The 57,378-nt window shown below is 72.0% G+C and carries 47 protein-coding genes (1 of these 47 only partly in view); 20 read left to right on the top strand and 27 right to left on the bottom strand.

The genetic code is table 11. The annotated features are described in order from the left end of the window. Positions 1 to 1,387, bottom strand: the 5' portion of a protein-coding gene (locus AB0K18_RS15745; protein ID WP_364914706.1) for an ABC-F family ATP-binding cassette domain-containing protein. Its footprint begins 287 nt before the window's first position; only the first 1,387 of its 1,674 coding nucleotides appear in the window; its start codon is at positions 1,385 to 1,387; its stop codon lies off the left edge, out of view. Between the two features lie 347 nt (positions 1,388 to 1,734). Here AB0K18_RS15745 and AB0K18_RS15740 point away from each other — a divergent pair, with 347 nt between their 5' ends. Next, on the top strand, positions 1,735 to 3,489 hold the full coding sequence (locus tag AB0K18_RS15740) for a long-chain fatty acid--CoA ligase (protein WP_364914705.1): 1,755 nt from the start codon (positions 1,735 to 1,737) through the stop codon (positions 3,487 to 3,489). A gap of 31 nt (positions 3,490 to 3,520) precedes the next feature. Here the strand turns inward: AB0K18_RS15740 and AB0K18_RS15735 are convergent, their stop codons facing one another. From AB0K18_RS15735 to meaB, 4 genes are all read right to left on the bottom strand, one after another. Continuing rightward, complete coding sequence (locus AB0K18_RS15735; protein ID WP_364914704.1) at positions 3,521 to 4,612, bottom strand: acyltransferase family protein; 1,092 nt, start codon at positions 4,610 to 4,612, stop codon at positions 3,521 to 3,523. After that, positions 4,609 to 5,229 carry a TetR/AcrR family transcriptional regulator gene (locus AB0K18_RS15730; protein ID WP_364914703.1) on the bottom strand — a complete coding sequence of 207 codons (621 nt, stop codon included), beginning with the start codon at positions 5,227 to 5,229 and terminating at the stop codon, positions 4,609 to 4,611. Before AB0K18_RS15730 ends, AB0K18_RS15735 begins: the two co-directional genes overlap by 4 nt. 74 nt (positions 5,230 to 5,303) lie before the next feature. Next, entirely contained in the window at positions 5,304 to 7,520 is a 2,217-nt protein-coding gene (locus AB0K18_RS15725) for a CehA/McbA family metallohydrolase (RefSeq protein ID WP_364914702.1), read from the bottom strand. Positions 7,521 to 7,666: 146 nt separating this feature from the next. Beyond that, positions 7,667 to 8,626: a methylmalonyl Co-A mutase-associated GTPase MeaB gene (gene meaB, locus AB0K18_RS15720; RefSeq protein WP_364914701.1), complete on the bottom strand. Its 960-nt coding sequence runs from the start codon at positions 8,624 to 8,626 to the stop codon at positions 7,667 to 7,669. 111 nt (positions 8,627 to 8,737) lie between these two features. Here meaB and AB0K18_RS15715 point away from each other — a divergent pair, with 111 nt between their 5' ends. Then, on the top strand, positions 8,738 to 10,951 hold the full coding sequence (locus AB0K18_RS15715; protein ID WP_364914700.1) for a serine/threonine-protein kinase: 2,214 nt from the start codon (positions 8,738 to 8,740) through the stop codon (positions 10,949 to 10,951). Between the two features lie 156 nt (positions 10,952 to 11,107). Here the strand turns inward: AB0K18_RS15715 and scpA are convergent, their stop codons facing one another. The 5 genes from scpA to AB0K18_RS15690 form a co-directional block, all read right to left on the bottom strand. Further along, on the bottom strand, positions 11,108 to 13,255 hold the full coding sequence (gene scpA / locus AB0K18_RS15710; protein WP_364914699.1) for a methylmalonyl-CoA mutase: 2,148 nt from the start codon (positions 13,253 to 13,255) through the stop codon (positions 11,108 to 11,110). Continuing rightward, the gene (locus tag AB0K18_RS15705) at positions 13,252 to 14,991 is read right to left on the bottom strand and encodes a methylmalonyl-CoA mutase family protein (protein ID WP_364914698.1); all 1,740 of its coding nucleotides are present in this window, start codon (positions 14,989 to 14,991) and stop codon (positions 13,252 to 13,254) included. Before AB0K18_RS15705 ends, scpA begins: the two co-directional genes overlap by 4 nt. A 45-nt stretch (positions 14,992 to 15,036) precedes the next feature. Continuing rightward, complete coding sequence (locus tag AB0K18_RS15700) at positions 15,037 to 15,807, bottom strand: N-acetylmuramoyl-L-alanine amidase (protein ID WP_364914697.1); 771 nt, start codon at positions 15,805 to 15,807, stop codon at positions 15,037 to 15,039. A gap of 80 nt (positions 15,808 to 15,887) precedes the next feature. Further along, positions 15,888 to 16,826, bottom strand: a complete 939-nt coding sequence (gene mtnA / locus AB0K18_RS15695; protein ID WP_364914696.1) for an S-methyl-5-thioribose-1-phosphate isomerase — start codon at positions 16,824 to 16,826, stop codon at positions 15,888 to 15,890. 32 nt (positions 16,827 to 16,858) lie between these two features. Beyond that, positions 16,859 to 18,733, bottom strand: coding sequence for a potassium transporter TrkA (locus tag AB0K18_RS15690; RefSeq protein WP_364914695.1), 1,875 nt, complete (start codon positions 18,731 to 18,733; stop codon positions 16,859 to 16,861). 213 nt (positions 18,734 to 18,946) lie between these two features. Between AB0K18_RS15690 and AB0K18_RS15685 the strand changes: the two genes are divergently transcribed. Beyond that, the gene (locus AB0K18_RS15685; protein ID WP_355421693.1) at positions 18,947 to 20,056 is read left to right on the top strand and encodes a DUF5925 domain-containing protein; all 1,110 of its coding nucleotides are present in this window, start codon (positions 18,947 to 18,949) and stop codon (positions 20,054 to 20,056) included. 115 nt (positions 20,057 to 20,171) lie between these two features. Here the strand turns inward: AB0K18_RS15685 and AB0K18_RS15680 are convergent, their stop codons facing one another. Continuing rightward, on the bottom strand, positions 20,172 to 23,102 hold the full coding sequence (locus AB0K18_RS15680; RefSeq protein ID WP_364914694.1) for a DUF6493 family protein: 2,931 nt from the start codon (positions 23,100 to 23,102) through the stop codon (positions 20,172 to 20,174). 205 nt (positions 23,103 to 23,307) lie between these two features. Between AB0K18_RS15680 and AB0K18_RS15675 the strand changes: the two genes are divergently transcribed. Genes AB0K18_RS15675 through AB0K18_RS15665 form a run of 3 tightly spaced genes read left to right on the top strand, consistent with a single transcriptional unit; the run spans position 23,308 to position 27,510 of the window. Then, the gene (locus AB0K18_RS15675) at positions 23,308 to 24,378 is read left to right on the top strand and encodes a C39 family peptidase (RefSeq protein ID WP_364914938.1); all 1,071 of its coding nucleotides are present in this window, start codon (positions 23,308 to 23,310) and stop codon (positions 24,376 to 24,378) included. Between the two features lie 4 nt (positions 24,379 to 24,382). Continuing rightward, the gene (locus AB0K18_RS15670; RefSeq protein ID WP_364914693.1) at positions 24,383 to 26,251 is read left to right on the top strand and encodes a prolyl oligopeptidase family serine peptidase; all 1,869 of its coding nucleotides are present in this window, start codon (positions 24,383 to 24,385) and stop codon (positions 26,249 to 26,251) included. Beyond that, the gene (locus AB0K18_RS15665) at positions 26,248 to 27,510 is read left to right on the top strand and encodes a M20/M25/M40 family metallo-hydrolase (protein ID WP_364914692.1); all 1,263 of its coding nucleotides are present in this window, start codon (positions 26,248 to 26,250) and stop codon (positions 27,508 to 27,510) included. The genes AB0K18_RS15670 and AB0K18_RS15665 overlap by 4 nt, the downstream gene beginning before the upstream one ends. Positions 27,511 to 27,513: 3 nt before the next feature. Here the strand turns inward: AB0K18_RS15665 and AB0K18_RS15660 are convergent, their stop codons facing one another. From AB0K18_RS15660 to AB0K18_RS15650, 3 genes are all read right to left on the bottom strand, one after another. Then, the gene (locus AB0K18_RS15660) at positions 27,514 to 28,257 is read right to left on the bottom strand and encodes a DUF427 domain-containing protein (protein ID WP_364914691.1); all 744 of its coding nucleotides are present in this window, start codon (positions 28,255 to 28,257) and stop codon (positions 27,514 to 27,516) included. Positions 28,258 to 28,297: 40 nt separating this feature from the next. Beyond that, positions 28,298 to 28,885, bottom strand: coding sequence for a hypothetical protein (locus AB0K18_RS15655; RefSeq protein ID WP_345401897.1), 588 nt, complete (start codon positions 28,883 to 28,885; stop codon positions 28,298 to 28,300). A 239-nt stretch (positions 28,886 to 29,124) separates the two neighbouring features. Further along, entirely contained in the window at positions 29,125 to 29,592 is a 468-nt protein-coding gene (locus AB0K18_RS15650) for an adenylyltransferase/cytidyltransferase family protein (protein ID WP_364914690.1), read from the bottom strand. Positions 29,593 to 29,762: 170 nt separating this feature from the next. On the opposite strand from AB0K18_RS15650, the gene AB0K18_RS15645 reads away from it, so the two are divergent. Next, complete coding sequence (locus AB0K18_RS15645) at positions 29,763 to 30,215, top strand: ATP-binding protein (RefSeq protein WP_364914689.1); 453 nt, start codon at positions 29,763 to 29,765, stop codon at positions 30,213 to 30,215. A 58-nt stretch (positions 30,216 to 30,273) separates the two neighbouring features. Here the strand turns inward: AB0K18_RS15645 and AB0K18_RS15640 are convergent, their stop codons facing one another. Continuing rightward, positions 30,274 to 31,245 (bottom strand): LuxR C-terminal-related transcriptional regulator, encoded by a 972-nt coding sequence (locus tag AB0K18_RS15640; protein WP_364914688.1) that lies wholly within the window; start codon positions 31,243 to 31,245, stop codon positions 30,274 to 30,276. Here AB0K18_RS15640 and thrS point away from each other — a divergent pair. From thrS to AB0K18_RS15620, 4 genes are all read left to right on the top strand, one after another. Beyond that, complete coding sequence (gene thrS, locus AB0K18_RS15635; RefSeq protein ID WP_364914937.1) at positions 31,216 to 32,610, top strand: threonine--tRNA ligase; 1,395 nt, start codon at positions 31,216 to 31,218, stop codon at positions 32,608 to 32,610. The genes AB0K18_RS15640 and thrS overlap by 30 nt on opposite strands. Positions 32,611 to 32,701: 91 nt before the next feature. Beyond that, a complete protein-coding gene (locus AB0K18_RS15630) occupies positions 32,702 to 34,675 on the top strand; it encodes a TRAP transporter fused permease subunit (protein ID WP_364914687.1) in 1,974 nt (657 codons plus the stop codon). Next, on the top strand, positions 34,672 to 35,625 hold the full coding sequence (locus AB0K18_RS15625; RefSeq protein WP_364914686.1) for a TAXI family TRAP transporter solute-binding subunit: 954 nt from the start codon (positions 34,672 to 34,674) through the stop codon (positions 35,623 to 35,625). The genes AB0K18_RS15630 and AB0K18_RS15625 overlap by 4 nt, the downstream gene beginning before the upstream one ends. 20 nt (positions 35,626 to 35,645) lie before the next feature. Beyond that, on the top strand, positions 35,646 to 36,098 hold the full coding sequence (locus AB0K18_RS15620; protein ID WP_364914685.1) for a DUF1850 domain-containing protein: 453 nt from the start codon (positions 35,646 to 35,648) through the stop codon (positions 36,096 to 36,098). On the opposite strand, the gene AB0K18_RS15615 is transcribed toward AB0K18_RS15620, so the two are convergent. Together AB0K18_RS15615 and AB0K18_RS15610 are read right to left on the bottom strand one after the other, a co-directional pair. After that, complete coding sequence (locus AB0K18_RS15615) at positions 36,065 to 37,036, bottom strand: magnesium transporter CorA family protein (protein ID WP_364914684.1); 972 nt, start codon at positions 37,034 to 37,036, stop codon at positions 36,065 to 36,067. The two genes, AB0K18_RS15620 and AB0K18_RS15615, sit on opposite strands and share 34 nt — an antisense overlap. Then, entirely contained in the window at positions 37,036 to 37,755 is a 720-nt protein-coding gene (locus AB0K18_RS15610; RefSeq protein ID WP_364914683.1) for a DUF72 domain-containing protein, read from the bottom strand. Before AB0K18_RS15610 ends, AB0K18_RS15615 begins: the two co-directional genes overlap by 1 nt. A 77-nt stretch (positions 37,756 to 37,832) precedes the next feature. Here AB0K18_RS15610 and AB0K18_RS15605 point away from each other — a divergent pair, with 77 nt between their 5' ends. Next, the gene (locus AB0K18_RS15605) at positions 37,833 to 39,290 is read left to right on the top strand and encodes a YibE/F family protein (RefSeq protein WP_364914682.1); all 1,458 of its coding nucleotides are present in this window, start codon (positions 37,833 to 37,835) and stop codon (positions 39,288 to 39,290) included. 79 nt (positions 39,291 to 39,369) lie between these two features. On the opposite strand, the gene AB0K18_RS15600 is transcribed toward AB0K18_RS15605, so the two are convergent. Next, positions 39,370 to 40,227 carry an NAD(+)/NADH kinase gene (locus AB0K18_RS15600; RefSeq protein ID WP_364914681.1) on the bottom strand — a complete coding sequence of 286 codons (858 nt, stop codon included), beginning with the start codon at positions 40,225 to 40,227 and terminating at the stop codon, positions 39,370 to 39,372. A gap of 80 nt (positions 40,228 to 40,307) precedes the next feature. Between AB0K18_RS15600 and AB0K18_RS15595 the strand changes: the two genes are divergently transcribed. Next, a complete protein-coding gene (locus AB0K18_RS15595; protein ID WP_364914680.1) occupies positions 40,308 to 41,159 on the top strand; it encodes a DUF72 domain-containing protein in 852 nt (283 codons plus the stop codon). 3 nt (positions 41,160 to 41,162) lie between these two features. Here AB0K18_RS15595 and AB0K18_RS15590 read toward each other — a convergent pair whose 3' ends face one another. The 3 genes from AB0K18_RS15590 to AB0K18_RS15580 all read right to left on the bottom strand — a co-directional run bounded on the left by AB0K18_RS15590 (position 41,163) and on the right by AB0K18_RS15580 (position 44,464). After that, positions 41,163 to 42,485, bottom strand: a complete 1,323-nt coding sequence (locus tag AB0K18_RS15590; protein ID WP_364914679.1) for an enolase C-terminal domain-like protein — start codon at positions 42,483 to 42,485, stop codon at positions 41,163 to 41,165. A 15-nt stretch (positions 42,486 to 42,500) separates the two neighbouring features. After that, complete coding sequence (gene kdgD, locus AB0K18_RS15585) at positions 42,501 to 43,415, bottom strand: 5-dehydro-4-deoxyglucarate dehydratase (protein ID WP_364914678.1); 915 nt, start codon at positions 43,413 to 43,415, stop codon at positions 42,501 to 42,503. Positions 43,416 to 43,549: 134 nt separating this feature from the next. Beyond that, positions 43,550 to 44,464 (bottom strand): LysR family transcriptional regulator, encoded by a 915-nt coding sequence (locus tag AB0K18_RS15580; RefSeq protein ID WP_364914677.1) that lies wholly within the window; start codon positions 44,462 to 44,464, stop codon positions 43,550 to 43,552. Between the two features lie 170 nt (positions 44,465 to 44,634). On the opposite strand from AB0K18_RS15580, the gene AB0K18_RS15575 reads away from it, so the two are divergent. Genes AB0K18_RS15575 through AB0K18_RS15560 form a run of 4 tightly spaced genes read left to right on the top strand, consistent with a single transcriptional unit; the run spans position 44,635 to position 49,020 of the window. Further along, a complete protein-coding gene (locus AB0K18_RS15575; RefSeq protein WP_364914676.1) occupies positions 44,635 to 45,642 on the top strand; it encodes a tripartite tricarboxylate transporter substrate binding protein in 1,008 nt (335 codons plus the stop codon). 27 nt (positions 45,643 to 45,669) lie between these two features. Beyond that, positions 45,670 to 46,212 (top strand): tripartite tricarboxylate transporter TctB family protein, encoded by a 543-nt coding sequence (locus tag AB0K18_RS15570; RefSeq protein WP_364914675.1) that lies wholly within the window; start codon positions 45,670 to 45,672, stop codon positions 46,210 to 46,212. Positions 46,213 to 46,234: 22 nt separating this feature from the next. Beyond that, the gene (locus AB0K18_RS15565) at positions 46,235 to 47,749 is read left to right on the top strand and encodes a tripartite tricarboxylate transporter permease (protein ID WP_364914674.1); all 1,515 of its coding nucleotides are present in this window, start codon (positions 46,235 to 46,237) and stop codon (positions 47,747 to 47,749) included. Beyond that, positions 47,749 to 49,020, top strand: a complete 1,272-nt coding sequence (locus tag AB0K18_RS15560) for a glucarate dehydratase family protein (protein ID WP_364914673.1) — start codon at positions 47,749 to 47,751, stop codon at positions 49,018 to 49,020. Before AB0K18_RS15565 ends, AB0K18_RS15560 begins: the two co-directional genes overlap by 1 nt. Before the next feature lie 5 nt (positions 49,021 to 49,025). Here the strand turns inward: AB0K18_RS15560 and AB0K18_RS15555 are convergent, their stop codons facing one another. The 3 genes from AB0K18_RS15555 to AB0K18_RS15545 are packed head-to-tail and all read right to left on the bottom strand — an operon-like array spanning position 49,026 to position 52,067. Continuing rightward, on the bottom strand, positions 49,026 to 49,802 hold the full coding sequence (locus AB0K18_RS15555) for a FadR/GntR family transcriptional regulator (RefSeq protein WP_364914672.1): 777 nt from the start codon (positions 49,800 to 49,802) through the stop codon (positions 49,026 to 49,028). Positions 49,803 to 49,812: 10 nt separating this feature from the next. Then, a complete protein-coding gene (locus AB0K18_RS15550; RefSeq protein WP_364914671.1) occupies positions 49,813 to 50,937 on the bottom strand; it encodes a mandelate racemase/muconate lactonizing enzyme family protein in 1,125 nt (374 codons plus the stop codon). Between the two features lie 5 nt (positions 50,938 to 50,942). After that, on the bottom strand, positions 50,943 to 52,067 hold the full coding sequence (locus AB0K18_RS15545; RefSeq protein WP_364914670.1) for a mandelate racemase/muconate lactonizing enzyme family protein: 1,125 nt from the start codon (positions 52,065 to 52,067) through the stop codon (positions 50,943 to 50,945). Between the two features lie 196 nt (positions 52,068 to 52,263). Between AB0K18_RS15545 and AB0K18_RS15540 the strand changes: the two genes are divergently transcribed. Next, a complete protein-coding gene (locus AB0K18_RS15540) occupies positions 52,264 to 52,452 on the top strand; it encodes a hypothetical protein (protein WP_364914669.1) in 189 nt (62 codons plus the stop codon). 108 nt (positions 52,453 to 52,560) lie between these two features. On the opposite strand, the gene AB0K18_RS15535 is transcribed toward AB0K18_RS15540, so the two are convergent. The 3 genes from AB0K18_RS15535 to AB0K18_RS15525 form a co-directional block, all read right to left on the bottom strand. After that, entirely contained in the window at positions 52,561 to 53,535 is a 975-nt protein-coding gene (locus AB0K18_RS15535) for a zinc-binding alcohol dehydrogenase family protein (RefSeq protein ID WP_364914668.1), read from the bottom strand. A gap of 219 nt (positions 53,536 to 53,754) precedes the next feature. Beyond that, positions 53,755 to 55,161, bottom strand: coding sequence for an NAD(P)/FAD-dependent oxidoreductase (locus AB0K18_RS15530; protein WP_364914667.1), 1,407 nt, complete (start codon positions 55,159 to 55,161; stop codon positions 53,755 to 53,757). A gap of 485 nt (positions 55,162 to 55,646) precedes the next feature. Then, positions 55,647 to 56,348 (bottom strand): hypothetical protein, encoded by a 702-nt coding sequence (locus AB0K18_RS15525; RefSeq protein WP_364914666.1) that lies wholly within the window; start codon positions 56,346 to 56,348, stop codon positions 55,647 to 55,649. A 186-nt stretch (positions 56,349 to 56,534) separates the two neighbouring features. Between AB0K18_RS15525 and AB0K18_RS15520 the strand changes: the two genes are divergently transcribed. Further along, positions 56,535 to 56,750, top strand: a complete 216-nt coding sequence (locus AB0K18_RS15520) for a hypothetical protein (RefSeq protein ID WP_345401826.1) — start codon at positions 56,535 to 56,537, stop codon at positions 56,748 to 56,750. A gap of 116 nt (positions 56,751 to 56,866) precedes the next feature. After that, a complete protein-coding gene (locus AB0K18_RS15515) occupies positions 56,867 to 57,226 on the top strand; it encodes a hypothetical protein (RefSeq protein ID WP_364914665.1) in 360 nt (119 codons plus the stop codon). The last annotated feature ends 152 nt before the right edge of the window (positions 57,227 to 57,378 follow it).

Here is a 57,378-nt window from a genome sequence, read left to right as displayed (position 1 = left end):
GGAAGCGCGCCAGGCGGGCGCGCACCTCGTTGACCGACGCCGACGGCGCCACGGTCCTGACGTTGTCCACCACGCTCAGCCCGTCGTCCAGCAGGTCGAGCCGCTGCGGCAGGTAGCGGACGGGCACGTGGGCGCCGTGCGCGAGTATGCGCTTGAGCAAGGTGGTCTTGCCCGACCCGTTCGGCCCGAGCAACGCGATCCGCTCCGGCCCCCGCACGACCAGCGTCTCCACCACGCTCCTCCGCTCCTGCCGGGTGGCACCCGCACCCTCCTGCTCCGGCGCCTCCAGCTCCCGCTTCCGCTGGACCGGCGTTTCGCGGTCCGGCACCTCCCCCTCTCGCGGGGCGGGTGGGCCGAGCGGGAGGGTCAGGACCACGCGGCCCTGGGGGACCTCCGTGCCGGGGAGTTCGATGCGGATCTCGGCGTCGTCGCGGACCGCCTGCTCCGCCTCGGCCAGCCGCTCGCGGGCCCCGGCGAGCCGCTCCTCGTGGAGTGCGCGCTGCTTGCCCGCGGTGACCTGGGCCTTGCGTTTGAGCGCGCCGGCCGTGAGCTTGTCGACCTTGTTGGTCGCGAAGGCCTTCCTGCCGACCCTGGCGCTGCGCTCCAGCCTGGTCCGCGTCTCGACCAGCTCGCGCTGCTGACGGCGCACCTCGCCCTCCGCCGTGCGCACGACGCGCTCGGCCGTCTCCTGCTCGGCGGCGACCTGCTCCTCGTACGCGCTCAGATTCCCCCCGTACAGACGGACGGCGCCGTCGCGCAGCTCGGCGATCTGGTCGGCCAGCTCCAGCAGCGCCCGATCGTGGCTGACGACGAGCAGCACGCCCTGCCAGGTCTCGACGGCGGCGTAGAGCCGCTGCCTGGCCGCCAGGTCGAGGTTGTTGGTCGGCTCGTCGAGCAGCAGCACGTCGGGCCGCTTGAGCAGCTGCGCGGCGAGCGCGACCATGACGGCCTCGCCGCCGGACAGCGTGCCGACCGTGCGGTCGAGCCCGACGTGGGCGAGCCCGAGCCGGTCGAGCTCGGCACGGGCGCGCTCCTCGACGTCCCAGTCGTCGCCGACGGCGGCGAAGTGCTCGTCCGCCACGTCGCCGCGCTCGATGGCGTGCAGCGCGGCCCGCGTACGGGTGATCTCCAGCAGGTCCGACACGGTACGCCCGGCCCGCAGCGGCACGGTCTGCGGCAGGTGGCCGACCACGCCCGCCACGGTCACGGACCCCGTACGCGGGGTCAGCTCACCGGCGATGATCCGCAGCAGTGTGGACTTGCCCGACCCGTTGCCCCCGATCAGCCCGGTACGCCCGGCGGGGAAGGCCGCGTCGATCCCGTTGAGCTGGCTGGTGCCGTCCGGCCAGGAGAAGGACACATGGTCCACGACAATCGAATACGCCATGAAGCGGCTCCCATCACAAAAGTCGAAATTTCGCGACTTGAGCGGGAATCACCGCATACGCACGCGCCTACGAGGGAGCTCGGAGCAGAGCCCATCGGCCTGAAGGGGACGAGGAGCCGTCAGAGGTCCAGGAGACGCGCGAGCCTCTGGCGTGGCCCGGATCGGGCGTGCACGGCAGGGCGGAACGGCGCGGTGCCCGCGACCTCAGATCCTCACGTCGGCTGCCCCCACGGATCGGCGATGAGACGGTCGGGAGCATACGTCACGCCCCACGGCATGGCAAGAACCATCGACTGGAGCGCCACCGCCGCCTTAGAGTCGGGCCATCACCCCCCAGGAGGTCAGGCATGTCCAGCATTCCCTCCCTGCTCCGCGACCGGATCGCGGCCACCCCCGACGCCGAGGCGTACCGCGTGCCCTCGGACGACGGGTGGACCTCGTTGTCATGGCGCGAGGTGGGCGACCGGGTGCGCGGGCTGGCCCTCGGCCTGGCGCAGCTCGGCTCGGGCCCCGGCACCCGCGTGTCCATCCTCTGCTCGACCCGCCTCGAATGGATCCTGTGCGATCTCGCCGTGCTGGCGACCGGAGCGGCCACGACCACGATCTACCCGTCCAACACCGCGGCGGAGTCCGCGTTCATCATCAACGACTCCGGCAGCACGATCGTCGTCGCCGAGAACGACGACCAGGTCGCCAAGCTGAGGTCGGTGCAGAAGGAGCTGCCCGACGTCACGCACGTGATCGTCATCGACGGCGCGGCCGGCGACGACGACTGGGTGATCCCGCTCGCCTCGGTCACTGCGAGCGAGGGCGACTACGACGCCATGGTGGACGCCATCGCCCAGGACTCCCTGGCCACGCTCATCTACACCTCCGGCACCACCGGCCGCCCCAAGGGCGTCGAGCTGACCCACGACAACTGGCTCTACACCGCCGAGGCGGTCCGCGAGGTCGGCCTCATCTCCCCCGACGACCTGCACTTCCTGTGGCTGCCGCTGTCGCACTCGTTCGGCAAGTTGCTGGAGGTGGTGATGATCGGGCAGGGCGTGCCGACCGCGATCGACGGCCGCCTCGACAAGATCGCCGAGAACCTCGGCGTGCTGCGGCCGACCGTGATGGCCGCCGCGCCGCGCATCTTCGAGAAGATCCACAACACGGTCGTGGCGAACATGCGCAACGACGGCGGGCTCAAGCTGCGCATCTTCGAGTGGGCGCGCAGGACCGGCATCAGGGTGAGCAGGGCCCGCCAGCGCGGCGTGCCGGTGCCCGTGACCACCCGGGCCGAGTACGCGCTCGCCGACCGGCTGGTCTTCGCCAAGCTGCGCGAGCGGTTCGGCGGCCGGATCCGCTTCTTCATCTCGGGCGCGGCCCCGCTGTCGCAGGACATCGCCGAGTTCTTCGACGCGGCCGGCCTGACCATCCTCGAGGGGTACGGGCTGACGGAGTCGTCGGCCGGCACCTTCCTCAACCGGCCGGAGTCGGTCAGGTTCGGCACGGTCGGGCTGCCGTTCCCCGGCACCGAGGTGCGCATCGCCGACGACGGCGAGATCCTCATCAAGGGGCGCGGCATCATGCGCGGCTACCACGGCCTGCCCGGGGAGACGGCCGAGGCGCTGGAGGACGGCTGGCTGCACACCGGCGACATCGGCGAGGTGGACGAGGCCGGGCGGCTGCGCATCACCGACCGCAAGAAGGAGCTGATCAAGACCTCGGGCGGCAAGTACGTCGCCCCGACCTACCTGGAGGGCCGGATCAAGGCGGCCTGCCCGTACGTGTCGCACGTGTTCGTGCACGGCGACCGCCGCAACTACGTCACCTGCCTGGTCACCCTCGACATGGAGGTGGTCAAGCCGTGGGCCGAGGCGGAGTCGCTGCCCCTCGACCCCGAGGAGCTGCGCGAGCACCCGCGCGTGCGCGCCGAGGTCGAGAAGGCGATCGAGCAGGTCAACGCGGGCGAGGCCAGCTACGCCACGGTCAAGAAGTTCGCGATCCTGGCGAGCGACTTCACGGTGGAGACGGGTGAGCTGACCCCCAGCCTCAAGATCAAGCGCAAGGCCGTCGAGGAGCGCCACGGCGGCGTCCTCGACGCCTTCTACAGCTGACGCCTGAGTGCTGCCGGGCTCGGGAAGGGACTCAGAGCACCCGCTCGGCGCCCGGCAGCGACCGCACCAGATAGGCCAGCCCCCAGCACAGCGGCAGCGCGAGCACCAGCATGATCGCGAACTTGACGATCGCGATCGCCTGGATCCAGCTCAGCGCGTGGCCGAGTCCGACCAGCACGAGCGGGTGCAGGATGTAGACGGTGAAGGCGTGCTGGGCGAGGAAGCGCCCGCGCGGCCCCTGGGTGCCGAACCGCTCCCTGAACAGCACGGTCAGCCCGATGATCATGCTGACGGCGAAGACCGACTCCCACAGCGCGGTCAGCGTGCCGGACACGAGGCCGGTGGTCACCAGCGAGGCGGGCAGCACGGTCGCGCTCGCAGCGGCGGCCGTGAGCAGCCCGATCCGGCCGGCCCGCGCGGGCAGCGAGGCGAACCAGCCGCGCCGCCAGGCCACGCATCCGGCCGCGAACATGGCGACGTACTGCGGCAGGAAGCTGACCGACGGCAGCCCGATCACGGGGAGGTACGTGCCGGTCGGCACCGGGATCCGCCACAGGGCCGTCACGGCCGCGAGCCCGAGCGTGAACAGCACGACCTGCCGGGTGCGCAGCGGGACGTCCGCACGCTCCGGCGCCGGCCTGCGGGCCCGCCAGGCGGCGTAGACCAGCGCGAAGACGATCAGCACCTCGGCGAACCACATCGGGCCCGGGTCCCAGGAGAACAGGTAGAACTGCCAGTAGGGCATGCCGGGCAGGTCCGCCAGCGCGCCGAAGTTCACCATCGGGCGCAGCACCACGAGGAAGGCGAGCAGCGGGACACCGAGCCTGATCAGCCGGTCGCGCACGAACGCGCGCCCGCCCTTGCGCCCGTGGGAGCCCGGCGTGAAGAAGCCGGAGATGAGGAAGAAGAAGCCCATGAAGAACGCCTGGTTGAAGACCACCAGCAGGTCCAGCAGGCCGCCTGAGGGGTCGCGGGCCGGCTCCAGGTAGAACCAGACGGGGATGTTGCCGTACGTGATGGCGACGTGGTGGGCGACCACCAGCACGGTCAGCACGACGCGCAGGTTGTCGACGGCGTGCAGCCTGGTGGTCCTGGTGGCGGGGGCGGCGGTCTCTGTCGTCATGCGCGGCAGGCCCTTTCGAAAAGGTCGGCGAGCTCGTTGGCGTGGGCGTCGAGGTCGTGGCCGGGGTGGGCGGCCCAGTAGGCGAACATGCTGTCGATGGCGGCCGACTGCGTGACGGCCATGACCCGGGTGTCGAAGCTCCTGAACTCGCCGCTCTCCTGGCCCATCCGGTAGAAGTACTCGAACGCCTGGTAGATCGGCTCGCTGGTGTGCACGCCGTAGCGGGGCTGCCCGTCGGCTCCCCTGAAGTTGTTGAAGATCTCCCCGAGGGCCGCGAGCTGGGTGCGATGGCCGCGCATGTGCTCGGCCACGGCCAGCACGTACGTCCTGAGCAGCTCGCTCGCCGTGGTGCGGCCCTCCATCCTGGCCGCGACGTGCTCGGCGATGCGTCCGTAGGTCCGCTCGACCACCTCTTCCATCAGCTCGTCCTTGCCGGCGAAGTGGTAGGAGATCACTCCCTTGCTGATGCCGGCGTGCTTGGCGATCCGGGCGAGCGACGCCTGGCCGTAGCCGGCCTCGGCGATCACCTCGATGGCCGAGGCCACGATCTGCGCCCGCCTGGCCTCCTCGATGAACGAGCGAGACTTCTGGCCGCCCGGCTCATTTTCTGACCGCATGGCCAAAATTTAACACACGCGGCCAGAAAGCACGACGACCCCCCGCGTCCGCGGGGGGTCGTCCATCGGGATGACTAGGACTCGAGCCGGCTCGTGTAGACCGCCCTGGCCTGCTGCAACAGCGACATGTGGTCGCCGAACTGGTACGGGCTGGCCAGCCGCCCGTGCTGGCGGATGAGCTGCTCCAGCAGATCGAGCCACTCCAGGCACCACAGCACGTCCTCGCGCCTGGCCACCGGCCGGCCGTCCACGTCCAGGTAGACGGGGCTGGTCAGCGCGTAGCCGGTGGCGGTCAGCGTGCGCGGATGCGGCGCGCACAGGACCTCGGCCACCACGTACGTGGGCGCGTCCAGCGTCAGCTCGGCCGTCACGGTCAGCAGCTCGTCGCCGCAGTCGCGGCCGTCGGGGGCCAGGCGCTCGGCCCCCGCGCACAGGCCGTCGGCGGTGCGGATGCGGATCGCCACCGCCTCGGGCCCGACGGTGGCGGCCGTGACGCTGATGCGGTCGCCCGCGGTGGCGTGGATGACGTGGCCGGGGCCGTGGCCGTTCACGCTCAGCTCCAGCCAGGGGCCGGTGGTGGCGAACGTGCGGCCCGCGCGTACGGCGGCGGCGAACGAGCGCGCCGTCAGCTCCCCCTCGACCTGCGCGTAGACGCGGGCCCAGCCGGGCGGGTTCGACTGGGTGTCGGAACGGGTGAAGGAGATCATCGCGTCGGTGCCCGCGGTGACGGCCAGCCGGTTGCCCGCCCCGATCAGCCGCCGGTAGACCGCCGCCGTGGCCGGGATGGAGGCGTGGGTGAGCACGTCGAGGCTGTCCACCAGCCCGAGCGCGGCGTCGGCGACCAGCTCGCGGGCGGCGCAGTTGCGCGGCACCGGCGACACCACGCCCGTGGGCGGGTCGCCGTCGCCGATCGGGGTGCGGAAGGGGTGGCTGTAGCCGACAAGGGCGCCGAGTCCGCGCAGCTCGCGCAGCCCGTCGGCGTTCGGCGGCCAGTCGGCGTCGCCGTCGAAGCCCGTGTGGTAGCGGCCGGGGGCCGAGCGCGGCGCGAAGGCGTAGACGTGGCCGAGCAGGTCGTTGCGGTATTCGACGCCCATCCTGGCCACGTGGGCGCCGTCGGACCAGGGCAGGTCGCGGCCCGTCCAGTGTTCGAGCGCCTCCCTGTCGTAGACCCGGCGGCCCGAGACGTTGCCCGCCAGCAGGTTGAGCACGTGGAGGTCCTCGCCGTGCTGGGCGGCGGCCGCGTCGGCGGGCACGGCCACCAGGTCGCCCGCCCAGTTGAGGTGGACGTGCAGGTCACCGCCGTACCAGCCGCGGGCGGCGGCGTCGTACAGGCGGTCCGGGGTCAGCTCGACGAGCCGCTCGGCCCCTGGGTCGGGGGTGAGGGCGAGCTCGCGTTCGCCGTACTCCATGCCCCTGGCCGCCCGCACGGTCAGCGGCAGGCTGGGGACCTCGACGACGAGGTCGTCGCCGTGGAAGTAGGGGCGGCCGTGGTAGTCGTAGCGGTGCGGCACGCCGGAGGGGAACCAGCCACTGCCGTCCTGGTCCACGACGCTCCACCGGCACGGCGTGCCCGCCGACAGCCGCAGCCTGGCCGCGGGCACGTGGCGTACGAGCGTGTCGAGCCTGACGCGCTCGCCGTCCACCAGGATCGTGCTGTCCTCGTCCACCTCCACCAGCCAGGCTCCGTGCGGCGCCAGCACCCGGCCGGTGCCGTCGACGGTGACCTGGCAGGGCTCCTCGCGCTTGGAGTCGAACAGCAGCGAGATCCGCTCGGCGCCGCGGCCGGGCAGCCCCGCCGTGCGCGCCTCCTGCCAGGGCGCGGCGGACCCGCCGTGCTCGGGCGCCTGCGCCTCCCCCGGCTCCACCACGAACGGCACCCGGCCGCGCACCTGGCCGTTCCTGCCTCCGCCCGCAAGCGACTCCTGCGTGCCGATCAGCACCGTACGCGGCGCGCCCTCCAGCACCGCGCCGCCCTGCTTGATGCGGACGGCGACGAGGTGGCCGGGCAGCTCACCGTCGAGGGTGTCGCGCAGGACGCGGTCGTAGTCGGGCTCGGCGAGCCGGGCGGCGAGCCGGTCGTGCGGCTCGTCCGGGTGGTCGGCCGCGACGGCCTGGAGGACCAGGGACCAGAAGCGGTCGAAGAGCGCGGGCGGCAGGACCCTCCGCCGGGCGAAGAACTTCACGTAATGGATCTCCGGTTCTCCCCAGGTGATGCCGTGTCGGTCGAGGAGGCGGCCGTACTCCTCGAGCTCGTCGGTCACCCTTCCGGGCAGCATCGATTCCGCACCCATGTGCGCCTCCCCCACGTCGGTTGGGCGCCATCGTGGCATGGATCACAGGGCGGTCTCGCCGGGCCGGAGCGGGGCGGAGGGGGAATCCTCATCCCCGGGAGAGGTATCTCCACCTGCGGGGTTCCGATGCTGCTCCGCCCCCCGGTTCAGGATCGGGTGAATGCGGACAGAATGCGTTCCGCCGCCAGCGCGGGCGTCAGCTCGCCCGCCAGCACCTCGCGCTCGACCGCCGCGCTGATCTCCGCCACCCGGGGGTCGGCGCGCAGCTCGGCCAGCAGCCGGTCCCTGACCAGGGTCCAGGTCCAGCCCACCTGCTGGCGGCGGCGCTTGGCGGCGAGGTCGAGGCCCTCCTGGTGGGCGAGCACCTTGGCCCAGACCTCGTCCAGCCCGTCTCCGGTCAGGGCGCTGCAGGTCAGGACCGGGGGCGGGGGCGCGTCGGAGCGCAGCATGCGCAGCGCGCCCCCCAGCTCGCGGGCGGCCTTGCGCGCGGGCAGCTCGTACTCGCCGTCGGCCTTGTTGACCGCGATGACGTCGGCGAGCTCCAGCACGCCCTTCTTGATGCCCTGGAGCTGGTCGCCGGTGCGGGCCAGGGTGAGCAGCAGGAACGTGTCCACCATGTCGGCCACCGCGGTCTCCGACTGCCCGACCCCCACGGTCTCCACCACGACGACGTCGAAGCCGGCCGCCTCCACCACGACCATGGCCTCCCTGGTGGCCTTCGTGACGCCCCCGAGCGTGCCCGAGGTGGGCGAGGGCCTGATGAAGGCGGCGGGGTCGGCCGCCAGGCGGGACATGCGGGTCTTGTCGCCGAGGATGCTGCCGCCCGTCCTGGTGGAGGACGGGTCCACGGCCAGGACGGCCACCTTGTGCCCCTGCCCGGTCAGCCGGGTGCCGAGGGCGTCGATGAACGTGGACTTGCCGACCCCCGGCACGCCGGAGACGCCGACCCTGCGGGCGTGCCCGGTGAGCGGGGTCAGCTCGACGAGCAGCCGTTGCGCGAGCGCGTTGTGGTCGGGTCTGGTCGACTCCACCAAGGTGATCGCGCGGGCGATCCAGGTGCGCGAACCGGCCCGTACGCCGCGGGCGTAGTCCTCCAGCGAATGCACCCCACTTACCCCTTTCTTCGCAGTTGATCAGCTTAACTTCTGACAAATCTTGACTTTTGCCAGTAGGGTGCTGGAGTTCTGATCTCAGCCGTCACAGGAGTCACTCCCCTCATGCCCAATGTCGAACCCCTCCGCGAGGGCGACCCGGCAGCGGTGGGACCCTACCGGCTGGTCGGGCGCCTCGGCGCGGGCGGCCACGGTGTCGTCTACCTCGGTCAGGCACGCAACGGAACCCCGGTCGCCGTGAAGGTGCTGCGCGAGGGGCTCACCGTGGACGACCGCGCGGACGACCGCCTGGCCGCGGCCATCGCCGCCGCGCGCACGGTCGAGCCGTTCTGCCTCGCGCGGGTGCTCGACGCCTCGACCAGCGGCAGGGCGTACATCGTGGCCGAGTACGTGGACGGGCCCTCGCTGCAGCAGGCCGGCCGGCGCGGCGGCGCGGAGCTGCAGCGGCTCGCCGTGGCCACCGCGACCGCGCTCGACGCCATCCACCAGGCCGGCGTCGTGCACGGCGACCTCACGCCGTCCAACGTGCTGCTCGGCCCAGACGGGGCCAAGGTCGTGGACTTCGGCATCGCCGCGGCGCTCGGCTCGGGCATGAAGGCCACCAGCAACATCGTGGGGACCCCCGCGTACATGGCGCCCGAGCAGCTCGCCGGGCGGCCCGTGGGGGCGGCGGCCGACGTGTTCTCGTGGGCGTCCGTCCTGGTGTTCGCGGCCACCGGCGTGCCGCCCTTCGGCGACGACGCGCTGCCCGCCGTGATCAACCGCATCCTGCGGGAGGAGCCGCAGCTCGGCGAGCTGGGCCGGCCGCTGCGCGAGATCGTCGCCGCCTGCCTGGTCAAGGACCCGGGGGCGCGGCCGTCGATGCGTGACGTGCTGCTGGAGCTGACGGCGCCCTCGCGGCGCACCCTGGCCCCGCACGCGGCCCCCGACGCCTACGACACGCCGGACAGGCAGGGCGTGCCCCCGATGCCCCGCCGCCGCCCCGCCGAGGCGACGACCCGCGACTTCGGCCCCACCCAAGACGCCACCTCCGGCGACCCCCACGACGGCGGTCATCCCCGCGACGCGCACGGCGGCGCGCATCCGCACGACCTGCGCGGGCGGGCTCGTCCGCACGACGCTCATGGTGACGTGCGCGGTGACCTGCGCGGGCGTGACGAACACCAGCGGGCCGAGCCGGGCGGGCACGACATCAGCGGGCAGAACGGGCAGACGGCCGCGTCGTTGCAGGCCCTGTTCGACATGTCGTCCACGGTGGAGCCGTCCTCCGGTGAGCGGGAGCGGCGCGGAGCGGGCATGCCGCTGGGCGCCCCCGTCGCGTTCGACCTACCGCCCGCCTCGCGCACGGCCGACGGCCACACCTCGGCGGGCGGCCCCGCCGGAGCGGGGGCGAGCGGGTTCGAGCCCGGCGTCGCAGGCGCACGCTCCGGGTTCGAGGACCGGGCGGCGGGGCTCGGCGCCGCGGAGGCCGGACACGGCGCTGCGGCGAGCGGGAGCGGCACCGCGGAAGCCGGACACGGCGCTGCGGCGGACGGGTTCGGTGCCGTCGCCGGCGGATTCGGCGGCGACGGCGGATTCGGCAGCGGCGGCGGATTCGGCAGCGGCGGTGGCGACGGCGGGATCGGCGGTGCCGAGGGCGGTGGGCGGGCCGCGGCCGGCGGGCAGGCGAGCGGGAAGGGCGCGGGTAAGGCGGGCAAGCCGTCGCGGCGGCGGCGGGTCAAGACCGTGGCCGTCGCGGGCGTCTCCGGCGTGTCCGTGTGCGCGCTGGCCGGCGCGATCGTCTGGCTCACCCCGACGGAGCCGACCCCCAAGACGGGAGAGGTGCCCGCGAGCAGCGGCACCCCCACGACACCGGCGGCCACGCCATCGGCCACCGCACCGGCCGACCCGTCGCCCGACCCATCGTCCGACCAGGCCAGGAGCCAGCGCCCCACCCCGCAGGCGGACGGCACCGCGACCACCGTCCCGGCCGACGACCGCACGACCAGCACCACCTCGGGCGCGAACCGGCTCCGCCTCCTCTACGTGCGCCCGGGCGGCACCAGGAGCGGCGACTGCTGGTCGGGCGGCCAGGTGACGCTCCAGGCCCTGGTGCGGCGTACCGGCACCGCGACCACCTTCACCTACGCCTGGCTCGTGGACGGCACGTCGATCGCCCGCTCCTCGGCGGTGATCTCGGCGAACGGCGAACGCTACCTCGCCGCACCCCGCACCCTGCGCAGCACCGGCGGCGTCCACCGCGTCACCCTGCGCATCACGGCCCCGGTCACCGTCGAACGCACGGTCTCGGTCCCCATGTGCGAACAGGGCACCTACTGACCCTCCCGACCGACCCGACACACCTCCCGAGCGGCCCGGGTCCCGCAGCTCCCCTGCGGGACCCGGGCCCGCAGCTTCCGCGCCACCCGGCCCCGCGCGCCTCCCGACACGGGCAGGATGAGCGGACCCGTCGGGTTGCTCGGGTTCGGCCGTGGCCTAGTGGTGTTTGCTGAGTTGTTCGAGCAGGTCGAGGGCGGCGTCGGCGATCACCGTGCCCGGGGGGAAGATGGCGGCGGCGCCGGCCGCGCGGAGTTCGTCCTGGTCGCCGGGTGGGATGACGCCGCCGACGACGATCATGATGCCGGCGGCGTCGAGCGCGGCGAGGGCGTCGCGCAGGGCGGGGACCAGCGTGAGGTGCCCGCCGGCCAGCGTCGAGACGCCGACGATGTGCACGTCGGCCTCCACGGCCTGGCGGGCGACCTCCTCGGGCGTCTGGAACAGCGGGCCGACGTCGACGTCGAACCCGAGGTCGGCGAAGGCGGTGGCGATCACCTTCTGGCCGCGGTCGTGGCCGTCCTGCCCCATCTTGGCCACCAGGATGCGCGGCCTGCGCCCCTCTGTCTCGGCGAAGGCGTCGCAGGCCCGCCGGGCCCGCTCGATGTTGGCGGCCTGGCCTGACTCGTCGCGGTACACGCCAGTGATCGTACGCACCTGCTCGGCGTGCCTGCCGAAGACCTTCTCCAGGGCCTCGGAGATCTCCCCCACGGTGGCCTTGGCGCGGGCGGCGTCCACGGACAGCTTGAGCAGATTGTGCTCCAGGCCGGGCGCGGGATGCGAGGCGGCCTTGGTGAGGGCGTCGAGCGCGCGGTGTACGGCGTCGGGGTCGCGCTCGGCCCGCAGCCGGGCCAGCTTGCCGAGCTGGCTGCCCCGTACGGCGCTGTTGTCGACCTTGAGCACCTCGATGTCGCGGTCACCCTCGGCCCGGTACTTGTTGACCCCGATCACCGGCTGCCTGCCGGAGTCGATGCGGGCCTGCGTCCGCGCGGCGGCCTCCTCGATGCGCAGCTTGGGCAGCCCCGCCTCGATGGCCTTGGCCATGCCGCCGGCCGCCTCGACCTCCTGGATGTGGTCCCAGGCGCGGGCGGCGAGGTCGTGGGTGAGGCGTTCGACGTAGTAGGAGCCGCCCCAGGGGTCGATGACGTGCGTGGTGCCGGACTCCTGCTGCAGCAGCAGTTGGGTGTTGCGGGCGATGCGCGCGGAGAAGTCGCTGGGCAGGGCGAGCGCCTCGTCGAGCGCGTTGGTGTGCAGCGACTGGGTGTGGCCCTGGGTGGCGGCCATGGCCTCGACGCAGGTGCGGGCGACGTTGTTGAAGACGTCCTGCGCGGTCAGCGACCAGCCGGAGGTCTGGCTGTGCGTACGGAGGCTCAGCGACTTGGGGTTCTTCGCGCCGAACCCGGACACCAGCTTGGCCCACAGCAGCCGGGCGGCGCGCAGCTTGGCGACCTCCATGAAGAAGTTCATGCCGATGCACCAGAAGAACGACAGCCGGGGCGCGAACCGGTCGATGCCGAGCCCTGTGGCGGTGCCGGCGCGCAGATATTCGACGCCGTCGGCGAGCGTGTACGCCAGCTCCAGATCCAGCGTGGCTCCGGCCTCCTGGATGTGATAGCCGGAAATGCTGATGGAGTTGAATTTCGGCATCTTCTCACTCGTATAAGCAAAAATATCCGAAATAATGCGCATCGACGGAGTCGGCGGATAAATGTAGGTGTTGCGGACCATGAACTCCTTGAGAATGTCGTTCTGAATGGTTCCCGCGAGCTGCTCGGGCGCGACGCCCTGCTCCTCCGCCGCCACGATGTAGAGGGCCAGGACGGGCAGCACCGCGCCGTTCATCGTCATGGACACGGACATGCGGTCGAGCGGGATGCCCTCGAACAGCTGCCGCATGTCGTAGATGGAGTCGATCGCCACCCCCGCCATGCCGACGTCGCCCGCGACGCGCGGGTGGTCGGAGTCGTAGCCCCGGTGCGTGGCCAGGTCGAACGCCACCGACAGGCCCTTCTGCCCGGCCGCCAGGTTGCGCCGGTAGAAGGCGTTGGAGTCCTCGGCGGTGGAGAAGCCGGCGTACTGGCGGATCGTCCAGGGCTGGTTGACGTACATGGTGGGGTAAGGGCCGCGCAGGTAGGGCGGCGCGCCGGGATATGTCCGCAGGAAGTCCAGCCCGTCCAGGTCGGCGGCGGTGTAGAGGAGCTTGACCGCGATGCCCTCGGGCGTCTCCCACACCTCCCCCTCCGGCTCCGGGCCCGCCGGCCCGTCCGCGGGCAGGGGTGCGAGCGGGATGCCGGAGAAGTCCGGGATCATCGGGTCACCTCCAGGTCGTCGAACGTCTCGCGGAGCACGGCGGGCACGTCGCACCCGGCGTAGAGATTCGCGTCGATCCCCTCATGACGTCCCTTCCCCGCCAGCCACACCTTCTTCGCGCCTGCCTCGCGCAGGGCGGCGGCGACGGAGGCGGCGTGCTGCTCGTAGAGCTGGTCGGTGGAGCACAGGCAGGCCACGGTGGTGCCGCTGGCCGCGAACGCGGCGGCGATCCGCTGAGGGTCTGTGCCCGGCCCGGCCGTCTCGACCGCCAGCCCGCCGGACTGGAAGAGGTTCGCGGCGAACGTGGCCCGCGCGCTGTGGGCGGCGAGGGGGCCGATCGTGGCCAGGAACACCTTGGGCCGCTCGGGCTGCGCGTCGGCCAGGTCGCGCAGCCGCTCGTACGGCTCGGCGTACCGGATCCTGGGCGGCTCCGCCCGCTCGTCCGTCCTGTCGGGCGCGCGCCGCAGCGGTTTGTCGGCGGGGTCGGGGAACTCGCTCACCCCGGTGATGGGAAAGCGGCGGTGCGCGATGTCGTCGTCGCGGCGCGCGCGGGTGGAGGCGATGCGGGCGGCGATCAGCGGCCCCGCGGCCAGGATGCCGCCGGCCGCCTCGATCTCCTGGAAGAAGGCCCACGCGGCGGAGGCGAGGTCGGCGGTGCGGCGCTCGACGTACCAGGAGCCGCCCGCCGGGTCGATGACGCGCCCCAGGCCCGACTCCTCCAGCAGCAGCGACTGGGTGTTGCGGGCGATGCGGCGGGAGAAGTCGTCGGGCAGCCCCAGGCAGGCGTCGAACGGCTGCACGGTGACCGCCGCCGCCCCGCCGACCCCGGCGCCGAAGCAGGCCAGGGTGGTGCGCAGCATGTTGACCCAGGGGTCGCGGGCGGTCATCATCGCGGAGCCGGTGACGGCGTGCTGCCGCTGCCCGCCCGCGTCCGGGGCGCCGCAGACCTCGGCGACCCTGGCCCACAGGCGGCGCGCGGCGCGCAGCTTGGCGATGGTGGCGAACTGGTCGGCGGTGGCGGCGTACCGGAACTCGAGCTGCCCGAGCGCCTGCCCGGCGCTCAGCCCGGCCTCGGTGAGCGCGCGCAGCTCGGCGACGCCGGCCGCGATCGAGCAGGCCAGCTCCTCGGCGTCGCTGCCGCCCGCGTCGTGGTACGGCGTGGCGTCCACGGTGACGGCCCGCAGCCCCGGATGCCGCTCGGCGCAGCGCAGCGCCAGCTCGGCTCCGCCGGTGCCGTACGCCGCCGACGCGCCGAGGTTGCCCGACGGCTCGACGCCGCGTTCCACGGCCAGCGCGAGCAGGGCCTCGGCGGCCTCGGGGGTCTGCTCCCCCGCTTCCAGGACGACGGGCGCGAGGTCGAGGTAGACGTTCTCCAGCACCCTGCCGAGCGCGCTCACGGGGATGGCGCCCTCGCCGACGACCAGCCAGAGCGAGGTGACGCCGTTCTCCAGGTCGGCGAGCACGGCCTCGGGGTCGGCGACGGCGTGCCGCTGGCGTACGTCCCAGCCGCCGGTGACCCGCGCGCCGCGCACATAGGGGGCGGCGCCCGGGGAGCCCGGGTCGCCGGGCAGGTCGTCGGCGTCGTAGAGCGGGGCGATCGTGAGCCCGTCGTACGTCGTCCTGGACAGCGCCTCCTCAGGCGCGGACGTCTCGGCTCCCGACTTGCGCAGCACCTCCGCCGCCAGCGCCCGCCAGTCGTCCCGTGAGGTGGGCGCAAACCCCGCTGCCAGTTCCATGGTTCGGATAGTAGGCGGAACCACCCGAACCCAGTAACCCCGGGTCTAAGCCTCCCAAGTCAGGCGCCAGGTGATCGGGCCCACGATGCCGTCGTCGCTGACGTTCCGCTGACGCTGGAAGCGCCGGCACGTCTCGCGCGACTCCGGCCCGTACGCGCCGTCCACCGCGAGCTCCCAGCCGCGCCGCCGCATCTGCGTCTGCCAGGTGCGGACGTCCTGGCCGCGCGTGACGGGCGGGTAGCTGAGCAGCCGGCCGGGGAACGGCGGTGCGGTAGGCCCGCCTCCGCCGCCGTCGTCGCCGCCACCTGCCGGGCGCGGCGCGCCGCGTCTGACCCAGGCGTAGAGGGGCTCGCCGGGGCAGTCGGTGGCGTAGCCGTCGCGGTGGCCCTTGATCTCCTTGCCCGCGCTGCCGTTCTTCCTGACGAACTCGATGGCGTCGACGATGGCGTGCAGGATGCCGTCGGGCGGTCTGACCAGGCCCGAGTTGCCGACCAGGCCGAGCACGGCGTAGTGGCCGGCGTTCAGCCCCGCGCCGTTGGCGGCGGGCAGGTGGTGCAGGCCCCTGCCCTCGAACACCTTGCGGTGGGGGCAGGCGACGTAGCTGTAGCCGATGTCGATCCAGCCGTTGCCGTCCATGTGGTGGGCCTGGATCGAGCGCACCAGCGCCGCACAGCGCCCGTGGTCGCCGACGATCGCCTCATCGACCCTGCCGCCGGTGTAGTGAACCTTGACTCCTTTGGTGGAGTCGAGCTGTGTGTAGTCGCCGCGCGGGGCGCGGGCGTTCCAGTCGCGCCGTAACACCAGGTCGATGGCCACTGTGAGCTCCGAGAATCGCTGTCGTGACGACTGAGCGTAACCCGGAGGACGCGGAACGGTCCCAGGATCGGCGATTTCGGTTACGGCCTGATCACCCGCCGGTCGGTCACGATGGCGGTGATGAGGTCGTGGGGTGTCACGTCGAAGGCCGGGTTGAGCGCCTGCGTGCCCTCGGGGGCGATGCGCACGCCGCGTACGGAGACGATCTCGTCGGCGCCGCGGTCCTCGATCTCGATCTTGTCGCCCGACGGGGTGTCCTCGTCGATCGTGGACTCGGGCGCGACCACGATGAACGGCACCCCGGCGCGTTCCGCCCCGAGCGCGAGCGCGTACGAGCCGATCTTGTTGGCCGTGTCGCCGTTGGCGGCGATGCGGTCGGCGCCGATGAGCACGGCGTCGACGTCGGCCCGCGCCAGCAGGTAGGGGCCCGCGGAGTCGGCGATGAGCCGGTGCGGCGCGCCCATCCTGCCGAGCTCCCAGGTCGTGAGCCTGGCGCCCTGCAGCAGCGGCCTGGTCTCCAGCACCAGCACCTCGGCCAGCCGGCCGCGCTCGTGCAGCGTCTGGACGACGCTGAGCGCGGTGCCGCGCTCGACGGCGGCCAGCCCGCCGGTGTTGCACACGGTCATGATGCGCAGCCGGTCGCCTTCGAGCAGGGCGGCGCCGCGCTCGCCCATGGCCCGGCTCGCGGCGAGGTCGTCGTCGCGTACGCGCAGGGCGGCGGCCAGCACCGCCTCGCGGCCCTCGTCGAGGTGGGCGGCGGCCTGGTCGACGCCCCAGGCGAGGTTGACGGCGGTCGGCCGGGCGGCGCGCAGCGCGGCGATCTGGTCGGGGTCGCCGTCGGCCAGCACGACGCCGAGCGCCCCCGCCACGCCGAGCGCGGGCGCGCCGCGCACCGCCAGCCGCCTGATGGCGTCGATGAGCTCGGCCACCGTGTGGATGCGCAGCATCACGTACTTGTCGGGCAGCAGGGTCTGGTCGATGATCTCGACGGCGTCGTCGACCCAGTCGATGGTCCTCACGACAGAACGCTAACCCAATCTCCCACCGGCCATCAGCGTTCGGCGAGGACGATGACCGAGTCGCTCTCGCCGAGCACGATCGGCCGCGTCTTGTCGGGGTTCAGGACGATGCCGTAGTGCGGAGGGTCGTTCCTGCCCAGGTTGTCGCGGTAGCCGATGGCGGTCTCCCCCCTGAGCCGTGCCGACTCCACGACGGTGGAGAACGACACCTCCACGCCCGTCTTCACGTAGTCGGAGGCCGGGCGGGGGTAGATCTCCGAGCCGCGCGAGTCGAAGAGGTAGCCGAAGACGTCCGCGAGGTGCCGGTTCTCGGCGAGCTGGGCCAGCAGCAGGCCGATGACGGTGTCGCTGATCACGATGTCGTCGGCCTCGGTGACCTCGGCGAGCGCGCGGTTGTTCTCGTCGTGCATCTCGCTGACGATCGAGTAGTGCTCGCCCAGCGTCTTCTGCATGTCGCGCAGCTGCAGCAGCGTCATGAGCGTGCGGGTGTCGGCGTGGTGCGAGTCGAAGCGGTCGTCGGACAGCACGATGACGTGCTGGAACAGGCCGACGCCGAGCGACTCCAGGGCGAACCTGTCGGTGGTGTCGCAGTCCTTGACGTTGACGGTGAGGTTGCGCAGGCCGGTGAGGTTCGACCCGGCCGAGGGGTGGTCGGTGGCGACCTCCAGCACCGAGCCGGGGGCGACGTAGCCGTCTAGGTAGCGGATGATCTGCTCGGCGCGGCCGTTCCAGTTGAGCAGCAGCGTGCGCTCCGGCTGGGTGGGCGCCTTCTCCGCCGTGACGATCGCCGCCTCCTCCAGCGCGGGCCTGCCGGCCGCGAGGCGGACGTGCGAGTCGTCGTCGGCGATGATGATGACCTGGTCGCCGTCGTCGATGACGGTGTCGAGCGGCGGGTTCAGCACGATGCCCGACGGGCGGCGCAGGCCGATCACGGACGCGGTCTCGTACGCGTGCAGCGCGTCCCCGTACGTGACGCCGAGCAGCTTCTTCGGGGTGCGCAGGTATATCTCGCCGCCGTCGAAGTTCAGCAGGTCCATGCAGACCACGGACATGCCGGACTGGCGGGAGGACTGCACGATCAGCCGCGAGGCGGTGTCGTCGGAGTCGACCAGGTGCACGTCCTCGCCGCCGGCCAGGCGGGCGGCGGCGATGTTGCGGCTGGAGGTGAGGGCGGCCACCACCGGCGGGCGCACGCCCTCGCGCTTGGCCAGCGCGAGCAGGATCTTGATGACGTGGGCGTCGGGGTCGTCGCGGGCGGGCGACAGCACGGCGACGGAGCGGGCGGTCGAGAGGTTCATCAGCGCGAGGTCGCGCGGCTCGGTCGGCCGTCCCGTACGGCACACCACGCGGGTGCCGCCGAGGTCGCCCAGCCGCTCGCGGATGTCCTCCTCCATCTCGAGTTTGTCACGTTCCGCCAGGATCGCGATGACGGAGTGCTTCTGGCTGGCCTGCGCCTTGACCAGCTCGGAGATGATCGTGAACACCTGGTCCGACCAGCCGAGGATGACCGTGTGCCCGCGCTCCACGATCCGCGAGCGCCCCCTGCGCAGCCGGTCCACCTTCTGCTTGAGGCCGTTGGACAGCAGACCGACCAGCATGCTGACGATGAACAACCCGCCGAGCGACATCGCGAACATGATCGCGACGTACGTGATGGACCCCTCGTCGCTGGCGACCTTGCCCGGGCTCAGCGCGTGCATGAGGGAGATCCACAACAGCTCGCCGGCGTGGTCGACGCCGTCGGGCTCGTTGGGCGCCAGCCACAGCGTCAGTCCCGTCACGACCACCATCAGCGCGGCCGACACGATCGCCAGCCACCCGATGAGCGACGCCGTCCCCTTCGACATGGTGTTGTCGAACCAGTACCGAGCCCGTTCGCGGAACGTGACTTTCGACACTTCCCCCATACCTCCGCTTAAGGACTGATTTACCCGACGTCACAAGGTACCGGGCATACACCCCTCTCGCATGGCGAAGCGGTCACAGTTTCCCCGTCGCCATCGGGGCTGGCGCGCCCGGCCCCCTCGTCACCACCCGGCCGGGTACTCTCAAGGAGAACCACTGTCCCCAGCCAGAAAACTCTTCGACATCCGGCCCCTGAGACGGAGATCATCAACGGTATGTCTGTGATTAGGGAGGTGCCGTTCCCCAGCCCGGACTCCTCTGAGCTCCCGATGAACATCTGGATCGACGACGCCGACTCCGCCATCGACGTGATCGACGCTCTGGCACTGTCGCCGTTCGCGACGGGCGTGCAGCCGTGGTCCCGCCTTGCCAACCTGGAGCGCGTACGCCCTGACGCCCCGCTCGCCCCCGCCGGCGGCCGGGTGCTGCGCACCGCCCGGGTCGAGGACGGCTCCGAGTCGCGGCTGATCTGCGGTGACGGCTGGACCCTGCGCGTCGTACGCCACCGCAACCGCACGGCGACGGTCAGCGTCACCGCGGTCGACGAAGACCTGGCCAAGAGCGTGCTCGCGGAGAGCATCGAAGGCGCGGAAGAGGCCGTCCCCGACGTCGACCACGTGGAGATGGGCTTCTGGTGGCGCGGCATGCACGGCGGCACCCGCTCGGAGAAGCCGATCACCGCGCAGCCCTGGGACGAGATCAGCACCAACTACTCGGCGAAGGTCCGCCCGGCGCTCGACCGGCTCATGGCGGTCACCCCGGAAGACGTCAACGGCCGCCTCATCCTGCTGCACGGCCAGCCCGGCACCGGCAAGACCACGCTGCTGCGCACGCTCGCCAAGCAGTGGCGCGACTGGTGCCAGGTCGACTGCGTGCTCGACCCCGAGCGGCTGTTCAACGAGCCCGGCTACCTCATGGAGGTCGCCGTCGGCTACGACACCGACGAGGAGTCCCAGCGCTGGCGGCTGCTCGTGCTGGAGGACTGCGACGAACTGATCAGCTCCGGCGCCAAGGCCCAGGCGGGACAGGGGCTGTCCCGGCTGCTCAACCTCACCGACGGGCTGCTCGGGCAGGGCCGCGACGTGCTCGTCGCCATCACCACCAACGAAGACCTCACCCGCCTCCACCCCGCCGTCGTTCGCCCCGGCCGCTGCCTGGCGCAGCTCGAGGTGGGGCCGCTGAGCAAGGAGGAGGCGGTGGCGTGGCTGGGCACACCGGAGGGCGTCGGCCCGTCCGGCGCCACCCTGGCCCAGCTCTACGCCCTCCGCTCAGGCCGCGAGATCACCCCGACCCCGGGCGACGAGTCGACCGGCCTCTACCTCTGACGCCGGTCCCGGGGGCGCCTCGAGAGACGCCCCCGGATCGCCGCACGGTCCTTCCCCTGGACGCAGGGAACCCCTGTCCGGAGGCGCGTTTCCCGGCGCGCCCCGGATCGCCTTTTCAGGTGAGGTAGGTGTGCAGGCGGCGGGCCTCGCGGACGAAGTTGTTCGACGCCTTGCGCTGGGCGATCTCGGCCACGCACGGCACCGCGCCGCGCGCGCCCGCCCATCGGGCCGCGCGTAACGCGAACACGAGGCCCTGCGTGTGCCGGGTGTGCGACCGCTCGCCCGGCGCGGGCAGGAAGCCCGGCAGGAACGCGGTCACGATCCGCCACACCTCCCGCTGCGCGCCGAGCGCGGCCGCCGCCTCCAAGGTCTCGAACGCCGGGCCGGGCTTGAGCTCCGTACGCTGGATCAGCAGCGCGAGCCGCCGTCCCACGCGCTCGGCGTCCAGCTCGCCGCGCGCGGCCAGCTCCACGACCGGCCGCGCCCGCTCCTCCGCCGCCCCGCGTGCCCGATCCGCGACCAGGTACGCCACCACGAGCGCGAGCGCCTCCCCGGGCGGCCCACCCGCCGCCGCCAGGGCCTGCGCCTGCGCCGTCTCCATGCGCACCCGCCGCCACCGCTCCATGAGATGCGGCACGCAGTGGGCCGCCACCGCCTCACGGTCGGACGGCATCAGATGGGGCCACCACCCCAGATACCCGCCGTGATCACGCAGCCGATGCGCCACGGACCCGCTGAGCAGCCCGTCCACGAGCTCCAGCCCGGTGGGCCCGTCCGGCCGCAGCCGCGCGCTCAACTCGTGCACCCGCCCCAGCACCGGCCCGGTGTCAGCCGCACAACACGCCCAGCCCTCCTGCCAAGGGCCGGACTCGCCGGCAGCCACCTCACCGCTTCGCTCACCACCATCGCCGGCTGGGAAGACGCCACCGTCGGAGTGACCCGCATCCCCGCCTCCCGAGCTGCCAGGCGGGAGGACGTGCACGCCGGGCCCCGGCGGGGCGGGCGGGAGGACGTTCGCGCCAGGCGCTGGTGTGGCGGCGTCCTGGCCGCTGAGCACCCGGCACGACCAGATCAGCTCGGCGATCGGTTCCGGCCGCTCGCCGTTCATCCAGCAGGCGGCGATGCGGCCCGCCTCCGAGGTGAGCCGGGCCGCCTGGTCCGCCGCGTGCCGCGGGACGTCGCGGGGCAGCCGTAACAGGGCCTGCTGCAGATCGGCGGGCAGGGCCTCGGCGCCCGCCCGTTCGTAGCCGGTCAGGCGCTCCACCAGCACCTCCGGGTCCAGCACTCCGGAGCCCTCGGTGGGTTCGGCGAGCAGGTAGGGCGGCAGCGTGCCCGCGGCGAGCGCGTCGTGGACCTCGGCCCAGCGTCGCAGCAGGAACAGGTGCGGCCCTGGCACGTCCCCCGGCCCCGGCAGCCGCTCGTCCGCGGGCGACGTGACGACGGTCCCGGTCACGAGGCGGGCGATCGCCTGAGCCCAGTGGCCGATGTCCAGCCAGGGGCCCTGGGGCAGGGGCCGGTGTCCCGCGAGGCGCGTGGTGAGGGCGTCGCGGGCGTGTCCATACAGGTGGACGACGCCCGCGAGCCAGCGTTCCGCAGCCTGCCAGTCGTCCGGCGGGCACGGAGCAAGCTCGTACGCCGCCCGCACCGGCGAGGGGAACGCGCCTGCCGCGAGGGGTGCGGGCAAGGACACCGGGGTGAAGCCGTCGAGATCCCCGGGCCCCTCCGCCCCGTCCGCGCCGTCAGCGCCGAAGACGGCCGCCAGCGTCTCGGCCAGCTCGTGCGGCAGGACCCCCATCGCCTCCCTGATCGCCCGAGCCCCCTCGGCGGTGAATCGCTTGGCGTGCTTGACCGCCACCCGCACGGCCCGCCCCTGCACGTCGGTGGACTCCGAGCCGAACGCGCAGCCGAGCGCGGGCGCCAGCGCGTCGAGCCCGGCGGCGGGGTCACCGGCGGCGACCTCGTCGAGCCAGGTGACGCCGGCCGTCTGCAGCTTGCGTTCTGGCCGGAGCAGCAAGGCCCGAACCGCGTCGGTCACGTCGCCGGCCTCCAGGTCGTCGAGCCGCCGTACGTGCCTGAGCACCGTCTCGGCGACCGCGCCGGGCGCGGCGGGCAGCAACCCCAGGTAGGAGCGGCGACGCCGGCTCACCTCGTCGTCCGTGGGCTGGAGCAGCTCATGGAGACGTACGAAAAAGCGCAGGTCGGCGGGCTGCCCGCCACGCAGGAACCGTCGCAGGCACCCGTCGAGCAGCAGGTCGCGCCCGATCCGCCTGTCGCCCGCCAGCTGGTGCAGCGCGGCCAGCCACGACCGGGGCCTGAGCGGGTCGGCGCGTTCGTCGCGCAGCAGCGCCCCGACCCCCTCGGCGTCGAACATCCGGGGCACGAGGTGGTCGAGCAGCGGGTCGGCGCGCAGCCCCGCGGCGTCGGGCGTGCAGGCGGCCCACGCGACGACCAGCGGGTCGTGCTCGGGCGGGGTCACTCCGGTGTGGCGCAGCAGGGCCAGCACCGTACGGACCCCCTGCCCAGGACCGCCGCGCCGGCGCGGCCCTGGAGCGAGCTTGAGCGCGGCCAGGGTGGCGAACTCGGCCCGCCACTCCGCCGTCCGCCCGGCCAGCCCAGGCCCGAGCAACCAGAGCAGCACGGCGTCACCCGGCTCCTCCGCCCGGCCACGACTCCGGACTTCTCCGGCGAAGCGCCCGTACCTTTGAGAACGGCTCGTGACGGCGGCCTGGTGCGCGACGTGCGAGCCGCGATCCCAGGGGACCTGTGCGCCGTCGTAGGCGCCGTCATATGGGCCGTCATATGGGCCGTCATATGGGCCGTCATATGGGCCACGCCCGGAAGGAGCGTGGCGGCCTGGCCCCCAGGAGGCTCGCGGCGCGGGCTCGGAGGGGGTGTAAGGGCTGTGCCCGCCTCGTGGGCCGGGCCGCCACGGGGCGCGTGGGTCGAGGCGGTGGAGGAGGTCGGCGGCCGTCTCGGGGTCGGCGGTGGCGACGGCGGCCGCCACCGCGTCCCAGGACGTGGCGAGCGGCTCCTCGCCGACGTTCACGGCGCCGCCTCCCCCGCGGCCCGGGCGCCGGGTAAGGCCGTGTCACCGGAGGGCGTGCGGCCGGGCATGCGGGCCGGCGGGCAGGGCACGGAGTGCGAGTGTGCCTGGAAAGGGAAAGTCATGCCCCAGACCATAGGGTTGATCACCGACACATTCGCCCCGGTACGTAAACCATCCGATGTGCGACATGCGGCACAAAACCACAATGTGCCTGGTGCTCACCGTCGATCTGGCCCGCGTCGCCTTCACCCGCTTCGCCGTACCGGCGGCACAGGAAGGCGCGCAGGAGTGGACCGGTGACGAGCACCCGATCGGCTTCGCGGCCACCCAGATCATCCCGTCGTGGACGGCCCGCACTCCGCCCGGCTCGTGGATCGAGATTTCGTTACGCGCGAAAGCCCGTTCCGCAGCCGAGGACACCTGGACCAAGTGGTACGTCATGGGCCGCTGGTCCGAGCACGGCGCTCCCCGGACGTCGGTGCCCGGCCAGGGCGACGAGGACGGCGACGTGGCGGTGGACACGTTCGTGGCCAGGCGTCCGGTGACCTCCTACCAGGTGCGGGTGACCAGGCACGGGGCAGGCGCCGAGGTGACGGGCCTGGGCGTGATGGCCTCGGCCCTGCCGCCGCACCCGCCCGCTCCCAGCGTTCCCGGCCCGGGCGGCGCGGTGGAGCTGGACGTACCCCGTCACTCCCAGCACGCGCACTCCGGCCACCACCCGCGCTTCGACGGCGGCGGCGCCAACTGGTGCAGCCCGGCCTCGGTGGCGATGGTGCTGGCGTTCTGGGGCCACGGCCCGGCGCCCGACGAGCTGGCCTGGGTGGGCGGCGGCGACCCGGCCCCGGCGGTGGACCACGCGGCGGCGGGCACGTACGACGCGAGCTACCAGGGCACCGGCAACTGGCCGTTCAACGTCGCCTACGCCGGCCGGTACGGTTTGTCCGGGTTCGTAACGCGGCTGCGGTCGGCGGCGGAGCTGGAGCCGTTCGTCAGAGCCGGCATCCCGGTGATCACCTCCCAGTCGTTCAAGGCGCACGAGCTGCCCGGCTCCTGCTACAGCACGAACGGTCACATCCTGGTCGTCACCGGCTTCACCGCCGAGGGCGACGTGGTGGTGAACGACCCCGCCGCCCCTGCGGACGGCGAGGTCAGGCGGGTCTACCCGCGGGCCGCGTTCGAGCACGTGTGGCTGCGGAGCTCGGGCAGCGGCGGCATCGCGTACGTGCTGCACCCCCCAGACGTTCCTCTTCCTCCTAGTACCAACGGCAATTGGTGAGTTCATGAGCATTAGCCCGATCGACGTGGCGAGGACCGACGGCGGTCCCCAGTGGGTGGAGGCGGTGGCCACGCCCGCCGGGGTCGAGGTCTGGTGGGACGAGCCCCGCCCGCACGAGGGCGGCCGGCGCTGCGTGGTCCGCCGCCTGCCGGACGGCACCCGCGTGGACGCCCTTCCCGAGGGCTGGAACGCCCGCAACCGGGTCGTCGAGTACGGCGGCCGCTCCTGGCGCCCGCTGCCCGGCGGCGGCCTGGTCTTCACGAACTGGGCCGACCAGCGCCTCTACCGCCTGGACGGCCCTCTGGACGGCGCCGAGCCGGTGGCGCTCACCCCGGAGGGCCCCGCGCGCTACGGCGACCTGTACCTGCCGCCGGGCCGCCACGAGGTGTGGGCGGTCAGGGAGACCCACGACGTGCGGGACCTGGTGGCGGTGCCGCTGGACGGCGGCGACGTGCGGGTCATCGTCAAGGCCCAGCACTTCGTGATGAACCCCCGCATCTCCCCCGACGGCCGCACGGTCTCCTGGATCGGCTGGGACCACCCCGACATGCCCTGGGACGGCACCGAGCTGTGCGTGGCCCCGCTGGCCGCCGACGGCACGGCGGGCCCGTACGAGGTGGTGGCGGGCGGCCCGAGCGAGTCGGTCACGCAGGCCGAGTGGCGCGACGCGACGAGCCTGTACGCGGTCACCGACCCGACCGGCTGGTGGAACGTGCACCTCGTCCCGCTCGGCGGCGGCGAGGCCCGCAACCTGACCCCGATGGAGTCCGAGTTCGGCGTGGCGCCGTGGAAGCCCGGCCTGGCCACGTTCGCGGTCGCGGACGACGGCCGGCTGGTCGTCGTGCACGGCACCGCCGACCACCGCCGCCTGGGCGTGCTCGACCCCGTGACCGGCGGCCTGCGGGACCTGGGCGGCACGGCCACCCACTGGTCGGGGACGGTCTCGGTCGCGGGCGGCAAGGCCGTGGCGGTCAAGGGGACGCCGTACACGCCGCTGCAGGTCACGCTGGTCGGCCTGGACGACGGCGGGCACGAGGTGGTGTCGGCGCCCAAGCCGCTGCCGGACCGCGCGCTGCTGCCGGACCCCGAGGCGGTGACGATCGAGGGCGTGCACGCCCACCTCTACCCGCCGTCCGGCGCGCAGGGTCCGGGCCCGTACGTGATCTTCGTGCACGGCGGCCCCACCGGCAACATGCCGATCCTGCTGGACCTGGAGATCGCCTACTTCACCAGCAGGGGCATCGGCGTGGCGGTGGTCAACTACGGCGGCTCGACCGGCTACGGCCGCGCCTACCGCGAGCGGCTGCGCCACCAGTGGGGCGTCGTGGACGTCCAGGACTGCGCCATAGTGGCGCGCGGGCTGGTCCAGCGTGGGGTCGCCGACGCGGCCAGGATCGCCATCAGGGGCGGCAGCGCGGGCGGCTGGACCACCGTGGCGGCGCTGGTGCACAGCGACGTGTTCGCGGGCGGGGTCGCGCACTACGCGATCACCGACCCGGAGAGCTGGGCCGCCGAGACCCACGACTTCGAGTCGCGCTATCTGGACGGCCTGGTGGGCCCGCTGCCCGAGACGCGGCAGCGCTACACAGAACGCTCCCCGCTCCTGAACGCCTTCCGGGCCTCGGGCCCCTGCCTCATGTTGCACGGTCTGGAGGACGCGATCGTGGACGTGAGCCAGGCCGAGCGATTCACCGCCGAACTGGACAAACATGGCAAAGAGTGGGCCTTGCTCACCTTCCCCGGCGAGCAGCACGGCTGGCGCAGGGAAGAGACCATCGTCGCGGTATTGGAGGCCGAGCTGGCCTTCTACGGGCTGATCTTCGGCATGGAGACCCCCGACGTGCCGCCTCTGACACTGAAGGGGAGAGCGTGAAGAGCGTCGCCGAGATCTGCTCGGACCTGATCAGGTTCGACACCACCAATCCGGGCTCGGGAGAGCGGCCGGCGGCCGAGTACGTCGCCACGCTGCTCGCCGACGCCGGGATGGAGCCGGTGGTGTTCGAGTCGGCGCCGAAGCGGACCACGGTCGTCACCAGGATCGACGGCGACTCGCCCGACGCGCTGCTGATCCACGGCCACCTCGACGTGGTGCCCGCCGACCCGGCCGAGTGGCGCATGCACCCGTTCTCCGGCGAGATCGTGGACGACTGCGTGTACGGCCGCGGCGCGGTCGACATGAAGGGCTCGTGCGCGATGACGCTGGCCACCGTGCTCGGCATGGCGGCGCGCGGCGAGCGGCCCAGGCGCGACCTGGTGCTGGCGTTCCTGGCCGACGAGGAGGCGACCGGCGACTACGGCTCGCGGCACGCCGTGGGCGAGCACCGTGACCTGTTCGACGGGGTGAGCGAGGCGATCAGCGAGTCGGGCGGGTTCAGCGTCGCCTCGGGCGACGACCGGGTCTACCCGATCGCGGTCGGCGAGCGCGGCACCGCGTGGATGCGGCTGACCGCGCACGGCGTGGCGGGTCACGGCTCACGCCCGCCCAGGGACAACCCGGTCGCCACGCTGGCGCACGCCCTGTCGCGGGTGGCGTCGTACGAGTGGCCGGTACGCCTGACGCCTCCGGTCGCGGCGCTCATCAGGGAGCTCGGCGAGATCACCGGGCAGCCCGTGGACCTCGACCGCCTCGACGCCGAGGCGGCCCGGCTCGGCGCGCTCGGCCACCTGTTCAAGGGCCAGATCCGCAACTCGGCGAACCCGACCATGCTGGACGCCGGCTACAAGGTGAACGTCGTGCCCTCCACGGCCCAGGCGCACGTGGACGGGCGCTACCTGCCCGGTCTCCAGGAGGAGTTCCTCGGCGTGATCGACGAGCTGCTCGGGCCGAAGATCACCCGCGAGTTCGTCAACCTGGAGGACGCGCCGGGCGCCCCCTACCCGTCGCCGTTCTTCGACGAGCTGGCCGGGGCGCTGGTGGCCGAGGACCCGCGGGCGCGGCCGGTGCCGTACGTGATGGCCGGCGGCACGGACGCCAAGTCGTTCGCCCGCATCGGCATCAAGGGCTACGGCTTCGCGCCGCTCATGCTCCGGCCGGACCTCGACTACTTCGGCATGTTCCACGGCAAGGACGAACGGGTGCCGGTGGAGGGCCTGGAGTTCGGCACCCGCGTGCTGACCCGGCTGCTCACCTGAGCGTCAGGCGAAGATCGTCTTGGGCCGTTCCTGCAGCACGCCGTCCACGTACACGTCGAGCTTCTCGTCGTAGAACGCGACCAGCCCGGCGACCTTCTCGCTCTCGGGCAGCGGCGTGCGGTAGGACCAGGCCAGGTCCTTCTCGCCGTTGACCGACCAGTAGCGCGCCGTGCCCTTGTACGGGCAGTTCGTCACGGTGTCGGTCGGCTCAAGCAGGTCGAGCCGTACGTCGGTCTGCGGCAGGTAGTAGCGGGTGGGCAGCCCGGTCTCGAACAGCAGGCGCGGGCTGTGCGAGTCGGCCACCGTGACACCGTCCACCTCGATGCGGACGTGCCGCGAGCTGCTCAGGATGTCCACCCGCGTGTACGGGTTACGCGCGTGGAAGAAGACCTCCTCGTCCTCCTCGAACCAGGCGTCCATCGCGCCCCACTCGAACCGCACGTACCCCTTGATCTCCTCCAGGGGCGAGTCGGGGTAGGCGAGCGCGGCGTCGGCGGCCTCCTTCGTCCCCGAGGTGACGGTGTAGACCATGGCGTCGCCCCGGCTCGGCGAGTGCTTGGTCGCGCCCGTCGGCTTGAGCGCGGACTCGTCCACGTCGGCGAGCGGGAAGTAGTAGGCCGGGTAGTAGGGCACCTCCCAGACCAGGAGGGCGGAGGTGGTGTCGGCCACCACCCGGCCGCCGAGGTAGGTCCTGACACGCTTGGCCGTACGCTCGACGCGCACCCGGCCGCGGTTCTTGGCATCCATATCCCCGCAAACCCGCCCGCGGCCCCGCCTATTCCGGTCGTCAGCCGAGGCCGAAGGCGGCCAGCGTGCCCCACGTCGTCAGCGCGCCTGTCACCGCTCCTGCGGCGACCTGAGGCCAGGTGTGGTGGGAGAGCCTGACCCGCGCCCAGCACACCAGCGCCACCACCGCCGCCCCGATGAGCGCGGCCGGCCAGGCGGGCAGCACGTGCGCGAGCACCACGACCGTGCCCGCCGAGACGGCGGCGTGGAAGGAGATCTTCCAGCGCAGCGTGATCGGGACGGTCACCGCCAGCGCGATCAGCATCGCCGTCACGGTGGCCACGAGCAGCGTCGGGGCGCCCAGCACCACCAGCAGCGCCAGCGCCACCAGCACGGCCGCGACGGCCGCCAGCAGCGGCTTGGTACGCCGCGTCCGGTCCACGATGTGGTGCGAGTCCAGCAACCCCCTGCGTACGCCCACCGCGATCACCGCCGCCGGCACCCCGCCGCAGAGCATCGACGCCACCAGCCCCCAGGCGGCGCCGCTCCACCCCTGCGCGAGCAGTCCCACGGCCGGCGGCATGACGATGACCAGCACCTGAGGTGCCAGGATGTTCGTCACCCGCCTCGCCACCAGCTCAGCCGTCATGGCACGAAACACTACGCGATCATGCCCCACACCCACCCCACCAGCCACAAAACCCCAGGTAAGGCACCCCAATCCCAAACCGCCAAGAAGCCCCAAACCCCAAGCAACGGGCCAGGGGGCCGGCGCGTCACCCAATCACCCGCCTGAAAGCTAGGCGCCGGATCAGGGGACGACTCTCCCCGAGCAACGGGCCAGGAGGTCGCTGATTCACTCACCCACCCGCCTGAGCCAGCGCGGGGTCAGGTTTTGGAGGCTGCGTTGACGATGCGGGTGGTGGAGCGGCCGGGGATGGCGTCCATCTCCCAGCAATCGGCGCCCAGGATCGCCGCCGCGGCGGCGCGGGCGCCCGCGTGCGGGTCGCCGGCCGTGTGGGCGAGCGCGGCGGGACGCAGCGGGGCGAGCAGGTCGATGTAGTCCTCCGGGCCGTGCGCCTCGGGCGGCCCGGTGACGACGAAGACGCCGTTCACGAACCGGAGCGCGGCCAGCACCTCGGCCCGCTCCTCGGCCGGGTTGACCGGCCGGGTAGGACCTTTCCACGCCCGCACCCGCGGGTCGTCCTCCACGCCGACGACGAGCGGCAGCCCGCGCTCGGCCACCGCACCGAGGTAGCGCACGTGGCCCACGTGCAGGATGTCGAAGACTCCGGTCACGACCGCCGTGCCCGGCCGGTCGTACGGCTGCACCCAGACGGCCTCCAGGCTGCTCACGTGACCTCCTGCTCCCCCATGGGCCTAGACGACTCGTCGATCGCAGCGTACTCGGTCGGCGCGCACGGCCGTGCAGGCGACCTCGGAAAGGCGATTCCTACCTTTTCGCGATAATCTCCGGGCCCCCTCTGGCGCGTCTCATAACGTCACCGGATTTGGGGGAGGTCGCCGTGGCACCGCCGGACGCGCACCAGGTGAACGAGGACGACCGGCCAGGCCCAGGCGACCACGTGGTCCGGTTGCCTGGGACGCCGTCGCAGGTCTCCAGGGCCAGGGCGCTGGTGAAGACGGCGCTCGGCCGCGATCATCCGCTCTACGACGACGTGGTGCTGCTGACGAGCGAGCTGGCCACCAACGCGATCCTGCACACCAGGTCGGGCGCCGGCGGCTCGTTCACGGTGAGCCTGGCCAGCTCGCGCAGCGCGGTGCGGGTGTTCGTGACGGACGCGGGCTCCGACGGGCCGCCGTGCGTGTGCCGTACGGGGACGCAGGAGACCAACGGACGGGGGCTGCCGCTGATCGAGGCGCTCAGCCACCGCTGGGGCTTCACCCGCGAGCAGGGCGCGACGACGGTCTGGTTCGAGCTGCTGGAGGAGCCCGTCCCGGCCGGCGTCGCGGTCTGAGTCACCAGCGGTCCGACTCACCGAAGGTCAGAGGTCGAGCCAGAGGTCGAGCCAAAGGTCAGAGGTCGAGCCGGCACAGCCCCTCGGCGAGCGCCTTCGTGGTCAGGCGGGTGCGGCTGTCGCAGCCGAGCTTGGCGAAGATGTGCTCCAGGTGCGTGGTGACCGTGCGCACGCTGAGCACGAGCGCCGCCGCGATCTGCGGGTTGGAGTCGCCGGCCGCGACCCGGGTGAGGACGTCGACCTCGCGCCCGGTCAGGTCGTACGGCAGGGGGCACGGCCGCTCGGCCGCCACCGCCCCCTGGAGCGCCCCCTGGAACCCGACCCCGGCCCTGACCAGCCGAACTTCGTGCCAGCGCCCGTCGCCGCCGAGCCAGAGCCCCTGCCTGCTCAGCTCGCGCGAGTCGATGAACGCCCGCGCGTAGGCGGCCATCGCGGGGTCGTCCCACAGGACGGGCGACACCTCGCGGCCCGGCACCTCGCGCCGCGTGCCGAGCCGGTCGAAGGCCACCGCGCGGAACCCGGCGGGCAGCCCCACCGGGTCGATCACGCACCGGTTGAGGTCGGTGACGTGGGCGAGCAGCGGGCTGACCGCGGCCACCAGCGCGCCGGTGCGCCGCGGGAACGGCTGCCTGGCGGTCAGGTGGAGCAGCCCGGTGAAGCGGCCCTCGTCGAGGAAGAGCGGCGCGGTCAGCCCGGCCCGCCAGCCGTAGGGGGCGAGGTGGCGGCGGAAGTAGCGCTCGGCGCCTGGCGCGGGCATCTCGACGGGCGCGCGGGTGTCGAGGGCCCTGCGGTAGGCGTCGAGCCCGGCGTACTCCTCCGCCGCGTCGTGGTCGATGCGGGGGTGGCCGTCGGAGATCACGCTCTGGTGGCGGCCGGTGGCGGGGTCGTAGGCGACGAACTCGTAGGCGTCGAGCGGGACGACGCGGCGCAGCGCCGCCATCGCGCCGTGGGCGCCCCCACCGCCCGCGACCTGGTAGCCGACCTCGGCGAACGCCTGGAGATGGCGCACGTCAACGGTGATCCGGGCCACGCCTGCCTTTATATCATTTACCGATTTGCGCCCTTGGTTTTACCGGAACCCGGGGTGCTATGGTCGTGCCATGCAGCAGCGCGCCTTCGTCACGACGACGCCGGACACCGTCCCGGCGCGCTGATTCCTTGCTTCCCGGGCGGACGCCCGGGGAGCTGGTCGTTCGCCCTTTCCACGGAAAGGCTGATCATGAACGACCACCGCAGGCTCGGCCGCGAGCTGGGCATCTTCGACACCGACCCGCTGATCGGCTCAGGGCTGCCCTACTGGCTGCCCGCCGGCGCGGCCGTGCGCAAGGCCGTCGAGGACTACGTGCACGAGCTCGAACGCCGCAACGGCTACCAGCACGTCAACTCGCCGGTGCTGGGCAAACGCGAGCTGTACGAACGCTCGGGCCACTGGGCTCATTACGCCGACGACATGTTCCCGCCGATGGCGGTGGGCGGTGAGGAGTTCGTGCTGCGGCCCAGCCTGTGCCCGCACCACGCGCTCATCTACCGCTCCAGGCAGCGCAGCCACCGCGAGCTGCCCCTGCGCATCGCGGAGCTGGGCGGCATGTACCGCTCGGAGCTGTCGGGCGTGCTGGGCGGCCTGACCAGGGTGCGCTCGATCCAGCTCAACGACGGCCACGTGTTCTGCGCGCCCGAGCAGGCCCCCGCCGAGGTGTCGGCCGCGCTCGACCTCATCGAGGCGGCGCACGAGCGGCTCGGCATCAGGGCCGCCCGCTACCGGCTGTCGCTGCGCGGCGAGGGCGCGAAGTTCGTGGACGACCCGGCCATGTGGGCGCGCTCGGAGTCGGTGCTGCGTGAGGTGCTGAAGGAGCGCGGGCGGCCGTACGACGAGGAGCGCGGCGAGGGCGCCTTCTACGGCCCGAAGATCGACATCCAGATCGCCGACCCGGCGGGCCGCGAGTCGACCCTGTCCACCGTCCAGGTCGACTACTTCCAGCCCGAGCGCTTCGACCTGACCTACGTCGGCGGTGAGCGCCCCGTGATGGTGCACCGCAGCGTGGTGGGCGGCATCGAGCGGCTGGTCGCCCACCTGGTCGAGGTGCACGGCGGCGCCTTCCCCGCCTGGCTGGCCCCGGTGCAGGCGGTGGTGCTGCCGCTGTCGGACGCCGAACTGCCGGCCGCCGAGAGCCTGCTGCGGCGCTGCCTGGAGTCGGGGCTGCGGGCGGAGCTGGCCCCGGCCGATCGGGGCAGCCTCGGGGCCAGGATCAGGGCGCACCGGCTGGTGCCGTACCAGCTGGTGGTGGGGCCGCGCGAGGCGGCGAGCGGGAGCGCGTCGGTGCGGCTGCGCGACGGCTCCCAGGCCGGTGCGGTGCCGGTGGAGGAGCTGGCCGCACAGGCGCGGCCGTTCGGCTGACGGTAAAGATCAATCGGATAACGGAGGCTTCCCCGATCGTGTAAAGGGCTCGTAAAGTCCGCTGCAACGGCCGAGGTCCGAGGAGGACGGCTTGACCGAGCTGAGCGATCGTGAGGCCGACCTGGTCTCCGCCCACGAGCAGGAGCGCCCGGCACGCGAGCTGGGCGGTCCGCTCCGTGCCGGGGTGTGGGTCGTGGGCGGGCTGCTGTCGGCGTACTCGCTGCTGGTGGTGTTCCGGCCGGTCGAGGCGATCCAGCACCGGATGACGTTCCTGGCGGTGGCGCTGCCGCTGGTCTTCCTCTGCTACCGCTCGGGGCTGGACGCGGTCGTGCGCCGCCTGCTGAGACGCCCCGCGCCCGAGCCCCGGGACAGCACGAAGCCGGAGCGGCCGGGCGTGGCCGACTGGCTGCTGGCCGCCGCCTCGCTGGCCGTGCTCGTCTACCCGCTGCTCGACATGGACGCCTTCCGCGAGCGCGGCTCCGGCGCGGCGCTGACCGACCTCGACGTGGTGTTCGGCGTGGCGCTGACCGTGCTGCTGCTGGAGGCGGTACGCCGCACGGTCGGCCTGGCCTTCGCCGTCATCTGCGTGGGCTTCCTGCTGTACGCCTACTACGGCGCGTACCTGCCGATCGACTGGACGATCGGGCACCCCGGCTTCGACGTCTCCCAGATCGTCTCACAGCTCTACACCGGCACCGAGGGCTTCTTCGGCGTGCCGATGCAGGTGGCGGCGAGTTACATCATCCTGTTCACCATCTACGGCGCGGTGCTCGACCACTCCGGCGCGAGCAAGTTCTTCATCGACCTGAGCTTCGCCGCGTTCCGCAGGTCGAGGTCCGCGCCCGGCCGTACGGTGACCACGGCCGGCTTCCTGCTCGGCACCGTGTCGGGCTCGGGCGTGGCGACCACGGTGAGCCTGGGCAGCGTGGCCTGGCCGGTGCTGCGGCGGGCCGGCTACCCGAGGGAGGCGGCCGGCGGCATCCTCGCGGCCGGCGGCATCGGCGCGATCCTGTCGCCGCCCACGCTCGGCGCGGCGGCGTTCATCATCGCCGAATACCTCGGCGTCAGCTACCTGCAGGTCCTGCTGTACGCGACCGTGCCGACCCTGCTCTACTACCTCGGCATCTTCCTGGCCATCGAGATCGACTCGCGCCGCTTCGGCACCCGCGCGGTCGAGATGGACGCGCCGGGCGCGGGGCGGCTGCTGCTGCGCTTCGGCTACCACTTCAGCTCGCTGGTCCTCATCGTCGTGCTGATGGCGCTCGACCGGTCGGCGTTCCAGGCGGTGGTGATCGCCACGGTGGTCGCGTTCCTGCTGTCGTTCCTCGACCCGGAGCGCCGGATGGGGCCGCGGCGCATCGGGCGGGCGCTGGCCAAGGGCGCGCTGGAGGTGCTGCCGGTGACCGCGGTCTGCGCGGCGGCCGGCATCATCGTCGGCTCGATCACGCTGACCGGGCTCGGCCAGAACCTCGCCGACATCATCGTGGACATCGGCGCCGGCAGCCTGATCGCGACCACGGTCATGGCGGCGGTCGCGGTGCTGCTGCTGGGCCTGGCCGTGCCGGTGACGGCGAGCTTCATCATCGCCGCGGTGATCATCGGGCCCGCGCTGTTCGACCTCGGGGTGACGCGGCCCGAGGCGTACATGTTCGTCTTCTACTACGCGGTGCTGTCGGAGGTGAGCCCGCCCACGGCGCTGTCGGCGGTCGCGGCGGCGGCGATCACGGGCGGCAACACGTACCGGACGATGATGATGACCTGGCGGTACACACTGCCCGCCTTCCTGGTGCCGTTCGCCTTCGTGCTCACCCCCAACGGGCAGGCGCTGCTCGGGCAGGGCCCGTTCGGGACCGTGCTGCTGATGACCGCCGTGTCGGCGGTCGCGGTGGCCGCGCTGGCGGTGGCCACCGGCGGCGCGGCCGCCTGGCCCGAGCGGGTGCTCGCGGCGGTGGCCGCGGTGCTGCTGCTCTTCCTCGAGCCCGTCCCCATCGTCGCCGGCCTCGCCGTCCTGGCCGTGGCCGCCGCCGTGCATCTCGTCAGAAGAAGGAGAAGGGACCCAAGGTGAAGCGGATACTCACGATCGTCGCCGCCGCCGTCCTGACCGTGGCCGGCTGCGGGGGCGGTGGCGCGGGCGGCGGCTCGGGCAACCGGATCTCGATCGCCACGGGCGGCACGACGGGCGTCTACTACGTCTACGGCGGCGGCCTGGCCAAGCAGCTGTCGGCGAACATCGCGAACACGCAGGCCACCGCATCGGTCACCTCGGCCTCGGTGGAGAACATCAAGCTGCTCGCCTCCGGCAAGGCCCAGATCGGCTTCTCCCAGGCCGACACCGCCGCCGACGCGGTCAACGGCAAGGACAGCTTCACCGCCGGGCAGCCCGTCAAGGCGCTGGCCCGCATCTACGACAACTACCTGCACCTGGTGCTCGCCCCCGGCGTGAGCGCGGCCAAGGTCGCCGACCTGAAGGGCAAGCGCGTCTCGCTCGGCCCCGCCAACTCCGGCACCCAGGTGGTGGCGCGGCGCGTGCTGGAGGCGGCCGGGCTCGACCCCGACAACGACATCACCAAGCAGCAGCTGTCCATCAACGAGTCCGTGCAGGCCGCCAAGGACGGCACGATCGACGCGTTCTTCTGGGTCGGCGGCCTGCCCACGGCCGGCATCACCGACCTCGCGGTGAGCAGGCCGGACATGACGATGATGGACACCAGCGAGGTGCTGCCGGCGATGCAGTCCACGCACGGTGAGCAGTACGTGAGCCTCGACGTCGACCTGTCCGCCACCTACAAGCTGTCCGGCATGATCAAGACCGTCGGCATCGCCAACGTGCTGCTGGTGCCCGACTCGATGGACGAGCAGCTCGCGTACGACATCACCAAAACGCTGTTCGAGAAGAAGGCCGAGCTGGAGAAGGTGCACCCCGAGGCGAAGAAGCTGGACCCGGCGCTCGGCCAGCAGGTCGCCCCGGTCGAGCTGCACCCCGGCGCGGCCCGCTACTACAAGGAGAAGGCCTGACCCGGCTGGCCCTGGCGCTCGTGGCGGTGGCGGCGCTCGGCGCGGCCGCCGGCCCCGGGCGCCTGACCGTGAACGGCCTGCCCATCCTGGCGGGCCGCTTCGCGATCGCGTACGTGCATTCGATGTACCGGGCGCCGTCCGCCGAGGTGTTCACCGTGGAGGGCGGCCGGTTCACGATGCGGGCGGTGGTCTCGGCGAGCGGCGGCGTGCTCGACTACTACGCGCTGGAGGGCGCGCGGGCCAGGCTGCCGGGCGGCCGGTTCGTGCTGCGCCTGGCCGAGCCGGTGGCGTACCGGGAGCTGTCGCTGCTGACCACCTCGCTGGGCCGCAGGACGCTGGTCTCGGGCGGGCGCTGCCTGCCGCTCTATCCGCGCGGCGGCGCCGCCGAGGTGCGGGTGGCGCTGCGGCTCACTCCGGACGTGCGGGGCGGGCCCTGCGATCAGAGCCAGTCCTTTTTCTTGAACACCACGTAGAGCGCGACCGAGGTGAGCCCCATCAGCGCCGTGGACAGCCAGAACCCCCACTGCTCGCCGGTGCCAGGGTAGGGCAGGTTCTGCCCGTAGAAGCCGGTGATCGCCGTGGGCACGGCGATGATCGCCGCCCAGCTCGTGATCTTCTTCATGATCTCGTTGAGCCGGAAGCCCTGCTGCGCCAGGCGGGTGTCGCGGACGTTGGCGAGCATGTCGCGGACCGCGTCCACCCACTCGCCGACGCGCAGCACGTGGTCGCGGACGTCCTCGTAGTAGGGAGCCATCACCGGGTCGCCCATCAGGGCCTGGTCGCGCCTGAGCAGGGTGCCGATGACCTCGTGCATCGGCAGCGAGACCCGGCGCAGCTTGGTGGCGTTCTTGCGCAGCACGTACAGGGTGCGCTGCAGGCCCTTGCCGGTGCTCAGCTGCTCGGCGAACAGCGACTCCTCCAGCTCCTCCGCCTCCGCGTCGAGGTCCTGGGCCAGCTCGAACTGGGTGTCCACGACGTAGTCGAGCAGGCCGTGCAGCAGGAACATCACGCCGTGCCCCGCCAGGTGCGCGGCGGCGTCCCAGCGCCTGACCACCTCGGCGATGTCGAAGTGCCCGCTCTCGCGGACGGTGACCAGGGCGTTGGCGGTGACGAAGACGTCCACCTCGACGGCGTGCACGCGGCGGTCGTCGTCGAAGTGCACGCCGTAGGCGGCGATGAACAGGTGGTTATCGTAGATGTCCAGCTTCGGCCGCTGATGTCCGGCCAGGACGTCCTCCAGGGCCAGCTCGTGCAGCCCCAGCTCCTCGCCGATCAGGGCGAGGTCGGCCGGCGACGGCGCGCACAGATCGAACCAGACCGTGGCGTCCCGGTCGCCCACGTACCGGGAGACGTCCGCTATGGGGAAGCCCTCGCTCTCCAGGCGGCCGTTTCGGTAAAGACGGGTGTGCACTAGACGAGTCTGGCAAGAAGTGCGGTGAAACGTCGCGCGTTGTGCACAGCGGCTCCTCCCGGGTCGTTGTTGAAGTAGACATAGGCGTCGGGCCAGCCGGCCTCGGCGACGCGGGCGGCCCACGTCCGCAGGGCGCGCTCCCCGTACGCGTAGGCCGACCTGCCCTGGTGCAGGCGGAGGTAACCCCAGGTCGCGGTACGCCAGAACGGCGCCTGCGGCCGGCCCAGCCGGTCGGCCCAGCACAGCGCCGCCGCGCGCGACTCCAGCACCGCCCGCGCCTCCTCCGTCCACCAGGACGGGTGCCGCGGCTCCACGGCCACCCGCGTGCCGGGCGGGAAGCAGGCCAGGCAGCGGTCGAGCAGCCCCGGGTCGGCCTTGAGCGTGGGCGGGAGCTGCAGCAGGATCGGCCCCAGTTTCTCCTCCAGTCCGGCGGCCGCGGCCATCAGCCTGGCCACCGGCTCCTCCGGCTCGGTCAGCCGCCTGATGTGGGTCAGGAACCTGCTGGCCTTGACCGCCATCACGAACCCCGGCGGCGTACGCTCCCGCCAGCCGGCGAACACCTCCCTGCTCGGCAGCCGGTAGAAGGCGTTGTTGCTCTCGACGGCCGGGAACTCCCCCGCGTACGTCTCCAGCCACAGCCGCTGCGGCACCCCCGGCGGATAGAGCACCCCGCGCCAGTCCTTGTACTGCCACCCGGAGGTGCCGACCAGCCATGTCATGCCGTTGCGCCTACCCCGCCCCGCGAGGTGCAGTACTGTCCTACTTCGTCGGTCGGCCAAGGAGGACCTCTCACGCGATGGGCGCCAACCACGCTCACGACACCACCGTCACCGAAGCGGGCGGTTCACGGCGTACGGTGACGGCCGGGCTGGCCGTCCTGGTGCCGCTGGCGATCATCACGCTGGCCGCGCTGATCTGGCTCTGGCCCGAGGGCACCACCGCCGGGCCCGCGCCCGAGTCCGGCGTGCAGCGGCTCACCGGCACGGTCGTCGGCGTCACGCTCGGACGCTGCGCCGACGCCCCAGAAGGCGCGCCCAAGCCCGACCCGGCCACCTGCGGCGAGGCCGTCGTCAAGATCGGCGACGGGCCCGACCTGGGCAGCGAGGTGGAGCTGCGGCTGCCGGGCGGGCCGGGCGCGCAGCACTTCACGCCGGGCGACGACGTGATCCTGCTGCGCGACGCCGACGGCGCCTACCAGCTCTCCGACCACGACAGGGCGCTGCCGCTGTGGTTGTTCGGCGCGGCGTTCGCGCTGGCGGTCATCGCCTTCGGGCGCTGGCGCGGGGTGACCGCGCTGGCGGGGCTGGCGGTGACGTTCGTGCTGCTGCTGACGTTCGTCATCCCCGGCATCCTGGAGGGCCGGTCGCCGATGCTGGTCGCCATCGTCGGGTCGGCGGCGATCATGCTGACCGTGCTCTACCTGACGCACGGCTTCTCCTCGTCCACGTCGGTCGCCGTGCTCGGGACGCTGGCCAGCCTGGCGCTGACCGGGCTGCTGTCGTACGCGGCGCTGGGGGTGGCCAGGCTCAACGGCGTCACCGACGACAGCGCGCTGACGCTCGGCATGAGCCTGAACATCGACACGCAGGGCCTGCTGCTCGCCGGGATCATCATCGGCGCGCTCGGCGTGCTCGACGACGTCACCGTCACCCAGGCCGTGACGGTGGCCGAGCTGGCCCGCGCCAACCCGTCGTACGGCTTCGCCCGCCTCTACCGCGCGGCCGGGCGCATCGGGCGCGCGCACATCGCGTCGGTGATCAACACCATCATCCTGGCGTACGCGGGGGCGTCGCTGCCGCTGCTGCTGCTGTTCAGCATCGGCGCGCAGCCCCTGGGCGAGGTGATGACGACGCCGGTGATCGCGCAGGAGGTCGTGCGCGGCGTGGTCGGCACGCTCGGGCTCATCGCGGCCGTCCCCATCACCACGGCCCTCGCCGCCCTGGCCGCCACCCGCTCCCGCCCCACCCCGTCCCAGAACCCCTCGCCTGAGGACCCCTCGCCCCAGGACCGCCCGCTCCGGGACCGCCCGCTCCGGGACCGCAAGGCCCGCGGCCGGGACGACGGCGGCCCGTCGGACTTCTTCGCGCCGCAGGACCAGGACCCCGGCGACTTCTTCACGCCGCAGGACCAGGACCCCGGCGGCTTCTTCACCCCCCGCCCGGCCGGACCGCCTCCAGGAACGGCACCCGCGGAAAAGGCCCCGCGGGCGGAGCCCCAGCGTCCGGCGCGCCACCGCCGCCGCGCCGGGACCTGACGCCGCGCCCGGGACCTGACGCCGCGCCGGGGTGACGCGGGCGCCGCCCGCCGGCCCACCGGCCGGCCCTGGCCGGGACTCAGTCGGCTTCGATGCTGCCGTCCACGCGGAGCTTGCGGCGGGCGCGTTCGTAGAACGTGGTGCCCAGCCGGACCACCTTGGCCGCGCCGGGCCAGGCGGTCACGGTGAGGCTGTCGCCGGGGGCCAGGTGCCCCTTCACGGCGCCGTCCACCTCGACGGCCAGCCGTCCGCTGCTCGGCAGCACGTGGAGGCTCACCTCCTCGTCGGCGGGCAGCACCAGGGCCCGGTTGAACGCCGAGTGCGCGGCGGCGGGCACGACCAGCACCGCCTCCACGCGGGGCGAGACGATCGGCCCTCCGGCGGAGAAGCTGTAGGCGGTGGACCCGGTGCTGGTGGCGACGATGACGGCGTCGGCGGAGTAGCGCACGAAGGGGCTGTCGGAGGGGGTGACGGCGATGTTGGCCAGCCCGTGGCCGGGATAGCGGACGAGCGCGATGTCGTTGAACGCCGTCATCTCGGTGCCGTTGACGCTGGTGCGGATGGCCATGCGCGGCTCGATCGTGTACTCGTGCCGGTCGATGGCCGACAACGTCTTCGGCAGCTCGTCCACGTCGATCTCGGCGAGGAAGCCGAGCTTGCCGAGGTTCACGCCGAGGATGGGCGTCGGCCGCCCGGCCAGCAGCCGCATCGTCCGCAGCATGGTGCCGTCGCCGCCCAGCCCGACGAGCAGGTCGGCCTTCTCGACCAGCGCGTCGGTGTCGACGGGCACGGCGGTGCAGTCGATGCGGCCCACCTCCTCGGGCAGGCCGAGCACCGTGGCACCCTTGTCGGCGGCCCACCGCAGGATGGTGTCGATCGCCTTCTTGGAGTCGCGCTGGGGGTGCAGCACCAGCCCGACCGTCCCGACCATGCCCATGCCGCCACCTTACGTGGACCACCGCCATGGGGACGCAACGGGGGATCTTGCCTTCGCGGGTGTCCGGTAGCGTCGTGGCCATGCGGCTTCATGTGGGATGCGCGATGTGGGCGAACGCGCGGTGGCAGGGGCGTTTCGTGCCCGCCCACCTGCCTCAGGCCGAGCGGCTGAAGGCGTACGCGGGATGGTGCGACGCGGTCGAGGGCAACACCACGTTCTACGCCACGCCGGCCCGCGCCACGGTCGAGTCGTGGGCGGCGCAGACCTCGCCCGGCTTCCGTTTCGTCGTCAAGCTGCCCAAGTCCGTCACCCACGAGCACCGGCTGATGGGCGGCGAGGCCGAGCTGCGCGCGTTCCTCGACGCCATGGAGCCGCTGGGGCCGCGTGTGCACGCGTTCTGGGTGCAGGTGCCCGGCTCGTTCGGGCCGTCCGACGTGGGCACGCTCGCGGCCTTCCTGCGCCGGCTGCCGCGCGGCGTGCGCTGCGCCGTGGAGGTCCGCCACCCGGCGTTCTTCACCGACGAGCGGGCCGCCCGCCTGCTCGAACGGATGCTGGACGGCGCGGGCGCCGAGTGGGTGCCGTTCGACACCACGGTCATGTTCGCCGCGCCGCCGTCCAGCGCCGCGGAGCGGGAGGCGTGGGAACGCAAGCCACGCCTCCCCCGCCGTATGCGGGCGCTGACCGCCCACCCGATCGTGCGCTACCTCGGCCGCGACGACGAGGAGCGCACGGTGGCGGGCTGGCGCCCGTGGGTGACGACGGCCGCGGAGTGGCTCCGCGAGGGCCGCTCACCGACGGTGTTCATCCACACCCCCGACAACGCCGACGCACCGGCGCTGGCCCGCCGCTTCCACGACGAGGTACGCGCCCTCGTCCCGGACCTGGCCCCGCTCCCCGACCCGGAGCCGCACGAGCCCCTCACGTTGTTCTGATGCTCAGCGGACCAGGCAGGGCCGTTTCGGGTCGAAGGTCCAGTCCTTCACCAGGTACTGCATGGCCACGGAGTCGTCGCGGGCGCCGAGGCCGTGGCGCAGGTAGCGGTCGTGGGCCTCGGCCAGGGCGTCCCTGTCCAGCTCGACCCCGAGGCCCGGCGTGTCGGGCACCTGGACGGCGCCGTCCGTGATCTGGAACGGCCTGGTGGTGAGGGCCTGGCCGTCCTGCCAGATCCAGTGCGTGTCGAGCGCCGTGATCTCGCCCGGCGCGGCGGCCCCGACGTGGGTGAACATGGCGAGCGAGATGTCGAAGTGGTTGTTGGAGTGCGACCCCCACGTCAGCCCGAAGTCGTGGCAGACCTGCGCGACCCGCACCGAGCCCGCCATCGTCCAGAAGTGCGGGTCGGCCAGCGGGATGTCGACCGCGTCCGAGCGTACGGCGTGGGCCAGTTCCCGCCAGTCCGTGGCGATCATGTTGGTCGCGGTCGGCAGCCCGGTGGCCCGCCGGAACTCGGCCATCGTCTCCCGCCCCGAGAAGCGGCCCTCGGCGCCGCACGGGTCCTCGGCGTAGGCCAGGACGCCTCCGAGGTCCCGGCACAGCCGTACGGCGTCGGCCAGCAGCCAGCCGCCGTTGGGGTCGAGCGTGACGCGGGCCTCGGGGAACCGGCGGGCCAGCGCCCTGACCGCCTCGACCTCCTCCTCGCCGGCCAGCACGCCGCCCTTGAGCTTGAAGTCGGTGAAGCCGTAACGATCCTGGGCGGCCTCGGCCAGCGCGACCACCGCGTCGGGGGTGAGCGCCTCCCGGCGGCGCAGCCGCGACCACCGGTCGTCGCCCTCGTCGCCCACGAGGTACGGCAGGTCCGTCCTGCCGGGGTCGCCGACGTAGAACAGGTAGCCGAGCATCGGCACCCGGTCGCGCTGCCTGCCCTCGCCGAGGAGGTCGGCGACGGGCAGGCCGAGGTACTGGCCGTGCAGGTCGAGCAGGCCCGACTCCAGGCCGGTGACGGCGTGCACGGTGGTGCGCAGGTCGAAGGTCTGCTGCCCGCGCCCGCCCGCGTCGCGGGCGGCGTAACGGCCGGCCACGTCGCGCAGCAGAGCGCGGTAGCGGGCGACCTGCTGCCCGGCGAGCAGGGTGCCGGCCTCCTCGATGGTCCGCCTGATGGCCTCGCCGCCGGGCACCTCGCCGAGCCCGGTACGCCCGTCGGAGTCGGTGACGATGACGACGTTGCGGGTGAAGAACGGCCCGTGGGCGCCGCTGAGGTTGAGGAGCATGCTGTCGTACCCGGCGACCGGGACGACCTCGACGCTCGCGATGGTGGGCGACATCTCGGGAGGATCCCCCTAGCTGATCTTGTTGATGAGCGCGGTCAGCTCGGCGAGCTCGCCCTCGGTGAGGTTCTGCAGCGGCGGGCGCACGGGCCCGGCGGGGCGGCCGACGGCGGTCAGGCCGGCCTTGATGATCGAGACGGCGTAGCCCTTCATGCGGTCGCGGATGTCGAGGTAGGGCAGCACGAACTCGCGGATGCGCCGGTAGACGGCCTCCCGGTCCTGGGCGCGCACGTCGGCGTAGAAGTCGAGCGCGTACTGCGGCACGAAGTTGAAGATGGCCGACGAGTACGTGCTCATGCCGAGCTGCAGCAGCGGCAGCGCGAACGTCTCGGCGGTGGGCAGGCCGCCGATGTAGGCCAGGCGGTCGCCGACGGAGGCGTAGATGCGGGTGAGGTTCTCGATGTCGCCGACGCCGTCCTTGAAGCCGATGAGCGTCTCGTTCCGCTCGACGAGGGCCGCCACGGAGCGGTCGTTGAGCACGGCGTTGGCCCGGCTGTAGACGATCACGCCGAGGTCGGTGGCGGCGCACACGGCGGAGACGTGCTCGACCAGGCCCGCCTGGCCGGCCTCGGTGAGGTAGGGCGGCATCAGCAGCAGGCCGTCGGCGCCGGCCGCGGCGGCGGCCTTGGCCTGGGCGACGGCGCTGGCGGTGCCACCGGTGGCGGGGGCCATCACGGGGAGGCGGCCGTTCACCTCGTCCACGGCGGCGCGCACCACCCGGTCGATCTCCGCGCCGGTCAGCGAGAAGCCCTCACCCGTGCCGCCCGCGGCGAACAGGCCGGCGACGGGGTAGCCGCTCAGCCAGGACAGGTGCTCGCGGTAGCGCGGCTCGTCGAACTCCAGGTCGCCGGTGAAGTGGGTGACGGGGAACGACAGCAAACCGCTCTTGAGCTGGGTGGCGAGCTCCTGCGGGGAGTAACTGGACACGATGAGGCTCCTCGCTTGACATGCGGCCGTGGGGTTTCCCCGCATCGGCTGAAAGGTCTGATGTCCGACAGGCTAAGAAGGAGGAGTGATTCCTGTCCAAGTGCGATTCTGTATCCGGCGATGCCTTAAGAGCATCATGCCTCCAGGTCGGGCAGCAGTTCGAGCACCCGGCCGAGCGCGGGGTTGGTCGAGTTGCGATCCCAGATGACGTGCAGCTCGACGGGTTCGCCGGTGGCCGCGCCGGCGTCGAGCGGGTCTCCGCCGCCGCGTACGAGGTCGCAGAAGGCGATGCCGTCCACGCCGAGCGAGCGCGCGCTCGCGGGCGCCAGCGCCACCCCGCGCCCGGCCGCCACGAGCAGCACGGCGGTGAGGATCTGGTGCACCTGCTGCTCGATGCGGGCGTGGGCGTTGGTGAGGAAGCGCACGGTCAGCTCGTGGAAGTAGCGCGACTGTACGGGGTTGTAACTGATCACCGCGAGCCCGTCGAAGTCGTCGGGGGCGAGCGGCCTGCCGAGCCCGGCCAGCCGGTGCCCGGCGGGCACGACGGCGCACAGCGGCTCGCGGAAGACGACCCGGGAGTCGAGCGTGGCGATGTCGAACGGCGGCCGGGCGAGACCGAGATCGAGCTCGCCGCGCAGCAGGCCGTCCACCTGCCCCGCGGTCACCCGTTCGTGCAGGATGACGTCGATGTCGGGGAGCTGCTCGGCCAGGCGGCGCAGCAGCGGGCCGAGCATGCTGATGGCCGAGACGGCGGTGAACCCGAGCCGCACGGTGCCCGCCGCGCCGCTGGCGATCCTGCGCGCCCGGTCGCCCGCGGTGTCCACCAGCGAGAGCATGCGCCGGGCGTCCTCCAGGAAGCCGCGGCCCGCCTCGGTGAGCACGACGCGGCGGTTGTCACGTTCCAGCAACGTCACGCCGACGGCGCGTTCGAGCTTCTGGATGTGCCTGCTGAGCGGTGGCTGCGTCATGCGCAGGCGGTCGGCCGCGCGGCCGAAGTGCAGCTCTTCCGCGACCGCGACGAAGGCCCTGATCTGATCGAGGGTCAGCATGATGCCAGCAGAGTATCACTCGATACCGAAAAGACGTTGGACAGGCATCAAGCCAGGTCCCTAGTCTCCGGAGAACCAAAACAGCGGAAACCTTGCCGTAACCTGACGCAACTGCATCTCCGCACGAAGCAAGCCACGGGCGGCCCCCCGCCCGGATGAAGGAGAAGTCCATGCCGACATCTCGGACAGCCCCCCGCCGCATCCTCCTGGGTGTCGCCGGTGCCGTCGCCGCGATGGCGCTGACCGCGTGCGGTGGTGTCAAGACGACCTCCTCCGGGGGCGGCGACGGGAAATATCCGTCGGGCAACATCGAGTTCAGCGTCGGCGCCTCCGCCGGCGGCTCCTCCGACCTCATCACCCGCGCGCTCGCCCAGGGCATCGCCAAAGAGCTCGGCGTCTCCGCGCCCGTGATCAACAAGCCGGGCGCCAACGGCGCGCTCGCGGCCAAGGAGCTGCAGGCCGCCAAGCCCGACGGCTACAAGATCGCCGTGCAGAACGCCTCGCTGTTCACGATCACGCCGCTCACGGTGTCGCCCGCCGAGGCCACCAAGATCGACTCGTTCGAGGTCATCACCGGTGTCTCCCGCGACGACTACGTCATGGCCACCAACCCCAAGTCCGGCTTCACGTCCATCGAGGACATGAAGAAGGCAGGCAAGACCATCCGGTACGGCACCACCGGCGTCGGCACCGGAGCCCAGCTCGCCTCCGCGCTGACGTTCAAGACCGCCGGCATCGACGCCACGGCCGTGCCCTTCGACGGCGGCGCCCCCAACCTGACGGCCCTGCTCGGCAACCAGGTGGACGTCTCCACCATGCAGATCGGCGAGGCCATCGAGAACATCAAGGGCGGCAAGCTCGTGCCGCTCGCCGTGTTCTCCAAGGAGCGCATCCCCTACCTGCCCGACGTCAAGACCGCCATCGAGCAGGGCTTCGACGTCCAGGTGACGCAGTACCGCTTCCTGACCGCGCCCAAGGGCACGCCGGAGAACGTCAAGTCCAAGCTGCTCGACGCGGCGAAGAAGACGTTCGCCACACCGGAGTACAAGAAGTTCAACGAGCAGAACTCGCTCACTCCGATGGAGGTCTCCCCGCAGGAGGTCCTCGACGCGCTGCAGAAGGACTCCTCGACGTTCAAGGCGAAGCTCGACGAGTTCGGCATCAGCCTGGCCGGTTGATCCCCCTTCCTGCGAAGGAGTACCCCCATGTCCGTGTCCGACCCGGCGCCGCCACCGGAATCCGACGACGCCGCCGTGCTGCAGGCCGAGGCCGACCGGATCCAGGCCGAGATGGAGGAGGCCAGGCCGCCGCACGCGGGCCCGGCCGCCCAGGTCGGCGCCGCGCTGGTGGCGCTGGTCGTCGGCCTGCTCGGCGCGGCCGGCTCGTACGCGCTCGGCCTCGGCGCGCTGACCCAGCCGGGCCCCGGCCTGTGGCCGTTCGCCATCAGCGTCGTCATCGTCGTGCTGTCGGCGGTGCTCCTCGTCACCGGCCGCGGCCTGCGGGACACCGAGCGGTTCTCCCGCGCGAGCCTGCAGACCGTGGTCGGCCTGGTGACGCTCGTGCTGCTCGCCGCGCTGCTGCCGGTGATCGGGTTCGAGATCCCGTCGGCGCTGCTGATGTTCGTCTGGCTGCGCTGGCTGGGCAAGGAGTCGTGGCGCTCCTCCATCGTGATCAGCATCGGCGCCGTGGCCGCGTTCTACGTGCTCTTCGTGCTGCTGCTGCAGATCCCGCTCCCCCGCCTCATCTGAGGAAGGCCACGAGAAAAGTCACATGGACATCTCCCCGATCCTCAACGGCTTCGGCGTCGTCCTGGAGCCGGCCAACCTGCTCTACTGCCTGGTCGGCGTCATCATCGGCATGCTCATCGGCGTGCTGCCCGGCCTCGGGCCCGGCGCGACGATCGCGATCCTGCTGCCGATCACCTACGGCATCGGGCCGGTCTCGGCGATCATCATGCTGGCGGGCATCTTCTACGGCGCCCAGTACGGCGGCACGATCACCTCGGTCCTTTTGCGCCTGCCCGGCGAGGCGTCCTCGGTCGTGACCGTCTTCGACGGCTTCGCCCTGGCCAAACAGGGCAAGGCGGGCACGGCGCTCGGCATCGCGGCCATCGGCTCGTTCGTCGGCGGCACGATCTCGATCATCGGCCTGACCCTCGTCGCGCCGATCGTGGCCGGCTTCGCCCTCGACTTCGGGCCGCCCGAGTACGCCGCGCTCGGCATCCTCGGCGTGCTGCTGATCTCCTCGATCGGCAACGGCAACAAGCTCAAGGCCATCATCGCCGCCTGCGTCGGCCTGCTGATCGCGACCGTGGGCCGCGACACGTTCACCGGCGCGGAGCGCTTCACCTTCGGCAGCCTCAACCTGGCCGAGGGCATCGACTTCATCCCGATCGCCATGGGCCTGTTCGGGCTCAGCGAGATCCTCTACAACCTGGAGGAGCGGCACAACAAGGTGCACTCCCCCGCCAAGGTCGGCAACGTCTGGCCGTCGCGCCGCGACCTCAGCCAGTCCAAGGGCGCGATCGGGCGGGGCTCGCTGGTCGGGTTCGTGCTGGGCGTGCTGCCCGGCGGCGGGGCCGTGCTGTCGTCGCTGGCGGCGTACGCGCTGGAGAAGCGGCGCGCCAAGCAGCCCGAGCGCTTCGGCCGCGGCGCGGTGGAGGGCGTGGCCGCGCCCGAGACCGCCAACAACGCCGCCGCCACCTCCTCGTTCATCCCGCTGCTGACGCTCGGCATCCCCGCCAACGCCACGATGGCGCTGATCTTCGGCGCGCTGCTCATCCAGGGCATCCAGCCGGGCCCGCAGCTCGTCACCGAGCACCCCGACGTGTTCTGGGGCGTCATCAACTCGATGTACATCGGCAACATCCTGCTGCTGATCATGAGCATCCCCATGGTCGGGGTGTTCGTCAGGATCCTGCGGGTGCGCCCGGCCATCCTGGCCCCGATCACGGTGCTGATCACGCTGCTCGGCGCCTACACCGTGCGCAACCAGGTCTACGACATCTTCCTGGTGATCGCGTTCGGCGTGCTGGGCTACCTGATGAAGAAGTTCGGCTTCGAGCCGGGGCCGCTGGTGCTGGCGTTCGTGCTGGGCACGATGATCGAGAGCTCGGCGCGTCAGGGGCTGCTCATCTTCGGCGGCAACCCGGCGGGCTTCCTCACCCGCCCCATTTCTGGGACGGTGTTCGCCATCGTGGTGATCGTGGCCGCCTGGCCGCTGATCCGCAGAGCCGTGCGCCACAGACCGGCGCAGGACGCCGATCGTGCCGAGGAGAGGATCTGATGACCGTCACCGCCGGCCGGGTCAGCCGGGTCGTCGTCACGCCCGTCGCCTTCCGCGACCCGCCCCTGCTCAACGTGGTGGGCGTGCACCAGCCGTACGTGCTGCGCGCGATCGTCCAGGTGCACACCGACGAGGGACTGGTCGGGCTCGGCGAGACGTACGCCGACGAGGCGCATCTCGGCCGCCTGGAGGCGGTGGCCGCGGCCCTGCCCGGCGCGGACGTCTTCGACCTGCACGCCCTGCGCCGCGTCGTCACCGAGACGCTCGGCGCCTCGACCGGCGGTGCGGGGGCCAGCTTCGGCGGCATGCTGGAGGTCTCCAGCGCCGTGGACACCGTGGTGTCGCCGTTCGAGGTGGCGCTGCTCGACCTCCAGGGCAGGGCGCTCGGCCGGCCGGTGAGCGACCTGCTGGGCGGCGCCGTACGCGACCGGGTGCCGTACTCGGCGTACCTGTTCTACAAATGGGCCGGGCACCCAGGCCACGACGAGGACACGTGGGGCGAGGGCCGCACGCCCGAGCAGCTGGTCGCCCAGGCGCGCCGGATGGTCGACGAGTACGGCTTCACCGCCGTCAAGCTCAAGGGCGGCGTGTACGAGCCCCGCCACGAGGCCGAGACCGTCGAGGCGCTGGCCGCCGCCTTCCCCGGCCACGCGCTGCGCATCGACCCCAACGGCGCCTGGACCGTCGGCACCTCGATCGAGGTGGCCGGCCGCCTGTCCGGCGTGCTGGAGTACCTCGAGGACCCGACGCCCGGCATCGACGGCATGGCCGAGGTCGCGAAGCACACCGAGCTGCCGCTGGCCACGAACATGTGCGTGATCGCCTTCGAGCACCTCAAGCCGGCCGTGGCCGCCGACGCCGTGCAGGTCGTGCTCTCCGACCATCACCTGTGGGGCGGGCTGCGCCGCTCGGCGCTGCTCGGGGGCATCTGCGAGACGTTCGGCATGGGGCTGTCGATGCACTCCAACTCGCATCTCGGGGTCAGCCTGGCCGCGATGACGCACCTGGCCGCCGCCACGCCCAACCTCACCTACGCCTGCGACACCCACTACCCGTGGAAGACCGAGGAGGTCGTCAAGCCGGGCGTGCTGGAGTTCCGCGACGGCGGCGTGGCCGTGCCGCGCGGCCCCGGCCTCGGGGTCGAGCTGGACGAGGACGCGCTGGCCGCGCTGCACGAGCAGTATCTGCGCTGCGGGCAGCGCGGGCGCGAGGACACCGCGTACATGCGCTCGATCGTCCCCGGTTTCACCCCGAACACCGCCCGCTGGTAGCCCTTTCAGGGAGCTTGCAGGCGGGCGCGGCTGTTGGACAGGTGCAGCCGCATCGCCGCCCGCGCCGCCGCCGCGTCCCTGTCGGCGACGGCGCGGTAGACGTTCTCGTGCTCCAGCGTCACCCGCGTGAGGTGGGTGGCGTCGGAGACCGTGTAGACGTGTTCGAGCCGGGTGCGCGGCAGCATGATCATCATGGGGCCGAGCGAGGCCAGCAGGTCGGAGTAGAACCGGTTGCCCGAGGCCAGCGCCACCTTCATGTGGAAGGCGAAGTCGGCCTCGACGGCGTGTCCCGGCTGCTCGCCCGACCGTCCGAGGTCGATCAGGGCCCGCTCGATGGCTTTGAGCTGCAGGTCCGTACGCCGCTCCGCCGCCAGCCCGGCCGCCTCCGTCTCGACGCCGATGCGGAAGTCGATCATGTCGAGGACGTCGCGGTGGGTGCGCACCTGCGCCGCCTCCACCGAGAACGCCGTGGGCGGCGGCAGCGCCAGCACGAACGAGCCCCGCCCCTGGAACGTCTCCACCAGCCCGGCCGCCTGCAGCCGCGAGACGGCCTCGCGCACCACCGTGCGGCTGACCCCGAACTCCTTGATCAGCGACGACTCGGTGGGCAGCTTGTCGCCCGGCCTGATCTCGCCGGCCAGGATGCGGGCGCGGAGCCGCTCGACCAGCTCGTGCGCCAGCCCGCGCCCGCCGTCTCGCCCTATCCGGCGCGCCGCCTTACGGCCGGTCGGCGTGGCGTCGCTCTGGCCGCCCGGCGTGGCGTCCCTCTGGTCGCTCGGCACGGCGGACAATCTACCGGCCGGTGCCGTGGAACTCGACGTCGTCGAGCAGCCAGTCGCGGGCCCGCCCGGCGAGACTCAGCCCCAGCCCTGGACGGTCGGGCACGGCCATCCGCCCGCCCTCGATGCGCATCCGCTCCTCGAACAGCGGCGCCAGCCACTCGATGTGCTCCACCCACGACTCGCGCGGGAACGCGGCGGCCAGGTGCACGTGGATCTCCATCACGAAGTGCGGCGCGACCTGCGTGTGCGCGTGGTCGGCCAGCGCGGCGACCTTGAGGTAGGGAGTGATGCCGCCGACGCGCGGCACGTCGGGCTGGATGACGTCGACGGCCCCGATGAGCCGTACATGCTCGGCCACGCTGGAGAGCATCTCGCCGGTCGCGATCGGCGTGTCCAGCGCCGCGGCCAGCTGCGCGTGCCCCTCGGCGTCGTACGCGTCCAGCGGCTCCTCGATCCACACCAGCCCGAAGTCCTCCACCGCCCGCCCGAACCGCAGCGCTGAAGGCCGGTCCCACTGCTGGTTGGCGTCCACCATCAGCGGCACCCCGTCCCCGAGGTGCTGCCTGACCGCCGCCAGCCGCCGCAGATCCTCCTTCATGTCCGGCTGCCCGACCTTGATCTTGATCCCGCCGATCCCGCCGGCCAGGGACTGCGCGGCCCGCTCCTTGACCTCGTCCAGTGGCGCCTGGAGGTAACCGCCCGAGGTGTTGTACGCCCGCACCGAGTCCCGGTAGGACCCCAGGAGCTTCGCCAGCGGCAGCCCGGCCCGCCGCGCCTTGACGTCCCACAGGGCCACGTCCACGGCCGCCAGCGCCTGCGTGGCCACGCCCGAACGGCCCACGGACGCGCCCGCCCACAGCAGCGTGTCGTACACCTTGCCGATGCCGGACGGGTCCTGCCCCAGCAGGCTCTCCCCCACCTCCCTGACGTGCGCGAACTGCGCCGGGGTGCCCGCCCTGGTCGTGTAGGAGAAGCCGAGCCCCAGCAGGCCGTCCCTGGTGCCGATCTCGCAGGTCAGCACGTCGATCTGGGACAGCGGCCACTGCCGTCCCGTGGCCACCTTGGCGTCGCTGACCGGAGCCGCGAGCGGCACCGCGTACCGGGCGAACCGGACGTACGCGATCGTGTCGCCCACGCGGGTCACGCCTTCCCGAACTCGACGCTGTCCGTCACCCACGCGCGGCACTGCTCGCTCAGCGTGAACCCGAGCCCGGGGCGGTCCGGCACGATCATGCGCCCGTCGCGCGTCTCCAGGCGCTCGTTGAACAGCGGGTTCAGCCACTCGAAGTGCTCCACCCACGGCTCGCGCGGGTAGGCGGCGGCCAGGTGGAGGTGGATCTCCATGGCGAAGTGCGGCGCGAGCTGCAGCCCCGCGTGGTCGGCGAGAGTGGCCAGGCGCAGGAAGGAGGTAATGCCGCCGACGCGGGGCGCGTCGGGCTGGATGACGTCGGCGGCGCGGGCCTCGATGAGCCGTACGTGCTCGGCCACGCTGGAGAGCATCTCGCCGGTCGCGATCGGCGTGTCCAGCGCCGCGGCCAGCTGCGCGTGCCCTTCCGCGTCGTACGCGTCCAGCGGCTCCTCGATCCACACCAGCCCGAAGTCCTCCACCGCCCGCCCGAACCGCAGCGCTGAAGGCCGGTCCCACTGCTGGTTGGCGTCCACCATCAGCGGCACCCCGTCCCCGAGGTGCTCCCTGACCGCCGCCAGCCGCCGCAGATCCTCCTTCATGTCCGGCTGCCCGACCTTGATCTTGATCCCGCCGATGCCGCCGGCCAGGGACTGCGCGGCCCGCTGCTTCACCTCCTCGATCGGCGCGTGCAGGAAGCCGCCCGAGGTGTTGTACGCCCGCACCGAGTCCCGGTAGGACCCCAGGAGCTTCGCCAGCGGCAGCCCGGCCCGCCGCGCCTTCAGGTCCCACAGGGCCACGTCGATGGCGGCCAGCGCCTGCGTGGCCACGCCCGAGCGGCCCACGGACGCGCCCGCCCACAGCAGCGTGTCGTACACCTTGCCGATGTCGGACGGGTCCTGCCCGATGAGGTTCTCGCCCACCTCCTTGGCGTGCGCGTACTGCGCGGGGCCCCCGGCGCGCTTGGAGTAGCCGAACCCGGTGCCGGAGTGCCCGTCCTCCGTCGCGATCTCGGCGAACAGGAACACGATCTCCGTCATCGGCTTCTGCCGCCCGGTGAGCACCTTGGCGTCGCTGACGGGCACGTCCAGGGGGAGCGTGACGGAGGAGAGCGTGACGTGGCGGATGCTGTCGGCCATGAGGAACCTCGCGGGGGTCAGGGTGGGGCTGGCGTACGCAAGTCATCGTACAAATCTGATATTCATCCGACAACTGGCCATCCGCGGCCACGCGATGGACACACGAGCGCCCGCCACGGATCCTGAACCTGACCACGACCGTGATCGGGGACCCCGCCTCCGGGGCCACCCGCGCCTCGAGTACCGGGAGATCCGCATGAGAACCCGCCCCTGGGCCCGCCGCACCGCCGCCTCGGCCGCCACGCTGGCCGCCGTCCTCGCCCTCACCACCGCCCCGGCCCAGGCCGCCGACCCCTCGGACTGCGCCCAGGCCGCCACGGTCGTCCGCACCCCGCAGGTCATGGTGCTGGCCGACGGCGAATCCGGCACGAAACGCCCGCTCTGAACCCGATCGGCGCATCAATCCACCGAGATCTCCATCGAAGCCGGGACGATGCGAATCGACGGTTACGATGGCCGCCGCCTCGCACGTGACGTTTCGCGGCGGCCAAGCTCAATCGAGGACCACGACCATCTTGCCGCCGGCCTGGTTGGCCTCCATCACCCGATGCGCCTCGGGGACCTCGTCGAAGCGGAACACGCGCGACGGCTCGACCTTGAGCCGGCCCGCCGCCACCTGGTCGGCGATCTGTTGCAGGGGGACGTCGGAGAGTGGAAAGCCGGGAGTGCCGAAGACGAAGCTGGCGAAGAAGGTGAGGTAGACACCGCTCGCCATCTGCGCCAGCGGATTGAAGTCGGCGATGGGATCAAGCCCGCCCAGCCAACCGGCCAGGCAGGCACGGCCGCCGCGCCGCAGCATCGCCAGGGAGTCCAGGATGGTGCTGTTGCCCACCAGGTCGAGTACCGCGTCGAGCTGCCTGGCCTCGCCGATGCGCCGGCACAGTTCGGGCTCCTCCCGTTCGGCGCGCCGCGCGCCGAGTTCCTCCAGCATGGCGAAACGTTCCGGGTTGCGGCTGGTGGCGATGACCTGGGCGCCGGCGTTGACTGCCAGCTTGAGTGCGGCCTGACCGAAAGAGGAGGTCGCCCCACGAACGAGCAGCGACTGCCCCTCAGCGATCTCCAGGTTGCGGAACAGGCAGGTCCACGCCGTCGCGTAGGTCTCCGGGATGGCCGCGAGCACCTCCCACGGCAGATCGGACTCGATCAGCGCCACGTTGGAGGCCGGCGCCCGGGTGTACTCGGCGTAGCTGCCGTTGATGGTGCGCCCGAGACCGCCCATCAACGCCGCGACCTTGGCGCCCACCGGAAACTCACCGCCGGGGCACGCCTTGACCAGTCCGACGCACTCGATGCCGCTCACTTTCGCGGCCTCGGCCCACTCGCCCCGGCGCATATGCATCTCGGCATGATTGACACCGAACCCCTTGATCTCGATGACGACCTGACCGGCGACGGGCTCGGGGTCGGGCAGGTCGGTGTAGATCAGGCAGTCAGGACCGCCGAATCTCTCGATGACGATGGCGCGCATCACGACTCCCCACGGCATACGGCGTCCCGCGCCCCCGGCGGCACCGCCACAGCGGCGTGGGCACCGCACAAGGTGATCCCCATTCCCGGGGACATCGGAAGGATGCTGCCCCCTCACCCCACGTTCATGCTCTGACCAGTGCGTTCAGCACATGGAGGAAGCACACGAGGGTCGAGTGGAGGCATCACGCACGCCGCCGGCCTCTCGGCTCCTGCGCCTCTACAAGCCGTACTCCGTCTGCAGGCTGAGCCAGATCTCGCTGACAGTGGGGAAGACGGGGACCGCGTGCCGGAGCTGATCGAGGGACGCCTCACAGGTCACCGCGATGGTGGCCGAGTGAAGCAGGTCGACCACCGAAGGGCCGACGAAGGTGGCGCCCAGCAGGACGCGGCGTTCCTCGTCAACGACCAGTTTCGCCCGGCCCTGATAGTCGTCGGCGCGCAGCCTCGCACCGATCACGGCGGCCAGGTCGTACTCGACCGTGCGCACCGTGAACCCGGCCGCGCGAGCCCGGGCCTCGGTGAGTCCCACCGCGCACACTTGCGGGTCCGTGAAGATGACCTGGGGCGCCCCCCGCTCGTCAGCGACATCGCCTTCCAGCCCGCCGGACCGAGCGGTGATCACATCGGCGCAGACGCGGGCCTGGTACTTACCCATGTGAGTGAGCAGGTTGCGCCCGTTGACGTCGCCGACCGCGTACAGCCAGCCGTCCGGGACCGCAGTCGCCCGCATACGCGCGTCCACGATGATCGGCCCGTCAGCATCGACACCGACGGTCTCCAGCCCGAGATCGTCTACGGCCAGCCGGCGCCCGGCGGCGACGAGGATCTCATCGGCGTCGATCCGCTCACCGGCATCAGTGTGCACACTCACCGGACCCTTCGGGATGGGCCGTTCAACCCGGACCGCAGTATGCCGGAAGCGTACGTCGATACCGAGGCCGGCGAACGACTTGGCCACCAGATCCCCGGCGAACGGCTCAGTCTGCGCCAGCAGTCGATCTCCGCGGACGAGCATGGTGACCTCACGGGCGCCGAGGGCATGCAGGGCCTGGGCCATCTCGCAGGCGACCGGCCCGGCGCCGATGACCACGAGCCGCTCGGGCACCTGCCGCGCGCTGGTGGCCTCCTGGTTCGTCCACGGGCGCGCCTCACGCAACCCTGGGATGCCGGGGATGGCGGGGGTGCTGCCGGTGGCCAGGACGACGGCTTCGCGGGCCCGCAGGGAGATAGTGCCACCGTCCGGCGTCCGCACCGCGACCTCCGAGGGCCCGGACAGCCGGCCACGGCCCCGCACGAACATCGCGGGGAGATCGTTCAGCCCGCTCACGTAGCCACTGTCGTCGAAATGCGATACGAACTCCTCCCGGCGGTCCAGCACCGCGGCGGCGTCGATCGGACCGCCGAGTTCGAGGCCCGGCATCCGGCTGACGTCGGCCGCGATCTCCATCGGCCACAGCATGGCCTTGCTCGGGACGCATCCGTAGTAGTTGCACTCGCCGCCCACCAGGCGTTCCTCGACGACGGCCACCGTCGGACCGGCGCGGGCGACGCGTTCGGCCACGGTCGTTCCGACCGGGCCCGCGCCTACGACGACCACGTCGAAGACTTCGTTCTCATGCACCACGAAGGGCTCCTATCCTGTACTTGCGTGAGGGGCCGCGAGGATGACGAGCCCCACGTCACGGCGGTGGAACGCGGCTCGCGACGTGAGCCGGCAGGAACCGTCCCGAGCCAGGCGACGCGGCACTGCTCGCCGCACCATGCGGCCAGTGGCCACCGGGCAGGAACCCATCGATCTAAACACGCCCGACACCACGAACGACGCCGACATGCTCCACGATGGCTAAAGGAGCTGCAGATCATCGGCCCTGCCGGCCGCCCAAGGAAACTGTCGGCCACCCAAGGAGAGAGGCCGGCCGATCCGGAGTCACTCCAAGATCGCCTGACCTTCTACAACCGACGGGACGACAGGATTTGAACCTGCGACCCCTTGACCCCCCAGGCACATCACGACGGGGCGGGATAACGGCCGAAACCCGCCCCCACCTGGTACGACCGTCCCGTACGATCCCCTCAGATCCTTGGTCGTCCGGGCCGGTTGTCACTCAGTTAGTCACCCAGAATCTGGCCGGTTGGCTGGGCCTGCTGCCATACGTCTCGGCCGTTGCTCCACAGCTCAGAGGCATGGTAGGCGAACCGGTCGAACAGGCCGTCATCCTGATACCGCCGCAGGTGCAACATAGGCGAGTCGTGCCCGACCAGCCTGGCCAGGTGGGGCGTGACAAGCATCTCCGAGTCGAACCGGAACACGCTCATGGCGATGTGCTCGTCGCCGAACCGGGCTTCTACGCCCGGAACGTCTCGTAGCTGTTCGGCCTCTGACAACGTAATCCGGATGCGCGTGGAGACGGTCAGCGGAACGTTCTCCACCTCCTCACGCCGCCGGGTGACCTCGCTCTCCGGGTCACCGACGAGGAACCGGACCTTGCAGCCCTGCTGGGCCTTTCGTTTGAGCACCTTCGCGAGGTTGGGGTGTTCCAGCCACAGGAAGTAGTTCGTGTAACCGGCGAAGACGATTTCGTTGCGCGCCGAATTGATGAGATTGCGCCAGATTGATTTCGGACATGCAGAGCGATAGGGATAAACGGTCAAGACTTCCTTGTCCGGCCCGGTTTTCACCGTATTGCGGATTGCTTCTGGCCATAGCACGGCGATCTCAACTCCTAGTGCCTCTGCGGCGGCCCATTGGTGTCGCATGTGCGGAACGCGCGTTTCGTCTTGCAGCCAGCGTTCCACCGTCTTGACGTCCACGCCACATCGGTCGGCCAAGCTCTGGTTCGTGACCTGGGCGTTCAGCATGGCTCTGCGTAGGGGGACATTGGCCACGGTACACCTCGCGCTGAGGACGTCAGGGACGTCTGGAGCGTAACGCCATAACGTCCTGGACGTCTTGGTAACGCGGTGGGTTTGTCACGCGCAGGTAAGCACGCTGATCCCATGTCAACCCCGGTAATTCTCGAAGACCTCCAAGCGGCATTTCCCGGTTGGTGCATTTGGCGTAGTTCCGCCGGTCGTATCTGGGCCACCCGGAACGGTCGTCGTCTATCTCAGCGCGAAATAGATCACGGCCTGGCACAGACGATCGACGCGGACGACATCGCCCAGCTCGCCGAGCAGTTGAAGGAGCAGGAAGCAGGAGAGCAGGCGCTATGAGCACCCCCTCCACCAGAGTCGGTTGTCGCGCCGAGATCACAGGGATGCTCCACAGCCCGGCGTCTACACGAGCGTGGGCTTCCTTCCTCCTCGGACGCATCGGGACCGTGATAGCCGTGCTGCGTAACGGCACTCTGGCCTTGCTCGCGCTGGACGGAGATGGGCACGAGATGCCGGGAGGAGTGAAGCGCTGGCCGATCCACTTGGACGACCTGCTGATCCACGATGACGAGGCGCGACCCGTCACGCGATCGGACGGCTACCGCCTCGGCCTGTCCGGTCAGCAGAAGGCAGTTGTACAGCACGCGGTGCAGACCGACCGGAAGGTGAGCCTGTGCGGGGAGACGGTGCGCCCGTTACCGACGCTGGGGTGGTGCCTGCCTTTCCTGCCCACCGCCGCACGAGCCTGCCCGATCTGCGTGCGACTGGTCGCACCTGGAGCCAAGGGAGGCATGCCTCTTCTTCCGCCACGGTGACCGTGTTGCGGTCCAGTCCCCCTGCCTGCCACCTCGTACGCCGTCGACTCACCGCGCAGCGGCAGCGGGCCGGGGACGGAGCGTCAAGCCCGGCTTCGCGTGTACGTTCGCCGGTCGCCGTTCCTCGGCCATGTGTTGCCCTGCGGTCAGAG

Origin of the sequence: Nonomuraea sp. NPDC049421, assembly GCF_040677005.1 — a bacterium.
Lineage (GTDB): Bacteria > Actinomycetota > Actinomycetes > Streptosporangiales > Streptosporangiaceae > Nonomuraea > Nonomuraea salmonea.
This window is presented reverse-complemented; position numbering and strand designations above follow the sequence as displayed.

Excerpts from the sequence above, each read along its gene's own strand:
- AB0K18_RS15610 (WP_364914683.1), bottom strand. The coding sequence starts at position 37,755 with ATGACATGGCTGGTCGGCACCTCCGGGTGGCAGTACAAGGACTGGCGC.
- AB0K18_RS15575 (WP_364914676.1), top strand. The coding sequence starts at position 44,635 with ATGCCGACATCTCGGACAGCCCCCCGCCGCATCCTCCTGGGTGTCGCC.
- AB0K18_RS15705 (WP_364914698.1), bottom strand. The coding sequence starts at position 14,991 with ATGGAACTGGCAGCGGGGTTTGCGCCCACCTCACGGGACGACTGGCGG.
- AB0K18_RS15690 (WP_364914695.1), bottom strand. The coding sequence starts at position 18,733 with ATGGGGGAAGTGTCGAAAGTCACGTTCCGCGAACGGGCTCGGTACTGG.
- AB0K18_RS15730 (WP_364914703.1), bottom strand. The coding sequence starts at position 5,229 with ATGCGGTCAGAAAATGAGCCGGGCGGCCAGAAGTCTCGCTCGTTCATC.
- AB0K18_RS15560 (WP_364914673.1), top strand. The coding sequence starts at position 47,749 with ATGACCGTCACCGCCGGCCGGGTCAGCCGGGTCGTCGTCACGCCCGTC.
- AB0K18_RS15735 (WP_364914704.1), bottom strand. The coding sequence starts at position 4,612 with ATGACGACAGAGACCGCCGCCCCCGCCACCAGGACCACCAGGCTGCAC.
- AB0K18_RS15605 (WP_364914682.1), top strand. The coding sequence starts at position 37,833 with ATGGGCGCCAACCACGCTCACGACACCACCGTCACCGAAGCGGGCGGT.
- AB0K18_RS15600 (WP_364914681.1), bottom strand. The coding sequence starts at position 40,227 with ATGGGCATGGTCGGGACGGTCGGGCTGGTGCTGCACCCCCAGCGCGAC.
- scpA (WP_364914699.1), bottom strand. The coding sequence starts at position 13,255 with ATGATCCCGGACTTCTCCGGCATCCCGCTCGCACCCCTGCCCGCGGAC.
- AB0K18_RS15595 (WP_364914680.1), top strand. The coding sequence starts at position 40,308 with ATGCGGCTTCATGTGGGATGCGCGATGTGGGCGAACGCGCGGTGGCAG.
- AB0K18_RS15725 (WP_364914702.1), bottom strand. The coding sequence starts at position 7,520 with ATGGGTGCGGAATCGATGCTGCCCGGAAGGGTGACCGACGAGCTCGAG.
- AB0K18_RS15675 (WP_364914938.1), top strand. The coding sequence starts at position 23,308 with ATGTGCCTGGTGCTCACCGTCGATCTGGCCCGCGTCGCCTTCACCCGC.
- AB0K18_RS15580 (WP_364914677.1), bottom strand. The coding sequence starts at position 44,464 with ATGCTGACCCTCGATCAGATCAGGGCCTTCGTCGCGGTCGCGGAAGAG.
- AB0K18_RS15670 (WP_364914693.1), top strand. The coding sequence starts at position 24,383 with ATGAGCATTAGCCCGATCGACGTGGCGAGGACCGACGGCGGTCCCCAG.
- AB0K18_RS15540 (WP_364914669.1), top strand. The coding sequence starts at position 52,264 with ATGAGAACCCGCCCCTGGGCCCGCCGCACCGCCGCCTCGGCCGCCACG.
- AB0K18_RS15570 (WP_364914675.1), top strand. The coding sequence starts at position 45,670 with ATGTCCGTGTCCGACCCGGCGCCGCCACCGGAATCCGACGACGCCGCC.
- AB0K18_RS15715 (WP_364914700.1), top strand. The coding sequence starts at position 8,738 with ATGCCCAATGTCGAACCCCTCCGCGAGGGCGACCCGGCAGCGGTGGGA.
- AB0K18_RS15535 (WP_364914668.1), bottom strand. The coding sequence starts at position 53,535 with ATGCGCGCCATCGTCATCGAGAGATTCGGCGGTCCTGACTGCCTGATC.
- AB0K18_RS15660 (WP_364914691.1), bottom strand. The coding sequence starts at position 28,257 with ATGGATGCCAAGAACCGCGGCCGGGTGCGCGTCGAGCGTACGGCCAAG.
- AB0K18_RS15565 (WP_364914674.1), top strand. The coding sequence starts at position 46,235 with ATGGACATCTCCCCGATCCTCAACGGCTTCGGCGTCGTCCTGGAGCCG.
- AB0K18_RS15545 (WP_364914670.1), bottom strand. The coding sequence starts at position 52,067 with ATGGCCGACAGCATCCGCCACGTCACGCTCTCCTCCGTCACGCTCCCC.
- AB0K18_RS15590 (WP_364914679.1), bottom strand. The coding sequence starts at position 42,485 with ATGTCGCCCACCATCGCGAGCGTCGAGGTCGTCCCGGTCGCCGGGTAC.
- AB0K18_RS15520 (WP_345401826.1), top strand. The coding sequence starts at position 56,535 with ATGTCAACCCCGGTAATTCTCGAAGACCTCCAAGCGGCATTTCCCGGT.
- AB0K18_RS15740 (WP_364914705.1), top strand. The coding sequence starts at position 1,735 with ATGTCCAGCATTCCCTCCCTGCTCCGCGACCGGATCGCGGCCACCCCC.
- AB0K18_RS15655 (WP_345401897.1), bottom strand. The coding sequence starts at position 28,885 with ATGACGGCTGAGCTGGTGGCGAGGCGGGTGACGAACATCCTGGCACCT.
- thrS (WP_364914937.1), top strand. The coding sequence starts at position 31,216 with ATGGCGCACGTCAACGGTGATCCGGGCCACGCCTGCCTTTATATCATT.
- AB0K18_RS15685 (WP_355421693.1), top strand. The coding sequence starts at position 18,947 with ATGTCTGTGATTAGGGAGGTGCCGTTCCCCAGCCCGGACTCCTCTGAG.